Source organism: Cedecea sp. P7760 (assembly GCF_013386425.1).
In the GTDB taxonomy this organism is placed as follows: domain Bacteria; phylum Pseudomonadota; class Gammaproteobacteria; order Enterobacterales; family Enterobacteriaceae; genus Cedecea; species Cedecea selenatireducens.
On sequence record NZ_JACARU010000016.1, the window covers coordinates 1 to 42,371 of the forward strand.

Annotated in this window: 38 protein-coding genes and 1 riboswitch; of the genes, 18 read left to right on the forward strand and 20 right to left on the reverse strand. The window is 56.3% G+C overall.

All coding sequences use genetic code 11. The annotated features are described in order from the left end of the window. Nucleotides 1-220: 220 nt before the first annotated feature. On the reverse strand, nucleotides 221-1,273 hold the full coding sequence (fbaB, locus tag HX778_RS07275; RefSeq protein ID WP_038481182.1) for a class I fructose-bisphosphate aldolase: 1,053 nt from the start codon (nucleotides 1,271-1,273) through the stop codon (nucleotides 221-223). A 259-nt stretch (nucleotides 1,274-1,532) separates the two neighbouring features. Here fbaB and HX778_RS07280 point away from each other — a divergent pair, with 259 nt between their 5' ends. The 3 genes from HX778_RS07280 to HX778_RS07290 are packed head-to-tail and all read left to right on the forward strand — an operon-like array spanning nucleotide 1,533 to nucleotide 4,808. Next, nucleotides 1,533-2,825: a nucleoside permease gene (locus HX778_RS07280; protein WP_176981646.1), complete on the forward strand. Its 1,293-nt coding sequence runs from the start codon at nucleotides 1,533-1,535 to the stop codon at nucleotides 2,823-2,825. Between the two features lie 2 nt (nucleotides 2,826-2,827). Further along, the gene (locus tag HX778_RS07285) at nucleotides 2,828-3,841 is read left to right on the forward strand and encodes an ADP-ribosylglycohydrolase family protein (protein ID WP_176981628.1); all 1,014 of its coding nucleotides are present in this window, start codon (nucleotides 2,828-2,830) and stop codon (nucleotides 3,839-3,841) included. After that, on the forward strand, nucleotides 3,828-4,808 hold the full coding sequence (locus tag HX778_RS07290; RefSeq protein WP_176981629.1) for a PfkB family carbohydrate kinase: 981 nt from the start codon (nucleotides 3,828-3,830) through the stop codon (nucleotides 4,806-4,808). The genes HX778_RS07285 and HX778_RS07290 overlap by 14 nt, the downstream gene beginning before the upstream one ends. Here the strand turns inward: HX778_RS07290 and HX778_RS07295 are convergent. The 3 genes from HX778_RS07295 to thiM all read right to left on the reverse strand — a co-directional run bounded on the left by HX778_RS07295 (nucleotide 4,782) and on the right by thiM (nucleotide 7,200). Further along, nucleotides 4,782-5,528, reverse strand: coding sequence for a GntR family transcriptional regulator (locus tag HX778_RS07295; RefSeq protein WP_176981630.1), 747 nt, complete (start codon nucleotides 5,526-5,528; stop codon nucleotides 4,782-4,784). The genes HX778_RS07290 and HX778_RS07295 overlap by 27 nt on opposite strands. Before the next feature lie 86 nt (nucleotides 5,529-5,614). Then, nucleotides 5,615-6,415, reverse strand: a complete 801-nt coding sequence (gene thiD, locus HX778_RS07300) for a bifunctional hydroxymethylpyrimidine kinase/phosphomethylpyrimidine kinase (RefSeq protein ID WP_176981631.1) — start codon at nucleotides 6,413-6,415, stop codon at nucleotides 5,615-5,617. Next, nucleotides 6,412-7,200 (reverse strand): hydroxyethylthiazole kinase, encoded by a 789-nt coding sequence (thiM, locus tag HX778_RS07305; RefSeq protein ID WP_176981632.1) that lies wholly within the window; start codon nucleotides 7,198-7,200, stop codon nucleotides 6,412-6,414. The genes thiD and thiM overlap by 4 nt, the downstream gene beginning before the upstream one ends. A gap of 38 nt (nucleotides 7,201-7,238) precedes the next feature. Further along, nucleotides 7,239-7,335, reverse strand: a riboswitch (TPP riboswitch). Between the two features lie 218 nt (nucleotides 7,336-7,553). Here thiM and lpxO point away from each other — a divergent pair. Then, a complete protein-coding gene (gene lpxO, locus HX778_RS07310; RefSeq protein ID WP_038481175.1) occupies nucleotides 7,554-8,456 on the forward strand; it encodes a lipid A hydroxylase LpxO in 903 nt (300 codons plus the stop codon). A 43-nt stretch (nucleotides 8,457-8,499) separates the two neighbouring features. Here lpxO and HX778_RS07315 read toward each other — a convergent pair whose 3' ends face one another. Both HX778_RS07315 and HX778_RS07320 read right to left on the reverse strand, forming a co-directional pair. Continuing rightward, nucleotides 8,500-8,904, reverse strand: coding sequence for a DoxX family protein (locus HX778_RS07315; RefSeq protein WP_038481174.1), 405 nt, complete (start codon nucleotides 8,902-8,904; stop codon nucleotides 8,500-8,502). Nucleotides 8,905-8,944: 40 nt separating this feature from the next. After that, the gene (locus HX778_RS07320) at nucleotides 8,945-9,556 is read right to left on the reverse strand and encodes an FMN-dependent NADH-azoreductase (protein ID WP_326979621.1); all 612 of its coding nucleotides are present in this window, start codon (nucleotides 9,554-9,556) and stop codon (nucleotides 8,945-8,947) included. A gap of 255 nt (nucleotides 9,557-9,811) precedes the next feature. Between HX778_RS07320 and HX778_RS07325 the strand changes: the two genes are divergently transcribed. From HX778_RS07325 to HX778_RS07335, 3 genes are all read left to right on the forward strand, one after another. Then, complete coding sequence (locus tag HX778_RS07325) at nucleotides 9,812-10,738, forward strand: LysR family transcriptional regulator (RefSeq protein WP_038481170.1); 927 nt, start codon at nucleotides 9,812-9,814, stop codon at nucleotides 10,736-10,738. Nucleotides 10,739-10,859: 121 nt separating this feature from the next. Beyond that, the gene (locus tag HX778_RS07330; protein ID WP_176981633.1) at nucleotides 10,860-11,990 is read left to right on the forward strand and encodes an ABC transporter substrate-binding protein; all 1,131 of its coding nucleotides are present in this window, start codon (nucleotides 10,860-10,862) and stop codon (nucleotides 11,988-11,990) included. A 166-nt stretch (nucleotides 11,991-12,156) separates the two neighbouring features. Next, entirely contained in the window at nucleotides 12,157-14,289 is a 2,133-nt protein-coding gene (locus tag HX778_RS07335) for a TonB-dependent siderophore receptor (RefSeq protein WP_176981634.1), read from the forward strand. 85 nt (nucleotides 14,290-14,374) lie between these two features. On the opposite strand, the gene HX778_RS07340 is transcribed toward HX778_RS07335, so the two are convergent. Continuing rightward, a complete protein-coding gene (locus HX778_RS07340) occupies nucleotides 14,375-15,805 on the reverse strand; it encodes a 6-phospho-beta-glucosidase (protein ID WP_038481167.1) in 1,431 nt (476 codons plus the stop codon). A gap of 12 nt (nucleotides 15,806-15,817) precedes the next feature. Then, a complete protein-coding gene (gene ascF / locus HX778_RS07345) occupies nucleotides 15,818-17,278 on the reverse strand; it encodes a PTS cellobiose/arbutin/salicin transporter subunit IIBC (RefSeq protein ID WP_176981635.1) in 1,461 nt (486 codons plus the stop codon). Between the two features lie 168 nt (nucleotides 17,279-17,446). On the opposite strand from ascF, the gene HX778_RS07350 reads away from it, so the two are divergent. Next, nucleotides 17,447-18,493 (forward strand): LacI family DNA-binding transcriptional regulator, encoded by a 1,047-nt coding sequence (locus tag HX778_RS07350; RefSeq protein WP_255483359.1) that lies wholly within the window; start codon nucleotides 17,447-17,449, stop codon nucleotides 18,491-18,493. Between the two features lie 39 nt (nucleotides 18,494-18,532). Here the strand turns inward: HX778_RS07350 and HX778_RS07355 are convergent, their stop codons facing one another. From HX778_RS07355 to HX778_RS07365, 3 genes are all read right to left on the reverse strand, one after another. Then, complete coding sequence (locus HX778_RS07355) at nucleotides 18,533-18,949, reverse strand: heme-binding protein (RefSeq protein WP_176981636.1); 417 nt, start codon at nucleotides 18,947-18,949, stop codon at nucleotides 18,533-18,535. A 10-nt stretch (nucleotides 18,950-18,959) separates the two neighbouring features. Then, the gene (locus HX778_RS07360) at nucleotides 18,960-20,183 is read right to left on the reverse strand and encodes an MFS transporter (protein WP_176981637.1); all 1,224 of its coding nucleotides are present in this window, start codon (nucleotides 20,181-20,183) and stop codon (nucleotides 18,960-18,962) included. Nucleotides 20,184-20,255: 72 nt separating this feature from the next. Further along, on the reverse strand, nucleotides 20,256-21,257 hold the full coding sequence (locus HX778_RS07365) for an aldo/keto reductase (RefSeq protein WP_176981638.1): 1,002 nt from the start codon (nucleotides 21,255-21,257) through the stop codon (nucleotides 20,256-20,258). Nucleotides 21,258-21,328: 71 nt separating this feature from the next. Between HX778_RS07365 and HX778_RS07370 the strand changes: the two genes are divergently transcribed. The 3 genes from HX778_RS07370 (at nucleotide 21,329) to HX778_RS07380 (ending at nucleotide 23,953) form a co-directional block, all read left to right on the forward strand. Continuing rightward, the gene (locus HX778_RS07370; RefSeq protein WP_218167045.1) at nucleotides 21,329-22,258 is read left to right on the forward strand and encodes a LysR family transcriptional regulator; all 930 of its coding nucleotides are present in this window, start codon (nucleotides 21,329-21,331) and stop codon (nucleotides 22,256-22,258) included. A 171-nt stretch (nucleotides 22,259-22,429) separates the two neighbouring features. Beyond that, nucleotides 22,430-23,440, forward strand: coding sequence for an alpha/beta hydrolase (locus HX778_RS07375; protein ID WP_176981639.1), 1,011 nt, complete (start codon nucleotides 22,430-22,432; stop codon nucleotides 23,438-23,440). Nucleotides 23,441-23,659: 219 nt separating this feature from the next. Then, nucleotides 23,660-23,953, forward strand: coding sequence for a hypothetical protein (locus HX778_RS07380; RefSeq protein ID WP_235212887.1), 294 nt, complete (start codon nucleotides 23,660-23,662; stop codon nucleotides 23,951-23,953). 51 nt (nucleotides 23,954-24,004) lie between these two features. Here HX778_RS07380 and HX778_RS07385 read toward each other — a convergent pair whose 3' ends face one another. Further along, a complete protein-coding gene (locus HX778_RS07385) occupies nucleotides 24,005-24,478 on the reverse strand; it encodes a DUF1456 family protein (RefSeq protein WP_008455188.1) in 474 nt (157 codons plus the stop codon). A gap of 168 nt (nucleotides 24,479-24,646) precedes the next feature. Here HX778_RS07385 and HX778_RS07390 point away from each other — a divergent pair, with 168 nt between their 5' ends. Beyond that, complete coding sequence (locus tag HX778_RS07390) at nucleotides 24,647-25,072, forward strand: GNAT family N-acetyltransferase (RefSeq protein ID WP_176981640.1); 426 nt, start codon at nucleotides 24,647-24,649, stop codon at nucleotides 25,070-25,072. Nucleotides 25,073-25,201: 129 nt separating this feature from the next. Here HX778_RS07390 and apbC read toward each other — a convergent pair whose 3' ends face one another. After that, on the reverse strand, nucleotides 25,202-26,314 hold the full coding sequence (gene apbC / locus HX778_RS07395; protein ID WP_176981641.1) for an iron-sulfur cluster carrier protein ApbC: 1,113 nt from the start codon (nucleotides 26,312-26,314) through the stop codon (nucleotides 25,202-25,204). A gap of 162 nt (nucleotides 26,315-26,476) precedes the next feature. Between apbC and metG the strand changes: the two genes are divergently transcribed. After that, on the forward strand, nucleotides 26,477-28,513 hold the full coding sequence (metG, locus tag HX778_RS07400) for a methionine--tRNA ligase (protein WP_176981642.1): 2,037 nt from the start codon (nucleotides 26,477-26,479) through the stop codon (nucleotides 28,511-28,513). Nucleotides 28,514-28,672: 159 nt separating this feature from the next. Here metG and HX778_RS07405 read toward each other — a convergent pair whose 3' ends face one another. Further along, nucleotides 28,673-29,905, reverse strand: coding sequence for an MFS transporter (locus HX778_RS07405; RefSeq protein ID WP_038481156.1), 1,233 nt, complete (start codon nucleotides 29,903-29,905; stop codon nucleotides 28,673-28,675). Nucleotides 29,906-30,098: 193 nt separating this feature from the next. Here HX778_RS07405 and HX778_RS07410 point away from each other — a divergent pair, with 193 nt between their 5' ends. From HX778_RS07410 to deoR, 3 genes are all read left to right on the forward strand, one after another. After that, the gene (locus HX778_RS07410; RefSeq protein ID WP_038483347.1) at nucleotides 30,099-30,821 is read left to right on the forward strand and encodes a phosphatase PAP2 family protein; all 723 of its coding nucleotides are present in this window, start codon (nucleotides 30,099-30,101) and stop codon (nucleotides 30,819-30,821) included. Beyond that, nucleotides 30,818-31,426: an undecaprenyl-diphosphate phosphatase gene (gene ybjG / locus HX778_RS07415; protein WP_038481155.1), complete on the forward strand. Its 609-nt coding sequence runs from the start codon at nucleotides 30,818-30,820 to the stop codon at nucleotides 31,424-31,426. Before HX778_RS07410 ends, ybjG begins: the two co-directional genes overlap by 4 nt. Nucleotides 31,427-31,513: 87 nt before the next feature. Next, nucleotides 31,514-32,278, forward strand: coding sequence for a DNA-binding transcriptional repressor DeoR (gene deoR / locus HX778_RS07420; RefSeq protein ID WP_038481154.1), 765 nt, complete (start codon nucleotides 31,514-31,516; stop codon nucleotides 32,276-32,278). A 3-nt stretch (nucleotides 32,279-32,281) separates the two neighbouring features. On the opposite strand, the gene dacC is transcribed toward deoR, so the two are convergent. Beyond that, nucleotides 32,282-33,487: a serine-type D-Ala-D-Ala carboxypeptidase gene (dacC, locus tag HX778_RS07425; protein WP_038481153.1), complete on the reverse strand. Its 1,206-nt coding sequence runs from the start codon at nucleotides 33,485-33,487 to the stop codon at nucleotides 32,282-32,284. Nucleotides 33,488-33,735: 248 nt separating this feature from the next. On the opposite strand from dacC, the gene HX778_RS07430 reads away from it, so the two are divergent. Then, nucleotides 33,736-34,362: a glutathione S-transferase family protein gene (locus tag HX778_RS07430; protein ID WP_038481152.1), complete on the forward strand. Its 627-nt coding sequence runs from the start codon at nucleotides 33,736-33,738 to the stop codon at nucleotides 34,360-34,362. Here the strand turns inward: HX778_RS07430 and HX778_RS07435 are convergent. The 5 genes from HX778_RS07435 to HX778_RS07455 all read right to left on the reverse strand — a co-directional run bounded on the left by HX778_RS07435 (nucleotide 34,354) and on the right by HX778_RS07455 (nucleotide 40,678). Beyond that, complete coding sequence (locus HX778_RS07435; protein WP_176981643.1) at nucleotides 34,354-35,472, reverse strand: PQQ-dependent sugar dehydrogenase; 1,119 nt, start codon at nucleotides 35,470-35,472, stop codon at nucleotides 34,354-34,356. The two genes, HX778_RS07430 and HX778_RS07435, sit on opposite strands and share 9 nt — an antisense overlap. 197 nt (nucleotides 35,473-35,669) lie before the next feature. Beyond that, a complete protein-coding gene (gene licT, locus HX778_RS07440) occupies nucleotides 35,670-36,494 on the reverse strand; it encodes a BglG family transcription antiterminator LicT (RefSeq protein ID WP_176981648.1) in 825 nt (274 codons plus the stop codon). 64 nt (nucleotides 36,495-36,558) lie between these two features. After that, on the reverse strand, nucleotides 36,559-37,983 hold the full coding sequence (locus tag HX778_RS07445; RefSeq protein ID WP_038481150.1) for a glycoside hydrolase family 1 protein: 1,425 nt from the start codon (nucleotides 37,981-37,983) through the stop codon (nucleotides 36,559-36,561). Between the two features lie 18 nt (nucleotides 37,984-38,001). Next, nucleotides 38,002-39,864, reverse strand: a complete 1,863-nt coding sequence (locus HX778_RS07450; RefSeq protein ID WP_176981644.1) for a beta-glucoside-specific PTS transporter subunit IIABC — start codon at nucleotides 39,862-39,864, stop codon at nucleotides 38,002-38,004. A 229-nt stretch (nucleotides 39,865-40,093) separates the two neighbouring features. Beyond that, a complete protein-coding gene (locus HX778_RS07455; protein WP_176981645.1) occupies nucleotides 40,094-40,678 on the reverse strand; it encodes a hypothetical protein in 585 nt (194 codons plus the stop codon). A 334-nt stretch (nucleotides 40,679-41,012) separates the two neighbouring features. Between HX778_RS07455 and rimO the strand changes: the two genes are divergently transcribed. Beyond that, complete coding sequence (gene rimO, locus HX778_RS07460) at nucleotides 41,013-42,338, forward strand: 30S ribosomal protein S12 methylthiotransferase RimO (protein ID WP_038481148.1); 1,326 nt, start codon at nucleotides 41,013-41,015, stop codon at nucleotides 42,336-42,338. The last annotated feature ends 33 nt before the right edge of the window (nucleotides 42,339-42,371 follow it).

Here is a 42,371-nt window from a genome sequence, read left to right on the forward strand (position 1 = left end):
TCCCGAGACGTTCACCGGTTCGGGGGTGACATGTGAAGCAGGACTGGAGGTGAACGGAACTTTAGCCGATCCTTCATGGAGCATATTTATAGCTAAGAGACGGCGCAGGCAAGAAGAATACCGGGATGATGGCAATCACCCAACCGCAAAAAACTCCTATAAAAAAGTCCACCAATAGGGGCAGCCCATATCGGAGGACTTTTTTAGATTACGCGATAATTTACGCGATGGTCACTTTCTCATTCAGGTAAACATCCTGCACCGCGTTAATCAGCTTCACGCCGTCAACCATCGATTTCTTGAACGCCTTACGCCCCAGAATCAGCCCCATGCCGCCCGCACGTTTGTTAATAACCGCCGTACGCACCGCATCCGCCAGGTCGTTTTCACCGCCTGCAGCACCGCCGGAGTTGATAAGGCCCGCGCGACCCATATAGCAGTTGGCCAGCTGGTAGCGCACCAGGTCGATGGGGTTATCGGTGGTCAGCTTGCTGTAAACTTTTTCATCGGTATAGCCAAAGTTCACCGCTTTATAGCCGCCGTTATTCTCCGCCATTTTCTGCTTCACGATATCGGCTCCGATAGTCGCCGCAAGGTGGTTCGCCTGGCCGGTTAAGTCAGCGCTGACGTGGTAATCCACCCCGTCCTTTTTGAAGGCAGAGTTACGCAGATAGGCCCAAAGCACGGTCACCAGACCGAGTTCGTGCGCACGCTCGAAGGCGGCGGAGATCTCTTCAATCTGACGGCGGGATTCAGGTGAGCCAAAATAAATGGTCGCGCCAACCGCCACAGCACCCATATTGAAGGCCTGCTCAACGCTGGCATACAGCGTCTGGTCGTAGGTGGTCGGGTAGCTCAGCGTTTCGTTGTGGTTCAGCTTCACCAGGAACGGAATGCGGTGGGCATAGCGGCGTGAAACCGAAGCCAGTACGCCATAGGTGGAGGCCACGCAGTTACAGCCCGCCTCGATGGCCAGCTCAACGATATTTTTGGGATCGAAGTACAGCGGATTCGTGGCAAACGACGCGCCCGCCGAGTGCTCAACGCCCTGATCCACGGGAAGAATAGAGAGGTAACCGGTACCGGCCAGACGCCCGGTATTGTAAAGCGTCTGCATGTTTCGCAGCACCGCAGGCGGGCGGTTATTGTCGACCATTACCCTGTCAACGTAGTCCGAGCCGGGCAGATAAAGCTGATCTGCCGGAATAGTCATACAACGATGCTGTAACAAGCCGTCGGCATCTTTGCCAAGCAACTGCGCAATATCAGTCATAATACGCTCCCGTAAGGGCAGCGAGCACCCTGCCCGCTGCGCATGAATAATCCTGTTCTGCCGGGTCAAAAAACCGGGCAGCACTAAGCCTGGTACCCAAGGCGCGGATTCGCCAGTTCAGGCGCACTTTTGCACCCTTTCCAGGAGTAAAGCCAGGTGGCCACCCCGGCTATTTTTGCAAGGGCGATCATAGAATCGACTCAAAGGTATTTAAAAGGTATTATTCATTGGTATGGTTAAGGCACACCCTACACCTGTCATGAAGGTCCTGAGCATGAAACGTACAACGATTAGCCTTTCGTTCATGATGTTTATCGAATGGTTTATCTGGGGCGCCTGGTTTGTGCCCCTGTGGCTGTTCCTCAACAAAAGTGGTTTTACCGCCGGTGAAATCGGCTGGTCCTACGCCTGCACCGCCATCGCTGCTATTTTGTCGCCTATCCTGGTTGGCTCGCTGACCGACCGCTTCTTTGCCGCCCAGAAAGTGCTGGCGCTGCTGATGTTCGTCGGCGCCGGGCTGATGTATCTGGCCGCGCAGCAAACGGAGTTTGTCTACTTCTTCCCGTTGCTGCTGGCCTACTCGCTGACCTATATGCCGACCATTGCGCTCACCAACAGCATCGCGTTTTCCAACGTTGACGACGTGGAACGTGACTTCCCGCGTATTCGCGTGATGGGCACCATCGGCTGGATTGCCTCAGGGATCGTGTGCGGTTTCCTGCCACAGATGATGGGCTTCAGCGATATTTCTCCGACCAACGTGCCGCTGTTGATTACCGCTATCAGCTCGGTTGTTTTAGGCGTGTTCGCCTTCTTCTTGCCAGATACGCCGCCAAAAAGTACCGGTAAATTAAGCCTGAAGGTGATGCTGGGCCTCGACGCGCTGGTGCTGCTCAAAGACAAAAATTTCCTGGTCTTCTTCTTCTGTTCGTTCCTGTTTGCTATGCCGCTGGCGTTTTACTACATCTTTGCCAACGGCTACCTGACCGAAGTCGGCATGCACAACGCCACCGGCTGGATGACCCTCGGCCAGTTCTCCGAAATCTTCTTTATGCTGGCGCTGCCGTTCTTCACCAAGCGTTTTGGTATTAAAAAGGTCTTGCTGCTTGGTCTGGTCACGGCGGCCATTCGCTACGGCTTCTTTGTTTACGGCGACGCGTCACACCTGTTCACCTACGGCCTGCTGTTCCTCGGCATCCTGCTGCACGGCGTGAGCTACGACTTCTACTACGTCACCGCCTACATTTACGTAGACAAGAAATCACCGGTGTACATGCGCACCGCGGCGCAGGGGCTGATCACCCTTTGCTGCCAGGGCTTCGGTAGTCTGCTGGGCTACAGCCTCGGCGGCAAAATGATGGAAAAAATGTTTGCTTACTCCTCGCCGGTGAACGGCCAGACCTTTAACTGGGCGGGGATGTGGGGCTTTGGCGCGATAATGATTGCCGTCATCGCCGTGCTGTTCATGGTCTTCTTCCGCGAGTCGGACAAAGAGATTGCTACCATCGCCGTTGCCGGGGATGAATCTGAAAAAGTATTGAAGGAAGCGTAAAAATGGAAAATCGTATTCTGGGAGCCTTTTACGGCCAGATGTTAGGTGATGCAATGGGCATGCCGTCCGAACTTTGGCCGCGCTCGCGCGTGAAGGCGCACTTCGGCTGGATAGACCGGTTCCTGCCTGGCCCGGCAGAAAACAACGCCGCCTGTTACTTTGCCCGCGCTAAGTTTACCGATGATACCTCGATGGCGCTGGCGCTGGCGGATGCCATCATCGAGCACCACGGCGCGATAAACCCGGACGCCATCGGCCGCCATATTCTGGCCTGGGCCGAAGGGTTCGATGCGTTTAACAAAAACGTGCTCGGCCCGACGTCGAAAATAGCCCTGAATGCGATTAAACAAGGCACGCCGGTGAGCGAGCTGGAAAACAATGGCGTCACCAACGGCGCGGCAATGCGTGCCTCCCCGCTGGGCTGTATGTTGCCTACGGCCAATCTCGATCAGTTTGTAGCCGAAGTGGCGCTGGCCTCAAGCCCAACGCACAAGTCGGACTTAGCCATCGCCGGTGCGGTGGTGATTTCCTGGGCAATTTCCCGCGCGATTGACGGCGCAAGCTGGCAGACAATTTGCGATGAACTGCCTTCCGTTGCCCGCCACGCGCAGGAAAAACGGATCACGACGTTTAGCGCTTCCCTCGCGGCACGCCTGGAATTAGCGCTGAGTGTGGCAAGAAAAGCACGCGGTACCGAATCCGCCATGGAGGAGATTTACCAACTGGTCGGCACCGGCACCAGCACGGTTGAGTCCGTACCGGCCGCCATCGCGATGGTCGAACTGGCGAAAACTGACCCTAACCGCTGCGCGATCCTGTGCGCAAACCTCGGGGGAGATACCGACACCATTGGCGCTATGGCAACCGCCATCTGTGGCGCCCTTAACGGCGTGGAAAGCATCGACCCGGCGTTAAAGCAGGAGCTGGATGAAGAGAACCAGCTCGACTTCACGCGCTACAGCCGAATCTTTATGGCTTACCGCCAGCAAAGAGAGGCCAGTCATGAAGCCAAATGAGCTGCTAAGCAAGCTGCCCCGGCTTAACGCTCAGCGCCCGGTTTGCGTGCTCGGTTCGGCGGTGATTGACGTCATCGCCGACGCCTACGCCCTGCCGTGGCGGGGCTGTGATATTGAGCTGCACCAGCAGGGGGTGAACATCGGCGGCTGCGCGCTGAACATCGCCATTACGCTGTCGCGCCTGGGCATAACCTCGCAGAACGCGCTGCCGATTGGCCAGGGTACCTGGGCCGACATTATTCGCAACAGCCTCGAAAAACAGCAAATCCGTAGCGAAATTCATACCGATGCGGGGGATAACGGCTGGTGCCTGGCGCTGGTTGAGCCCGACGGAGAACGTACCTTTATGTCTTTTCGCGGCGTGGAGCATCAGTGGAATCAGGCCTGGCTTGATGCCCTGGTTATCTCGCCCGGCACGCTGCTGTCGCTTTCCGGCTACCAGCTCGCCGGGCCGGGCGCTGAACTACTCGTCCGCTGGCTGGAATCACTTCGCGACATCACGCCGTTTATCGACTTTGGCCCGCGCATTGCCGATATTGCCCAGCCGCTGCTGGCGAGGATCATGGCCTGCAGGCCGATTGTTTCGCTGAATCGCCAGGAAGCCGCCATCGTTGCGGAGTGGCTTGAGGTTGATCCTGACAATATCGAAGCTATCTGCCACGCCTGGCTGGCCCGCTACGCCAGCCCGCTGATCGTTAGGTTAGATAAAGAAGGCGCCTGGTTCGCCGACGGCAAACAAATGGGCATCGCCGCACCGTTCCCGACCATCGTCGTCGATACTATCGGTGCGGGCGACAGCCACGCGGGCGGCACGCTGGCAGGCCTGGCGGCAGGCTGGAGTCTGGAAGAAGCGGTTAGCCTGGGTAATGCGGTTGCCAGCTATGTGGTTGGCCATCGCGGAGGCGACTGCGCGCCTGAACTCGAGCAGCTCGAACAGTCCCTACTCTTCGCAGACGAAAACGTATAAATCGCTGCGGCAGTGGCTGATGCTGTACTCAATGGGCCGGTTTTGCGGATCGAACGCCACCTGTTTGATGACCAAAACCGGCACCGGCGTTTCCAGCTTGATATGCGTCTGGAATTCGCTGTCCGGCATTCTGGCGCTGACCCTGCTGCGCGTGCGCTGCGGAATAATATTCTGGCTGCGGAAGTAGTCGTACAGCGAGACGCCAATCTCATCCGGATCGGCAATTAAGCCTGTCGGCACGTAAGACTCCTCGATAGACACCGCATCTTCGTCCACATAGCGAATACGCTTGAGTAAAAAGACTTCGCTTTCCGCCGGGATCGCCAGCTGCTCCGCAACGTCCGCCGGGCATTTCACCACCCGCTTGTTAACCCACAGCGTGTCCGGCTTTTTGCCCCGCAGCACCACCTGCTGCGAAAACCCTCGGGCCTCTTTCAGCGAATACTCAAGCGTCGCATTAATTTGCGTGCCATAGCCGCGCGAACGCGTCACCACGCCCTCATCTTCCAGCGCCTGCATCGCCTTGCGCACCGTAATCCGTGAAACCCCGGTAAGCTGGCTGAGGTCGCGCTCGCCCGGCAGGATATTGCCCTGAGGCAGTTGACCAGAGCGCACGGCGTTTTTCACCGTTTCGACAAATTTAAGGTACAGAGGGACGTTATCCGGGGCGGCAAAGCGCTGTTTTAGCTGTTCAACTAACTGGTGATGGGCCTGTTCCATGGTACGCAATTGTCCGGCAAGGAAGATGAAGCCAGTATAGTACCATTGGTATTATGCTGGCTAAAAACTTCTCGCTTAACCGACAGTTACCACCATTCGTGGAAATGATGCACCGGGCCAATGCCGTGCCCGACTTCGAGAGAATCGGCCTGCGCCAGCGCTTTGGACAGCCAGACTTTTGCAGCGGCTACGGTTTGCGCCCAGTCGTCATGACGAGGGCGTAGCGCAGCCAGCGCGGCAGATAAAGTACAGCCGGTGCCGTGGGTGTTTTTCGTCTGTACACGAGGCGCGGTAAAACGCTGCACATCATGGCGGGTGAAGAGCCAGTCCGGGCTTTCCTCATCATCCAGGTGCCCGCCCTTCATCAACACCGCCTCGCAGCCCATCGCCAGCAGGGCTTCACCCTGTTCGCGCATCTCTTTTTCGCTGCGCGCGTGAGGTGCATCCAGCAGCGCCGCGGCCTCCGGGAGATTAGGCGTAATCAACGCAACGTGCGGTAACAGCCTGCGGCGTAAGCTTTCTATCGCAGATGGGGCCAGCAGCGAATCACCGCTTTTCGCCAGCATCACCGTGTCCAGCACCACGTTCGGTGCCTTGTAAAACGCCAGACGTTCCGCGACGGCCTCAACAATATCGGCCTCTGCCAGCATGCCAATTTTTGTGGTGTCTATACGCACATCGCTGAGTACCGAATCGAGCTGCGCCGCCACAAACGCAGGCTCGATGCGGTAAACGGACTGCACGCCACGGGTGTTTTGCGCCACCAGCGCGGTGATCACGCTCGTGCCGTAAGCGCCGAGCGCGGAGAAGGTTTTCAGATCGGCCTGGATCCCCGCGCCGCCGCTTGGATCGGTTCCGGCGATGGTCAGAGCATTAATTCGCTTCATGCCAGCACCTCCGCATTCAGATGATAAAGCGCGTCGAGGAAAGCGGGCGTAAAGCTTCCCGGCCCGCGGCTGGCAGCGATGGCCTGCTCACCGGCCAGCGACATAAAACGGCAGGCGCTGGCAACGTTGTCCAGCCTGTCGCCCGGTAAAGCACAACAAGCAGCAACCACGGCGGAAAGTGCGCAACCGGTGCCGACTACGCGCGTCATAAGCTCTCCGCCGCCGTTAACGGCAAGCGTTCTCTCTCCGTCTGTGACGTAATCAATTTCGCCGGTCACGGCAATCACCGCCCCGGTTTCCCGCGCCAGCGTTTGCGCTGCCGGAATAGCAGAAAGCGCATCGTCGGTGCTGTCCACGCCGCGCCCTCCGGCCTGCTCCCCCGCTAACGCCAGGATTTCAGAGGCGTTGCCACGAATAGCGGCCGGTTTGAGTTGAATTATCTCGCGAGCAAAACGTGTGCGGAAAGCAAGACCTCCGACAGCGACCGGGTCGAGCGCCCATGGCGTTCCGGCATTATTGGCGGCATGAATGGCAGCCAGCATTGCAGCTGCACGCTCTGAAGTCAGCGTGCCGATGTTGATCAGCAGCGCGCTCGCCAGCCCGCTGAACTGCGCCGCTTCTTCGGCCTCAATCACCATGGCCGGGGCAGCGCCCAGCGCCAGCAGCACGTTGGCGGTAAAGGTTTGCACCACGTCATTGGTCATGCAGTGAACCAGCGGAGAATGCTGACGGAGTTGGTGTAAAACAGAGGCGGCAGTCGCGCCGGGTAGCAGGTCAGGTTGCATCAAGGTAAGGCTCCTGTCCGGCGTGAAAGAAGGGATACCGGACAGGCATCTGACTTCCCTACGCTGGCATTATCCAGATCAGGTGGTACGGGTATTTCTCAGCCTTCACAAGGAAGGGCACCCCGAGTCATTTAAATCAATGTGTTGTGATTAACTCTACAGGTTAACCACGCTAAGAATGATGCCAGCCCCCCTTGTTTTAAACAAGCCCGAAACTTGTTCCGAGGCAACATTTACTTCGCTAAAACCGCTGCTAAGCTCTATTTCAGCGCCTTTGCAAAGGTGCGTTTATGGCAGTCTGGGCCTTTCGCCCGGCAGGGATGTTCAAAATCATAGTGGTTAGATAAAACAATATGAAATATATCATTTTGCTCATCATTATTATTTCAGTGGCCTATGTGCATTATCGCGGCCGGGTTCGCTTTCGCTTCTGGCGGCAGCTGTCGGACCACTCTACGTTTACCGCCCCGCTCAACGGCTTTATGTACCTCTTTTCCCGAGTACCGAATACGCCTTACTTAACGCCGGAAACGTTTCCCGAACTCGTCACTTTACGTGATAACTGGGAGGTTATTCGCGAAGAAGGTATTCACCTGCAAAAGCTGGAGCAGATAAAAGCCGCCGACAAATTTAACGATGCCGGCTTTAACTCCTTCTTTAAAACCGGCTGGAAACGCTTTTACCTGAAGTGGTATGAAAACGCCCACCCGTCGGCCAGCCTGCTGTGCCCAAAAACTACCGAACTGCTGCATGCGATTCCGTCCATCAAGGCCGCGATGTTCGCCACCCTGCCCGACGGCAGCCGCCTGCCGCGTCACCGCGACCCGTACGCCGGTTCGCTGCGTTTCCACCTGGGGCTGGCAACCCCCAATGACGATCGCTGCTTTATTGAAGTGGACGGCAAGCGTTATAGCTGGCGAGATGGCGAAGGCGTGCTGTTTGACGAGACCTATATTCACTACGCGGAAAATACCAGCGGTGAGAATCGCCTGATCCTGTTTTGCGATGTGGAAAGACCGATGCGTTACCGCTGGGCCCAGGCGGTCAATCACTGGCTGGGACGCAATTTGATGAGCGCCGCGTCGGCGCCTAACGATGAAAATGACCGCATCGGCGGCATTAACCGCGCGTTCCGTTACATCTATCAGATTCGTATCGTCGGCAAGAAGCTCAAAAGCTGGAATAAGACGGTGTACTACATCGTTAAATGGCTGCTGTTTGGCGGGATTGCGGTGCTTATCTGGCGGGCGTTTTAATCAAAGCGTAAGGCCCCATAATTGAGGCCTTACGTTAAACGAGTTACCGCAACTGACGCTGCAGGCGGCGCGTATCAAAGCTCAGGGAGGTCGCCCCCAGCGCTGAGATTTGCAGCAGGCCCGAAGCAATCATCAGGTTCTTCAGGAAGTGCAGCAGGGTGTTCTGGTCGGCAAAGTTGTGGTGGAAAAACACCGCTGTTGCTACGGTGAACACGGCAAGCAAGGCCGCAATCAACCGCGTACGGTAACCCACCAGCAGCAGAACGCCGCCTCCCACCTCAGCCGCCAGGGCAATAAGATACCCGAGTAACGGGAACGGCAGCCCTACCGAGGCAATATAGCCCTGCGTCGCCTCAGGCGTAGCAATTTTCCCCAATCCGCTGACGATAAAAATCGCAGCAATCACGATGCGACCCAAGGTCGCGAAGTTAGTAGCGTATCTGTCCATCCGGATTTCCCGTTAAGTTGATTGATGCGCGTTGTCGCTATCAGGACAGCGCGGCAATCTGGCCTTTGGCATCGGCGAGCGCGGCATTTTTCGCGTCATCGCCACGGCTTAAGTTTTCAGCGCGGATAATCGTCACGTCGGTCAGGCCTATGAAGCCCAGAACCGCTTTCAGATAAGACTCCTGATGCTCCAGGAAGGCCGCCGGGCTGTCGCCGGTGTACTGACCACCGCGTGAAGAGGCGATGAACACTTTTTTGCCTTTTGGCAGCAGGCCTTCCGGGCCATTGGCGCCGTACTGGAAGGTACGCCCGGCCACGCAAACGCGGTCAATCCACGCCTTGAGCTGGGAAGGAATGGAGAAGTTGTACATCGGCACGCCAATAACAATCACGTCGGCAGCGAACAGATCGTCGATGAACGCCCCCCCGGCGGCCAGGTCTTCGCCCAGCGCCGCGTCGGTCACTTCAGCCCCCTGGAAAGCGGCAATGTGTTTATCCGACAGGTGCTGAGCCGGGGCCTGAACCAGGTCCCGGTAAATCACGGTCGCGCCGGGGTGCAGCGTTTTCTGGCGGGCAACAATCTCCGCCGACAGCTGGCGGCTGACGGAATAACCGCCCAGAACACTGGTATCAATATGCAGAATAGTCGACATGGTTTTGGCCTCAGAAATAGAGCTTTGTTTAGGGGATAAGCGCGTAAAAAGTTTTTTAAAAGCCGTTAACATAGCGGAGCTCAATCTTCAGGATTCGCTGAACATGGCAGTCACTATGCCACCGCCTTATCCACCCGAATAGCCGTTATATTTCGATGCAACCCATCGACCCAGCCGATACATCATCGCCGATGACAAAGCCAACGCGAGGCGCTATATTGCGCTTCACCCCTTCACAGTCAGGCAGGAATCACAATGCTGGACGGTATTTCGCTGGACCAACTTCGCACGTTTATTGCCGCCGTCGACGAAGGCAGCTTTTCCGCGGCCGCCCGCAAAATGTATCGGGCCCAGTCGGTGATAAGCGATTTGATCAGGGGGCTGGAGGCGCAAATTGGCGTGCAGCTGTTCGACCGTTCTGGCCGGTATCCGAAGCTCACGCCCGAGGGTGAAGTACTGCTGGCCGACGCCCGTGGCATTGTCTCTCGCGTTGATTTTATGAAGGCCCGCGCACGGGGCATGTCGTCAGGGCTGGAATCGGAACTCTCGGTGGTGGTGGACGTTTTCTTTCCGCTGGAGGCAATGACTTCGGCGGCAAAAGCTTTCCGCGAACAGTTTCCTGGCACGCCGCTGCGCCTGTTTGTTGAGGCGCTTGGCGGCGGCTATAAGCCCGTGCTTAACGGCAGCGCGGGCATTGGCATTCTCGGTTCACTGCCGGATATGCCCGCATCGTTAACCGGAGAGCGCCTGACCGGGGTCTCGCTGGTAATGGTCGCCGCTCCCGACCATCCGCTGGCACAGTTCGAAGGCATCGTGCCAAAGTCAGAACTGACCAAACACGTACAGCTGGTGCTGACCGACCGCTCCGAACTTTCCAAAGGCAAAGAGTTTGGCGTGATGTCCCCTTCCACCTGGCGACTGGGCGATCTGCTGGCCAAACACGCCTTTTTGCTCGACGGCCTGGGCTGGGGCAGCATGCCGTCACACGTTGTGGAGCGGGATATCAGCGAAGGACGGCTGGTGCGGTTGAACATTGAGGACGTACCGCCGGGCGGCCTCGCGCTGCCGATGTTTGGCGTCTACCCCATTGCCTCTCCGCCAGGCCCGGCCGGACGCTGGCTGATAGAGCGGCTTAAAAACCTCTGCCCGGCTAAGCTGGCCGCCAGCCGGCTTAAAGACTAGCGGCGAACGATCGGCCGGTGGGCCCCCTTTGGTAACCAGAAAAATTCCTGCCGCCCCGTTCCAAACATCATGAGATCGATTATCATTCCCTTCCTAAATTTTCCCGTTCTGAAGGTCATCCATGTTCACAGTGTTTACCGCCAAAGCTCGCTGGCTGCTCGCTGCCGTTGCGTTGCTGAGCTGTGCTGCCCAGGCCGCACCGATTGTTGTTACCGACGTAGCGGGTCGGGAAGTTACGCTGCCGCATCCGGCCAAACGCGTGATGCTGGCGGATGCACGAGCCCTGCTAGCGCTCAACATTATTCATCCGAAGGATCCGCTGGAAAATATTATTGCCTGGGATAACTCGCTGAAAACCAAAGCGCCTGACCTGGCGGATGCCTACGCGAGAAAATTCCCGCAGGTGAGTAAAATCACGATGTTTGAAAATCCGTACTACACGGATTTCAGCGTCGAAAAAGCGGTTACCTTACAGCCTGATCTGATCATTTTTGACATCGGCGTGCTGGCTAAGCTGAAGAACAGCGGCGTGCTGAGCCAGCTGGAAAAAGTCGGCATTCCGGTACTGATTATCGACTTCCGCCAGCAGCCGCTGACCAATACCCTGCCGAGCATCGAGCTGCTGGGCAAAGTGTTTGATGAGCAGAAAAACGCGGACGCCTTTATTCAGCACTACCAGCAGCGGATGAACCTGGTGCGCGAGCGTGTGGCCACGCTGAAACCAGAGCAGCGTCCGAGCGTGTTTATTGAGCGTGCGGCAGGTATTCGCGGCGATGAATGCTGCCAGACCTTCGGTAAAGGCAGTTACGGCCAGTTTATTGATACCGCCGGCGGCAACAACGTGGGCAGCAAACTGTTCCCGGAAATGAGCGGCCAGGTAAATACCGAGCAGGTTATCACCAGCAACCCGGACTTCTACCTGATGACCGGTGCCGACTGGAACCGTGGCAACCGCGCGCCTAAAGCGGTACCGCTGGGTTATATGGCCGACAAAGCCGTGGCCGAGCAAAAGCTTAAAGGGCTAATGAACCGCACCGGGATTAACGTGCTGACGGCAGTCAAAGAGAAACGCGTCATGGCGATTTACCACCAGTTCTATGACTCCCCGCTGAACTATATTGCGGTAGAAACTATCGCTAAGTTCCTGCACCCGGACCTGTTCAAGGACATCGATCCGCAGGCCGACATCGAGCAGGTTCACAAACAGTTTACCGCCCTGGACTACAGCGGCGTTTTCTGGGTTACCCCATAAATCAAAAACATGCCGGGCTGAATCAACAGCTCGGTTTTTTTTGCTTACTTTTTGCCTTATTCCGAATTATTCCGCAACAAAACTATTTACTTGAAAATAATTATCATTAAGATTGTCATTTCCAAAAAAACTGATAACAACAACCCCATATTCTATAGGAATGATGATGCGCCCCCTTTTTCGTGTCTCTCTCCTGGCAAGCGCGATAGCATTTGCGCTGCCAGCTCTCGCTGCTGACAAAACCCAAACAGATAAAGATGCCGCAGAAAAACCTGCTGACGACATTACCGTGGTCGGCAACTGGCTGGATAATCCTGACACCAGCACCGTGCTGCTTAACCACCCAGGCGCACGCTCAATCGTCACCGAGCAGCAGCTTCGTGAGCAAGGCTCAGAGACGCTTGCCGATGCGCTGAAGGGCATTCCAGGCGTCCAGGTCCGTGACAGCAACGGTACCGGCGGCAGCGACATTTCTCTCAACGTGGGCATTCGTGGCCTGACCTCTCGCCTGTCTCCACGTTCCACTATCCTGATGGACGGCGTTCCGCTGGCGGTTGCGCCATACGGCCAGCCACAGCTTTCCATGGCGCCATTGGGCACGGGCAATATTCAATCCATTGACGTGGTTCGCGGCGGCGGCGCAGTGCGTTATGGACCGCAAAACGTGGGCGGCGTGATTAACTTCGTTACCCGCGACATTCCAAAAGAGTTCGGCGGCACCGTTAGCGCGCAGACTCAGGGCGCCAGCCACGGCGGTCTGAAGACGCTGACCAGCGCGTCCGTGGGCGGCACGGCGGATAACGGCTTTGGTGCAGAGCTGCTTTACTCCGGTCTGCACGGCCAGGGCTACCGCGAGAGCAACGACAATACCGACATCGACGACTTCATGCTGAAGACGAAATATAACTTCACCGATCGCGATGAGCTGCAGGCTAACTTCCACTACTATGAAGCGCAGTCCGGCATGCCGGGCGGCCTGACTACCGCGCAGTATGCGCAGGATCCTTTCCAGTCTGACCGCCGCTGGGACCGTTTTGAAGGCCGCCGCAAGGACATGTCCTTCAAATACAAACACACCGAAGACGACAAAAAGCTGGAAGTCCTGACCTACTTCACCGACAGCTACCGCAGCAGCGACCTGGAGTACTTCAAGGGCAACAAACGCACGCTGAACTCCGCGCCGCGTAACTACTCGACCTGGGCGATTGAGCCAACCTATTCCCAGCTGTTCCGCTTCTGGGATATGTCTCACGAGGTCACCCTGGGCTACCGCTACCTGAACGAAACGTCGGACGAGAAGGGTTACCGCACGCCAAAAGCGTATGACCCGGCGACAACCTTCACCAAACCGGACATGAGCGAGTACTACCAGCACAGCTCCGGCGGTACCGCGGCTAACGCCTTCTATATTGATGATGCGATTAACGTCAGCAACTGGACGATTACGCCGGGCCTGCGCTATGAAAGCATCAAAACGCACACCAGTGATTCCTTCCAGAACATCGACCGCGAGAAGACCTACAGCGAGCCGCTGCCTTCTATTAGCGTGATGTACCATATGTCTGACGCCTGGAAACTGTTCGCCAACGCCAGCACTTCCTTCGGCAGCATGCAGTACTTCCAGCTGACCCGTGGCGGCAGCGGCAACCAGCCGGCAGCGGGCCTGACCCCGGAAAAAGCGCATACCTATGAGTTCGGTACCCGCTATGACGATACATCGCTGAAAGCCGAAGCAACGCTGTTCTACATCGACTTCAACGATCAGCTGCAGTACATCAACAATATCGTGGGCTGGACGAACCTCGGCGCGACCAAGCATCAGGGTCTCGAACTGGCGCTGAATTACGACCTGAGCGAAGTAAACCGTGCGCTGGACGGCGTGAGCGTGTACACCACCTACACCTATACCAAAGCCACTAGCAACAAAGGCGACTTCGCCGGTAAAGACCTGCCGTTCTACTCTCGTCAGGTTTACACCGTGGGTACGCGCTACGCGACCGGAAACTGGGTGTGGAATCTGGACAGCTTTGCTCAGTCTAAACAGAGCTCTCCGGGTACCGGGCCGAACTACATCACCGACGAAAGCGCGGACGGGCAGTTTGGTAACATCGCAGGTTATATGGTGTGGAATATGCGCGGCGAGTACGACTTCGGGCCGTCGCTGTCTCACCTGAAGCTGGGTGCCGGGATTAAAAACCTGTTCGATCAGCGTTATTACACGCGTTCAAACGACAATAACTCCGGTAAATACGTAGGCGAACCGCGCACCTTCTTCGTGCAGGGTTCTCTGGCGTTCTGATAAAGACCCTCACCCTAACCCTCTCCCTGGAAGGGAGAGGGGATTAATAGGTACGACGCTCTCACGCTTTGGTGGGAGGGGAAAACTACTCCAGATCCCCGCCGTTGCTGGCAATCACCTTCTTATACCAGTGGAACGACTTCTTCGGCGTACGCGCCAGCGTCCCCTTTCCTTCATCATCACGGTCAACGTACACAAAACCGTAGCGCTTGCTCATTTCGCCGGTTGAAGCCGACACCAGGTCAATACAGCCCCACGAGGTGTAGCCCATGACCGGAATACCGTCCTCAATTGCCTCGCCCATCGCTTTAATGTGCTCGCGCAGATAGCTGATGCGGTAGTCGTCGTTGATTTCCCCTTTCGCATTCACTTCATCCTTCGCGCCCAGCCCGTTTTCCACCAGGAACAGCGGCTTCTGATAGCGGTCGTACATCATGTTCATGGTGATGCGCAGGCCGAGCGGGTCAATGCCCCAGCCCCACTGGCTGAAGGTAATGTGCGGGTTTTTGAGCGATTTAATGATGTTCGCCGGATTGGTGTTGCCCTCGTTCATGTCTGCCGAAGCGCAGCGTGAGGCGTAATAGCTGAAGGAGACAAAATCGACGGTGTTCTTCAGGATTTCGTTGTCGCCAGGCTCGGTGACAATCTCAATGCCTTTCTCACGGAACATGCGCGCGGCATAGGCCGGATAAGCCCCACGCGCCTGCACGTCAATAAAGAACAGGTTCTCGCGATCTTTCTCCAGCGCCGCCCAAACGTCTTCGGGTTTGCAGCTGTACGGATAGAAATTACCGCCCGCCAGCATGCAGCCAACCTGGTTTTGCGGGTTAACTTCGTGCGCAATTTTGGTGACCAGCGCGCTGGCGACCAGCTCATGGTGCGCGGCCTGGTACATCACCTGCTCTTTGTTATCACCTGCCTCAAACACCAGCCCGGCGCCGGAAAACGGGCTGTGCAGCATGATGTTGATTTCGTTGAAGGTGAGCCAGTATTTCACCAGGCCGTCGAACGCTTCAAAGCAGGTGCGCGCGTAGCGGCTGAAAAACTCCACCATTTTACGGTTACGCCATGAGCCGTATTCCTGCACCAGATGCATCGGCACGTCGAAGTGGCACAGCGTGACCAGCGGTTCGATATTGTGCTTTTTGCACTCGGCGAACATATCACGGTAAAACGCGATGCCTTCCGCATTCGGCGTGGTTTCATCACCTTTAGGGAAAATACGGCTCCACGCGATAGAGGTGCGGAAAACGGTAAACCCCATTTCAGCCATCAGCGCGATGTCGTCTTTGTAGCGATGGTAAAAATCTATGGCCTGGTGGCTGGGGTAGAACTCATCGGCGCGCAGCTCAAAGCGCTTGTCCACCCCGAGTTTAACCCCAAGGCGGTTTTCGCCATGCGGGATCATGTCGACGGTACTCAGCCCCTTCCCGCCTGCCTGATACGCGCCTTCAGCCTGATTAGCCGCAATAGCGCCGCCCCATAAAAATCCTTTTGGAAAAGCTGTCTCAGCCATTTTTACCTCTGTTTAAAGTGTTTTTACTGCATTATCTGGTGGTACAAATGCCGCGCTGCTGCCCTGCTCTTTTGCTTTAGCGTCCTCAACGGGAATGTCTTCAAACCCAAGAATAAGCGTAGTAATAAACGAGAGCACCACGGCCAGAATCATTACCGCCACAACCCAAACGATGCTCATCGGGTTGGCCGGGTCAAAAAACTGCACGCTGGTGAAAAGCCCCGGAGAGGCCATGGAATGGCTGGCAAGGCCGCCGATACCGGCTACGGCACCGCAAATAAAGCCGCTAATCAGGCAGGCAATCAGCGGGCGTTTCAGCCGCACCGCCACGCCGTAAAGTGCGGGTTCAGAAATACCGGCCACAATTGCCGACGCGGCGGCAGCAAGCGCTGTCTGACGCAGTTCCGGGTTTTTAGTCCGCCAGGCAACGGCCAAAGAGGAGCCGCCGAGCGACAGGTTGGCACCAATTTCAGACGGCATAACCATACCTTCTTTGCCGGTTTCAGCGATGGTCTGGATAATCGTCGGCGTAAACACGCGGTGCATACCCGTCATCACCAGCAGCGGCCATATCGCGCCCATAATGGCAACGGAAAGCCAGCCCAGGTAGCCGTGCACGGTATACACCAGCGAAGAAATCCCGCTACCGATCCAGATCCCTAAAGGCCCAATCAGTAAAATCGCTATCGGGGCGGAAACCAACACGATCAGCATCGGCTTAAGGAAGTTTTTGGTCACCGCAGGCGTAATATGGTCAATCCATCGTTCGATGTACGACAGCAGCCAGGTCATCACCAACGCGGGAATAACGGTATAGGTGTACTTCACGGCAGTCACGGGAATACCCATAAAATCAACCGCCTGCCCCTGCGCCGCTTTTGCCATCAGGTCAATAAATGCCGGATGCACCAGCACCCCGGCGATAGCAATCGCCAGCGACATATTGGTTTTAAACTTCACGGCGGCGGAAGCCGCCACCATCACCGGCAGGAAGAAGAAAGCGCCGTCGCCGATGAGGTTCAGAATAATCAACGTGGAGGAGGTCTTTTCAAACAGCCCGGTCATCGCGAGAATCATCGCCAGCAGCTTCACCATTGAGCCGCCGATAATGGCCGGGATAAGCGGAGACATGGTGCCAATCAGCGCGTCCAGAATACCGGCCCCGATACGTTTCAGGGTCAGCTTGCCTTTTGCCCCTGCCTGCGGCCTGTCTCCGGCCCCTTCCGGCAAATGCTTCAGCACTTCGGCGTAGGCCTGAGAAACCGTATTACCGATGATGACCTGGCACTGCTGGTCGTTCTTTACCACGCCCAGCACGCCGGAAATCGCCTTCAGCCTGGCGCTATCGACGCTCGCGTCGTCCCGCAAAACAAAGCGCAACCGCGTCATGCAGTGGGTCACCGCCACCACGTTTTCCGCCCCGCCTAAAGCCTCGACAATCTGTCGGGATACTGCCTCGTACTTGTTCGCCATGAGGTGAAACTCTCTTGTTATGATTTCGTAGGTAACCGGTTCCACATAATCATGTTTAGTTAAAAATCAGATCACAACGATTATTTTTTTGGCGATCAAATTTTGTGATTCATGTCGAAATACAGCCTACGCTGCGTCCCGACGGTGAAATGTGTAAAATGGTCAGAAATGACGAACTTACGGGAAGCCCTCATGTCGACAATGCAGGAAGTGGCGAAAAAAGCAGGCGTGTCAAAGGCGACCGTTTCGCGCGTGCTGTCCGGGAAAGGCTACGTGAGCGAGGCCACCAAAACGCAGGTTTACCAGGCGATTCAGGAAACGGGCTACCGGCCAAACCTGCTGGCGCGTAACCTGGCGACCAGCAAATCAGGCTACATTGGCCTGGTGGTGACCAACACCTTGTACAGCGGGAATTATTTTAGCGAACTGCTTTCCCAGGCCGCGCTAAAGCTGGAGGCCAGCGGGCGGCAGCTGATCCTCGCCGACGGGAAACACAGCGCCCACGAAGAGCAGGCGGCGGTGCAGTTCCTGCTCGATTTACACTGCGATGCGGTAATCGTTTATCCCCGTTTTCTCAGCGTGGACGAGATGGACGAGCTGATTGAACGGCACAGGCAGCCGATCATGGTGATGAACCGTAAGCTGCGCAAACACCAAAGCCACTGTATTTGCTGCGATCATAAAGGCTCCAGCTTCAACGCCACGCGTTATCTGATTGAGCAGGGCCACCGGGACATTGCTTTTATTACCGGCGTGCTTGATTCTCCGACGGCAAGAGAGCGCCTTGCTGGCTACCGCGAGGCGCTTGAACAGGCGGGGCTGCCGGTGCGAGAAGCACTGATTGCCACCGGGAAATGGACGCCCGCCAGCGGCGCTTCTGGCGTTGAACACCTGCTCTCCACGAAGCAGCGCTTCAGCGCCCTGGTCGCCAGCAACGATGAGATGGCTATCGGCGCCATCAGCAGGCTCGGTCAGGCTGGCCTGTCGGTGCCAGGCGATGTTTCCGTTATCGGCTTTGATAATGTCCCGACCGGGGCTTTTCTCTCCCCCCCGCTGTCGAGCGTGAAAGAGCCGGTGAGCGAGATGATCCATGAGGTAATTAACCGCCTGACGGCGATGCTGGACGGAGGGTATTTTTCAAAAGATAACTTGTACAGTTCAGAGATGATCGTGCGCGAATCCGTAGGGAAAGGTCCTTATTTTCAGCAAAAATGAGTCAAAGAAAAAGGAGCGAAATTCGCTCCTTTTGATCATTTAAACACGGCTACCTGACACTGCCTCCACCGCAAAAGCCGCGATTTGCCCATCCTGCTCTTTGGTGGCGCCCGACACGCCAATAGCGCCGATAACCACGCCCTCAGCGTTTCGCAGCGGGATACCGCCGGCAATGCCCACCAGCCCGCCGTTGCTGTTCTCGAGCGAATAGGCAGGGCCGTTCGGATGCAAATTCATGCCCACGTCTTCGCTGTTGGCCTGGAACAACACCGCCGTACGCGCTTTGCGCATGGCGATATCAATGGTGGCCAGGAAAGTCCCGTCCATACGGGCAAAGGCCGTTAGATGGCCGCCGCCGTCCAGCACCACGGCTGAAACGGGTGGAAAGCGGTGAGTTTCTACCGCCGTTTTTACGCTGGCGAGCAGCGTTTCTGCAAGAGCTAAACTGACCGTCACGATAGAAACCTCAATGGGCTAACGGGGGATGTTTTTTGGCGTCCATAACCGCCCAGGTGTGAATAAGCAGGCCGAAGACCGCCAGAATCGCACCGACCCAGCCGGTGGACTCCCAGCCAAACCCGGCTGAAATAGTCACCCCGCCAAGCCAGGCGCCCAGCGCGTTGGCAATGTTAAACGCCGAGTGGTTCATCGCTGCCGCCATGGTTTGCGCATCACCGGCAACGTCCATCAGGCGAATTTGCAGCACCGAGGAGAGCGACACCATGGTGCCCACCAGCATCACGGTTACCGCACCAAGCCACGGATAATGCGAGGTATAAACGTATGCGCTGAGCACCAGGATCGCCCAAATCAGCAGCAGGCGAACGGTTTTCTCCAGCCCGCGATCCGCCAGGCGACCGCCGACAATATTGCCGACTATCATACCCAGGCCAAACATCGACAGGATCACCGGGATCATGCCCACCGACTGGTGCGCCAGCTCCAGCATCGTTGGCTTGACGTAGCTGAAGACGGAGAACATCCCGCCGCTGCCAATGGCGCCGATAGCCAGCGTCAGCAGTACCTGCTTACGGGTCAGCGCGGTCAGCTCACGCAGCGGACTGGCATCTTTATCCCCGGCACGCCAGGGAACCCAGGCCCACACCAGAATCAGCGTCAATACGGCAAGACCACCCACGATAGCAAACGCGCTGCGCCAGCCGAACAGCTGCCCGATGGCCGCCACCGCCGGTACGCCCAGTAAATTGGCGATTGTCAGGCCCAGCAGCACCATCGACACCGCCTGCGCACGCTTCGAACGTTCAACAAGGCTTGCCGCCAGCAATGCTGCCACGCCAAAGAACGTGCCGTGCGGGAAACCGGCCAGAAAACGCGCCAGCATCATCGAGTAGTACCCGGGCGCAAAAGCACTCAGCAGGTTGCCGACGGCGAACATTGCCATCAAGGCAATAAGAAAATCTCGCCGCGCCATGCGTGCGCCAAGCACAGCCAGTAGCGGAGCACCGACCACCACGCCCAGCGCGTAAATGCTGATCAGGTGGCCCGCAGAAGGAATGGAAACGTGCAGCCCGTTAGCGGCATCGGGCAGCAATCCCATGATAACGAATTCGCCGGTACCGATGGCGAAGCCGCCCATGCCGAGCGCGAACAGCGCTTTCAGCAGCCCCGAACGCGACAGGGAAACCGTATCGGCCCTTCGTTCCTGGGCCTGTTCATTAAGTGATGACATAGTTTTTTAACTTGTGCAGGTGAACAACAAAATACGCCCCGGGCGCGGATTCGCTCGGGGCGCGAGAGAGTACTAAAGCGATGTTTTACGGTGCGGGGGCGCCATAAATTCGGCCCCCAGCGGCGTGCTAATGTGCTCAGCTAAAATGGCGTCGATGTCGCGTTTGTCTTCGGCGGTCAACGTCCAGCCGGAAACCTCTTCCACCCCGTTTAGCTGTTCCGGACGGCGAGCGCCCCACAGCGCGATGGTTGGACCCGCATCGAGAACCCAACGCAGCGCCAGCGCCATCACACTCTTGCCGTAACGCGCTTCAGCAAAGGCCTTCAACGCTTCGACCGCCGCCAGATACTGCGCAAAGCGCGGCGGCTGGAATTTAGGATCGAAGCTGCGCAAGTCGCCTTCACCAAATACGGTTTCCGGCGTCATTCGGCCTGACAGCAGGCCACGGCAAATCGCGCCATAGGCCAGCACGACCATCTGGTGATATTTCGCATACGGCAGCAGCTCCGTTTCTGTTTCGCCACGTTCAAACAGGTTCAGCGGCGGCTGCATCGTCGCCAGCGGAGCCACGCTGCGGAACCGATCCATCTGTACTGGCGAATAGTTGCTGACGCCCAGCGCGCGGAACTTCCCCTGCTGGTGTAGCGTTTCGAGCACGCGTGCGGTTTCCTCAATCGCCACCAAATCGTCCGGCCAATGAACCTGGTACAGGTCAATGTAATCCGTTTGCAGGCGGCGGAGCGAGTCTTCTATTTCCTGACGAATGCGCTGCGGCGTGGAATTGCGCGAGACGCGGCCTGCATCGTCCCAGTCCAGCGCCACCTTGGTGGCAATAATGGCCCTGTCACGGCGGCCTGCCAGCGCTTTGCCCACCACCTCTTCCGAATGCCCGAAGCCATAAACGGGCGCGGTGTCGATAAGGTTGATGCCGCGCTCCAGCGCCTCATGCAGCGTGGCAATCGACTGCTCGTCGTTGCTGCCGCCCCACATGCTGCCGCCAATGGCCCACGTTCCCAGGCCGATACGGCTGACCGGCTCGGTGATGCCCGCAATGTGAATCGTTTCGATTGCCATGATTTACCCCTGTCTGTTCTGTGAACTTATAATAACTCATGTTAAGTTGAATTAATTTCAACGAACCCTTGATGACGAAGGCCACTTTTATGCCTGCTCCGGTCCGCGGCGAGCTTGCCGACCTCAACGTTTTTTTAACTATTTGCCGCCGCAAAAGCTTCCGCCTGGCGGCCTCCGAGCTGGGCGTTTCCACCTCGGCGCTGAGCCATACCATGCGCGGGCTGGAAGAACGACTCGGGGTTCGCCTGCTCAACCGCACCAGCCGTTCCGTGGTGCCAACCGACGCCGGCGAAGCCCTGCTTGGCCACCTGGAAACCGGTTTTTCCCATATCCGCATGGCGCTCGATGAGCTCGATCATTACCGTGAATCCCCGGTCGGGCGGCTGCGAATTAATATTCCGCGAGACGCCGCGCAGCTGCTGTTTGCCCCGGTGCTGGCGAAATTTATGTCCCTGTATCCACGGCTTCAGATGGAAATAACCGTCGACAACACTCTGGTCGATATTATCGGCAGCGGCTATGACGCCGGGATTCGCTACGGCGAGAGCGTCCCCAAAGATATGATTGCCATGCCGGTGACGCGCAAGCTCCGGTGGATTGTTGTCGCCTCGCCCGAGTATTTGAAAAATAGCGCTCACCTGCCCCTGTCTCACCCGAACGATCTCTTTGGGCATCAGTGCATCCGCATGCGGCTAGGCAACGGCACGCTTTACAAGTGGGAGCTTAACCGGGGCAAAGAGGCGCTGGCGCTGGATGTGCCCGGTTCGCTGATTCTTAACGAAAGTGACATGATCATCGACACCGCTTTAAACGGCTTTGGCCTGGCGTATTGCCTGGACGTACGAGTTCGCCCTCTGCTGGAAAGCGGCCAGCTGGTGCAGGTTATCCCGGAATGGGTCTGTGAAGACGAGCCGATGGTGATGTATTACCCGAGCCGCAGGCAGCTTCATCCTGGCCTGAGAAGGCTTATCGAGATGATGCGCGAGGCCACGCTGTACTGACATAAATATTTCATGTTAATAATCAATTACTAAACGTTCTCCTTCGTGCTACCGGAATTAAATAGCTTGCAATAACATAGCGCGCTATTTAAATTCATCCGCAGTCAGCGCCACATTACGGCGCTTCAGCCGCAATTAAATAGCACGCGATACAATCGCAAAGGAGATAATATGTCACGCTCATTACTGATAGCCATGGGTTTAACCGCCTCAAGCCTTACCTCTGCTTTCGCCGCCGATGCGCCTGCCCCGACGGTTGGCGTGAGTAAATTCCTCTCCGTTTTAAACAGCGGTGGCGGTAAACCCATCGAGCAGCTCACCCCGCAGGCCGCGCGTCAGGTACTGATCGGCGCCCAGGAAGGGGCCAAACTGCCCGCCGCCGAGGTCTCTGAAAAGACAATTACCGTTGGTGGAAAACCCCTGACGCTGACCATCGTTAAGCCGGAAAACGCCAGCGGCACGCTGCCGGTATTTATGTTCTTCCACGGCGGCGGCTGGGTGCTGGGCGACTTCCAGACCCACGAGCGCCTGGTGCGTGATTTAGTCTCTGAGTCAGGCGCGGCGGCGGTGTTCGTGAACTACACCCCGTCGCCGGAAGCGCACTTCCCTGTTGCCATCAATCAGGCCTATGAAGCCACCCGCTGGGTTGCCGAACACGGCAGCGAAATTGGCGTAGACGGCAGCCGCCTGGCGCTGGCCGGGAACAGCGTGGGCGGGAATATGGTTGCCGCCGTAGCGCTACAGGCCAAAGCCCAGCATACCCCGGCGATTCGCTACCAGGTTATGCTGTGGCCGGTGACCGATGCTCGCTTTGATACCGGCTCCTATAACCAGTTCTCAAACGGCTATTTCCTGAGTAAAAACATGATGAAATGGTTCTGGGATAGCTACACCACGAAAGAGAGCGATCGCCGCAATATTCTCGCCTCTCCGCTGCAAGCCAGCCGCGAGCAGCTGAAAGGCCTGCCGCCAACCTTGATTCAGACGGCGGAACTCGACGTACTGCGCGATGAAGGCGAAGCCTTTGGCCGCAAGCTTGACGCCGCAGGCGTACCGGTGACCGTCACCCGCTATAATGGCATGATCCACGATTACGGCCTGCTGAACGCAATTAGCGAAGAGCCGACCGTGCGCACCGCTCTTGCCCAGGCCGCAGGCGAGCTTCGTGCCCACCTGAACTAAGCCCAGCGCGGTAGAATTGGGGGTAACGGCAGTTATCCCCTTTGGACTTCAGCTGCCATCATCGATCGTGCAAAAAAATTCATCTGCCGACATTGACCTGGTTGATTCACGTCAAGGTGGCGCTCCGCCGAAAGCGCAAGATATCTGTTCGCGAATAATAGAAATTGTATTATTCCGCGATGAAATTAATTACTAATAAGACAGATGAGTGAATGACTGATGAGCAAGCTGAAAAAGTTGATTCTGCCGCTGGGCCTGGTCAGCGGCCTGGCAAACGCCGCCCTGCCGCTGTTCAACGGGCACGGTGCGCCGGGGGATGTGCATATCGATAACGGGGGGCCGGTCTTTCTCAACGGCAAGCAGATGGTGTTGAAGAAGGTCAACGATAACTTCTATGAGGCGCATGGTCAGGGCGTGGTGTTATCCATTGCGGTGATGCCTGACGGCAGTCCTTCCGTCAGTTGGACCGGTAAACACCGGGCTCACGGGGAAATTATTCCGACAGAAAAGTAACGCATCAAGGCTTTTATCTGGCGGGTGAGAGAGCCTCACCCGCGCATCGTCTTATTCCGCTTTCGCAGGCTTCAGACGCTGGGTCAGGCCGCGCAGGAAGTAGCGCAGGAACTGATCGCCGCACTCGCGGTAGTTTTTATGATCCGGGTTACGCATCATGGCGGTAATTTCCGGCATAGAGATGCGGAACTGCTGGGCGGTCAGAATCTCCAGCACGTCGTCGGACTTCAGCTCAAAAGCGATACGCAGCTTTTTCAGGATAATGTTGTTGGTCATCCGACGCTCAAGCTTCGGCTCCGGTTTGCTTTCATCTTTGCCGCGTTTGAAGTAGATCAGACCGTTGAGAAAGTTTGCCATGATCAGATCCGGGCAGGCTTTGAAGCCCTCTTCGTCCTCTTTCTTCAGCCACGGAACGATTTGTTCAGCGGGGACGTCGGTGCCGGTCAGGGCAAGGATCTTAACGATTCCATCGTTATTCAGGTTCAGCATATAGCGAACGCTTAGCAGTACGTCATTATTCAACATGGGGCAATCTCAGGGTCCAAAAGCGGGCAGTATATAGAGAAGCGACCGCGTTGTAACATAAACCAGGCGGATTTATCCGCTTGTCCCGTCATTGGCGGCCGTTTATTGGCAACGCTCAGGCTTAAGGGTAGACTCGATGGGCGAATTTTCCTCATAAAAGGCAACCATTTGATACTACGACTTTGGCAAGAATCTGACCGTCCCTTCCTACGTACCCTTTATCTCCACGCCCGCCGAAAAGCCTGGCCCTGGCTGGACAGCAGCGCCTGGCAGCTTGAAGACTTTGACAGTTCCACTCAGGATGAACGCATCTGGGTAGCCGAAGAAAACGGGCACCGCATTGGCTTCGCTTCCGTCTGGGTACAGGACAACTTTCTGCATAACCTGTTCGTCAGCCCGGAATCTCAGAGAACGGGTGCGGGCAAGGCGCTGCTGGAGAAAGTGCAGAGTGAATTTACCGGCACGGGATCGTTAAAGTGCCTGGCGAAAAATGAACACGCGATTGAGTTTTATCGGCGTAACGGCTGGCATATAGAAGCGCCGGGAGACGGGCCCGACGGCGAGTATTATTTACTGCATTATGTGCTGAAGTAGCCCCTCATCTCCTGAAAATAATCTCTCCCCCTCACCCCGGCCCTCTCCCAGAGGGAGAGGGGGAAAGCAAGAATGGGCCCTCTCCCAGAGGGAGAGGGGGAAAGCAAGAATGGAGCTGCGTCTAAATTTTCACACCGCTCTGAAGGCGATCTCGCTCGGGATCACTTCCCCGTTCCAGTAAAGATGAGCGGCCACGCGGCCGGCCAGCTCACGGTACAGCGTGGTGATGTCGCTTTCCGGGCGGTTGATGACCGTCGGCTTACCGGCATCCAGGTCTTCACGCAGCGTAATGTGCAGCGGCAGCTGGCCCAGCAAAGTCGTGTGATACTGCTGCGCCAGCTTCTCAGCGCCGCCCGTGCCGAAGATAGGCTCCTGATGGCCGCAGTTGCTGCAAATATGAATGCTCATATTCTCTACAATGCCCACGACCGGCACCTCAACTTTCTCGAACATCACGATCCCTTTGCGGGCGTCAATCAGCGCGATGTCCTGCGGCGTGGTGACCACCATCGCCCCGGTAACCGGGATGTTCTGCGCCAGCGTCAGCTGGATATCACCGGTGCCCGGCGGCATATCGATGACCAGGTAATCCAGGTCAGGCCACAGGGTTTCCTGCAGCATCTGCATCAAAGCCTTGCTGGCCATCGGGCCGCGCCAGACCATGGCGTTTTCGTCGGTGACGAGGTAACCAATCGAGTTGGTCGCCAGGCCATGCGCCACGATCGGCGCCATGTGCTTGCCGTCCGGGGACGTTGGGCGTTCGTGCTCAGCGCCCAGCATGGTTGGGATCGACGGGCCATAAATATCGGCATCGAGAATACCGACTTTGGCCCCTTCAGCCGCCAAAGCCAGCGCCACGTTTACCGCAGTGGTCGATTTCCCCACGCCGCCTTTGCCGGAGCTAACGGCAATGATATTTTTTACGCCGTTAACGCCGGGCTGGTTCTTAACCCGCTTAAGCGTGGCAATGTGGTGATGCAGCTTCCAGTCCACCGCTTTCGCGCCGGTGATCCGCAGCAGGTCTGAACTGCAGGTCTCTTTCAGGGCGTCAAACCCGCTTTGCCAGGCGAACGGCATCTGTAGCTCGACGTGCAGCGTGTCGTCAAGCATCGCCACATGGTGCAGCGCCTTCAACGCGGTGAGATTGTGCTTCAAGGTAGGGTGCTGAAAATTGGCCAGGGTCCCGGCGACCATCGCGCGTAGCTGTTCCGGGGACTTGCTGGACGGGGATTGCGAATTCATCCCGACTCCTTATGTTTTTATCGGACATTGCAATCCGCTAAGCATACCAGAAACCGCGCCGCCTATTCATGTGCGGTTATTGCGGGCTTTGGGGTTACTAAACAATTGCCAATCCGGTAATATCGAATCCCCTTTTTTAAATCAGAAGATGCAATTCCCACTATGACTCAACCCGCGAAAAAAATATTGGTAACGTGCGCCCTGCCGTACGCAAACGGCTCAATCCACCTCGGTCACATGCTGGAGCATATTCAGGCTGATGTCTGGGTCCGTTACCAACGAATGCGCGGCAACGAGGTTAACTTCATCTGCGCAGACGACGCCCACGGCACGCCTATCATGCTGAAAGCTCAGCAACTGGGCATTACCCCGGAGCAGATGATTACCGAAATGAGTCAGGAGCATCAGACTGATTTTGCAGGCTTTAACATCAGCTATGACAACTACCACTCCACGCACAGCGACGAGAACCGCGAGCTGTCGGAGCTGATTTATGGCCGCCTGAAAGAGAACGGTTTTATCAAGAACCGCACTATTTCTCAGCTCTACGATCCGGAAAAAGGCATGTTCCTGCCGGACCGTTTTGTCAAAGGAACCTGCCCGAAATGTAAAGCTCCGGATCAGTACGGCGATAACTGTGAAGTGTGCGGCTCAACCTACAGCCCAACCGAACTTATCGATCCGAAATCCGTGGTGTCCGGCGCGACGCCAGAAATGCGTGATTCCGAGCACTTCTTCTTCGACCTGCCGTCCTTCAGCGAAATGCTGCAGGCGTGGACCCGCAGCGGCGCGCTGCAGGAGCAGGTGGCTAACAAGATGCAGGAGTGGTTCGAGTCCGGCCTGCAGCAGTGGGATATCTCCCGCGATGCGCCTTACTTCGGCTTCGAAATCCCGAACGCACCGGGAAAATATTTCTACGTCTGGCTGGATGCGCCGATCGGCTACATGGGCTCCTTTAAGAACCTGTGCGATAAGCGCGGCGACACCACCAGCTTCGACGAATACTGGAAGAAAGATTCCAGCACCGAGCTGTACCACTTCATCGGCAAAGACATCGTTTACTTCCACAGCCTGTTCTGGCCAGCCATGCTGGAAGGCAGCAACTTCCGCAAGCCGACCAACCTGTTTGTGCACGGCTACGTGACGGTAAACGGCGCGAAGATGTCCAAGTCTCGCGGTACCTTCATCAAAGCCAGCACCTGGCTGAATCACTTTGATGCCGACAGCTTGCGCTACTACTACACCGCGAAACTTTCTTCCCGCATCGACGATATCGACCTTAACCTGGAAGACTTCGTGCAGCGCGTGAACAGCGACATCGTCAACAAAGTGGTGAACCTTGCCTCCCGTAACGCCGGCTTCATCGCCAAACGTTTTGACGGCATGCTGGCGGCAGAGATTGCCGATGCCGAGTTGTACAAAACCTTTACCGACGCGGCAGAAAGCATCGGTGAAGCATGGAATAGCCGTGAGTTTGGCCGTGCCGTTCGCGAGATCATGGCGCTGGCGGATATCGCTAACCGCTACGTGGACGAACAGGCTCCGTGGGTTCTGGCTAAACAGGAAGGCCGCGATGCTGACCTGCAGGCTATCTGCTCCATGGGCATCAACCTGTTCCGCGTGCTGATGACCTACCTGAAGCCGGTTCTGCCGTCGCTGACTGAACGTGCAGAAGCGTTCCTGAACGCCGAACTGAGCTGGGACAGCATCGCCACGCCGCTGCTGAACCACAAAGTGAGCAGCTTCAAGGCGCTGTATAACCGTATTGAAACCAAACAGGTTGAAGCGCTGGTAGAAGCGTCTAAAGAAGAAGTGAAGGCGCTGAATTCCACGCCGGTAACCGGCCCGCTGGCGGACGATCCGATTCAGGAGACCATCACCTTTGATGACTTCGCGAAGGTGGATATGCGCATCGCGCTGATTGAGAAAGCGGAATTCGTAGAAGGCTCCGACAAGCTGCTGCGCCTGACGCTTGACCTCGGGGGCGAGAAACGCAACGTCTTCTCCGGTATTCGTACCGCTTATCCTGACCCGTCGAAGCTGGAAGGTCGCCTGACCGTGATGGTGGCCAACCTCGCCCCACGTAAGATGCGCTTTGGTGTCTCTGAAGGGATGGTGATGGCCGCAGGTCCTGGCGGGAAAGATATCTTCCTGCTGAGCCCGGACAGCGGTGCCCAGCCGGGCATGGCGGTTAAGTAAGCCCCTCACCCCGACCCTCTCCCCACAGGGGAGAGGGTGCAAAACAATTTAACTGCCTGTCTTTATCCCTGCCCTTTTAGGCAGAGGATGCAAAGCAATCGAACTACCTTGCCTTTATCCCCTCGCCCTTTTAGGGAGAGGGTTAGGGTGAGGGTAAAATCAGGCGTCTCGCGCCTGCCCGACGGTTTTATCCTTCAGGAACACCACCATTAAGCCAAGCCAGAGCACGCCGCCCAGCAGGTTAAACAGGCTGAACAGCCCGTTGCCACCGAACTGATAAATATGCTTGCTCAGCTCAATACCGACCGTAAAGATAAGCATCTGTAGCATCCCCATCGCCGCCGACACCGTACCTTTACTCATGTCGCTGGCAAACAGCGTCAGGCGCACCAGGCCGGCGTTCGCCAGGCCGATACCGAAGGCATAAAGACTCAGGCCCGCGGTCATCCACAGATAAGCGTGGGAAGAAACCACCGTTGCCACCGCGGCCACAATCAGGCCGGGTACAATCCACCAGCCGCCCATAATAATCAGGCTTCGCACGCTGCGGCGGGACGTAAGCTTCGCCAGCACCAGGTTACCGAGGATCAGCGCGCCAAAGATAGGCACCTGCAGCAGGCCGTATTCATAGGTGCTGAGATTTTCCCCGCTGATGATAATCACCGGCGACTGGGCAATCCACGCCAGCAGCGGCAGGCTCACAAAGCCCGTCGCCAGCGCACCCGAGACAAACCGCAGGTTTTTCAGCACCAGCTTATAGTCATGCCCAAGCTCTTTCAGAGAAAGCTTCTCGCCGAGGCGCGTTGCAGTTTCCGGCATGGCCTTGTGCAGCCCGAAGAAAGAGATAGCGGCCAGCAGTGCAAACAGGATGAACATTGTTTCCCAGGGAGCAACGTGTATCCACGCCGCGCCCACCAGCGGCCCCAGCAGAGGCGCTATCAGCGCCACGTTCGCCATCAGCGCCGTTATCTTGATACAAACCGACTCTTCGAACGATTCCTGAATAGCGGCGTAACCCACCGCGCCGATAAAGCACAGGCTGACGCCCTGCAGGAAGCGCAGGAAGGTGAACTGCTGAATATCCTGCGCCAGCAGCGTGGCAAGGCAGGTGACAATAAACCAGACCACGCCGGTCAGCATCACCGGACGGCGGCCAATACGGTCAGACAGCGGCCCGAGCAGCCACTGCAGGAACATGCCGCCGGCCAGGTAAGCCGTCATCGAGGTCGGTACCCATTCCACGCCCGCCTGGAACTGGTCCACGACGGCCAGCATCCCCGGCTGGATCATGTCATTGCCGATATAAGTTGAGAATTCGTAGAGCACCAGGCAGAGCGGGAACAGCAACGCCTGACGGCCTAACGATTTGTTAGCTATCGTATTATTTTGCATTAGGAACTCAGAAGATAAAGAAACGCGCAGAGTGTATTCAATTGCCCGTGCCAGCGGTAGTCAAAGGCTGACAAATAGCACGGGCTGTAAATGCGCGCCCATGATAACTCAATTCTATTAAGGATTTCTTAATCTGCGATGAATATTCTGCTGCCATTATATTAAGGTCAGTACGGTATTCGCCATTTACATGATGACAAGTTTTCCTAAACCAACGGTAAATAAGACAAAACTGCTTTACCGACTGCCACCCCGCTTCTATCTTTTCCAGCTTTGCATCCTGATAATACTGGCTGTCGTTTTTAGCTGGCTTTCGCGGGATGAAGGGCTCGACCGCTGGCTGACCGGCTACTGGTTTGACGCCGCAAGCCGTAGCTTTCCGCTGCAAAACGACCGGCTGTTGGATCTGCTGAACCACCGCCTGTTGAAGGATTTAGTGATTGCTGGCGGCGTTATCGCGCTGCTGTGGGGGCTCTGGCGCCGTCAGCCTCGGCTGGTCGTGGTGGCGCTGCTTATCGGGCTGGGTGCATTAACGGTCGGCATCCTGAAAGGGTTTAGCCACCATTCGTGCCCGTGGAGCCTGATGGAGTACGGCGGCAATGCGGCATCTTACCCACTGTTCGGGGCCGCACCGGCAGACAGCGGGCCGGGAAGATGCTTCCCCGGCGGCCATGCTTCCAGCGGCTTTGGCGTCATGGCGCTGTTTTTCTTGTTTTACCATGAACGCCCGCGCCTGGCGTGGTTTTTCCTCGGCTTTGGCTTGTTTCTTGGCTTGAGCATGGGATACGGCCAGGTGATGCGCGGCGCGCACTTTTTCAGCCACAACCTGTGGGCAGGTTGGTGGGTATGGGTAACCCAGGTGGCGCTTTACGGCGCGATTTCCACCTGGTTAGTTAAGGAACAGGACAAGTTATGATGGAAACGCTCAACCAGAATCTTTTTTTGCTCATTAATGCCACGCCGTCTTCACCGGAGTGGATGGTTAAGCTGGCAATATTCTTCGCTCGCGATCTGATCAGCATCGTCCCGCTGCTGATCGTCGTGCTCTGGCTGTGGGGCCAGCGCAAACAGATGTCCGCTCAACGTCAGGTGGTTATCAAAACGGGGATGGCGCTGGTGATTAGCGTGGCGCTCTCGTGGGTCATCGGGCACCTGTTCCCGCATCCCCGGCCTTTCGTTGTCGGGCTTGGCTACAACTTCCTGCACCACGCGCCGGATGATTCCTTCCCGAGCGACCACGGCACGGTAATTTTCACCTTTGCGCTGGCGTTCCTGTGCTGGCATCGCATCTGGTCCGGCGTGGTGTTGTTTGCCATCGGCTGCGCGATTGCCTGGTCCCGCGTTTACCTTGGTGTGCATTGGCCGCTGGATATGCTGGGCGGCCTGCTGGTCGGCATGAGCGCCTGCCTGCTGTCGCAGATTGTCTGGAACCTGCGCGGGCCGCAAATCCACCAGCGCCTGCATCAGATTTATCGCTACTGCTTCTCACTGCCTATCCGCAAAGGCTGGGTGCGTGACTAAGCGTTTTTCCACAGGTAAGATGCGTTAACTTAATTTCCTCCTGCCCCTTTCCCCACCGGGGCGAGGGGATAAAAACGCAGAAGGCCTATGGAAACCCGCCGTGACGAGCGCATTAACCGCCTGCTACAGGCGCTGAAGCGCAGCGATAAAATTCATCTAAAAGAAGCCTCGCAGCTGCTTGGCGTGTCAGAAATGACCATCCGCCGCGACCTTAACAGCGAGCCGGGCCAGGTCGTTCTGCTGGGCGGCTATGTGATGCTGGAGCCTCGCAGCGCGGGGGCCAGCCACTATCTGCTGAGCGATGAAAAAACGCGTCAGGTTGAAGAAAAGCGCCACGCCGCAAGACTTGCCGCGCAGCACGTTGAGCCGCATCAAACCGTGTTCTTCGACTGCGGCACCACCACGCCTTATATTATCGACGCCCTTGACGATGAGCTGCCGTTTACCGGCCTGTGTTATTCCCTCAACACCTTTCTGGCGCTGCAGGATAAGCCCAACTGCCGGGTGATTTTAAGCGGCGGCGAGTTTCACGCCAGCAATGCGATTTTCAAGCCGATCAACTTTCAGGAGTGTCTGGGGAATATCTGCCCGGATATTGCGTTCTTATCGGCGGCAGGGGTGCATCTGCGCCACGGCGCGACCTGTTTTAATCTTGATGAGCTGCCAGTGAAGCATTGGGCTTTGAGCATGGCCCAGCGGAATATTCTGGTGGTGGATGATACCAAGTTTGGCAAGGTACGCGCCGCCTGCATGGGGCCGCTGACGGCGTTTGAAACGATTATCAGCAACCGGCCTCCCGCCGCGGAGTTTATTGACTTCGCCGCGGCGGAAAACCTGACGCTGAAGTGGTAGCGCTTAAGAGAACCAGCTCCCGAACCAGCCGTGGAATTTCATCAGCACGAAGTCCCACATGCGGCTGAAGAAACCGCCCTCTTCTACCGGCTCCATCACCAGCAGCGGACGCTGTTCAATCGATTTGCCGTTAAGCTGGAAGTCGATGGTGCCTACAGCCTGGCCCTTTTTCAGCGGAGCGGTCAGCTGCGGCTCGTTCAGCGTAAAGCTTGCCTTGAGGTTTTTCAGCTGGCCACGAGGAATGGTCACCGAGCCGCCTTCCCCCGCGCCAAGATTAACCTCGCTCTTATCGCCAAACCAGACGCGCTGGGTCACGAAAGTGGCATCCGGCTTAATCGGCGTCACGGTTTCGAAGAAGCGGAAGCCCCAGGTCAGCAGCTTTTCACTTTCGTTAAAACGGATACGGTCGGTTTTGGTACCCAGCACCACGGACACCAGGCGCATATCGCCGGACGTTGCAGAAGCGACCAGGTTATAGCCCGCCCCTTCGGTGGTGCCGGTTTTCATGCCGTCAACGTTAAGATTCGAGCTCCACAGCAGGCGGTTACGGTTCGGCTGCTTGATATTGTTGAAGGTGAACTCTTTTTCTTTGTGAACCGCGTACTCGTCCGGCACGTCATGAACCAGCGCACGTCCCAGCAGCGCCATATCGCGAGCGGTACTGAACTGGCCCGGCGCATCCAGGCCGTGCACGGTTTTAAAGGTGGTGTTGGTGAGGTTGAGCTTCTGCGCATAGTTGTTCATCAGGCTGACGAACGAATCCTGGCTGCCCGCCACATAGTCGGCAATGGCAATGCTGGCGTCGTTCCCGGACTGAATGATAACGCCCTTGTTCAGGTCTTCCACCGAGACTTTATCGCCCGGCTTCAGGAACATCAGCGAAGAGCCGCGCAGCACCGGGTTGCCGGTAGCCCAGGCATCTTTCCCGATGGTGACCATATCCGTCAGGTGAATTTTGCCTGCTTTTAGCGCCTGGCCCACCACGTAGCTGGTCATCAGCTTGGTCAGACTTGCCGGATCGAGCTTGTCGTCGGCATTTCCTTCCGCCAGCACTTTCCCACTGGCGTAATCCATCAAAATCCAGGCTTTTGCATCGACCTGGGGAGCATCTGCGGTCTGCTCAGCGCTCAGCGCAGGAGCCGCTATCAGCAGCAGGGTTGTCCCTGCGACTAAACCACGTAGTGTTGCAGGCATTTGCAAGCTCTTCATAAAACCACCTGAGTATCCATTCTTAAAAAATTCACGGTGCGCACCGCCACCCGTATGTCAGGGTGTGAGTAATAACGCACGAATCCACTTAAAGAAACATAGAGTTGGTAAAGTTTTTTAAGTTTATTCGATATCTGCACGAGTTGCCGCCGTCACGCTGATTTTTTTAGCTTTGGTTGAGAAACAGTGGTGTTTTCGTGACCGGAGCCGGGCATACTCGATGTCCACCTGCAAAAAAAGGAACCATCATGATTACCGTTTGGGGCAGAGATAATTCCACCAATGTCAAAAAAGTGCTGTGGTGTCTGGAAGAGCTGAACTTGCCATACCGTTCCGTTCCCGCAGGCGGAAAATTTGGCCTGACGCACGACGCAGAATACCTGGCGATGAACCCGAACGGGCTGGTGCCGTGTATTCATGATGACGCACACGGGCTGACGCTTTGGGAGTCCAATACCATTGTGCGTTACCTGGCCGCAGAATATGGCCGTGACTCGCTGTGGGTGAACGCCCCCGCCGATCGCGCCAAAGGGGAAAAATGGATGGACTGGTCTGCCACGGCAGTGTCCGGCCCTTACCGCGACGTCTTCTTCAATATGGTACGTCTGCCGCCTGAACAGCGGAGCCAGGAACAAATTGAGCGTGGTATCGTCGCCTGTAACAAGCTGTTTGCCATTGCCGATGCCGGGCTGGCAAAACAGCCGTGGCTCGGCGGAGACGCATTCAGCACCGCAGATATTGCCTTCGGCCCGCAAATTTATAGCCTGCTCAACCTTGATATTCCGTGGGATGCGGTGCCAAACCTCCAGCGCTGGTATCAGCAACTGACCCAGCGCCCGGCGTTCCAGAAAGTCATTATGATCCCGCTAAGCTGACGGGCTGAGTTTCAGCAACTCGCCGTCAGACTCGTCGGTCAGGACGTACAAATAGCCGTCCGGGCCGACGCGTACGTCGCGGATGCGCTTATTACGATCGTCCAGCAGCCGCTGCTCGCCCGTCACCTTGTCGCCGTTCAGCGTCAGCTCAATCAGATTCTTTTCTTTCAGCGCGCCGATAAACAGCTTGCCTTTCCACTGCGGGAACGTATCGGCCTGATAAAACGCCATCCCGCTTATCGCCGGGGAAACTTTCCAGTAATGCGCGGGCTGTTCAGTGCCTTCGACCTCCCCACCCTTCGCTTCAGGAATTTTAAGCCCGCTGTAATTAATGCCCCACGTGGCAAGCGGCCAGCCGTAGTTTTTCCCGGCGGCCGGGATATTGATTTCGTCCCCGCCTCGCGGCCCGTGCTCGTTTAACCACAGCTCGCCGTTGGCCGGGTTAATCGCTAACCCCTGCGGGTTGCGGTGACCGTAAGACCATATTTCCGGCCGGACGCCCTGCCTGCCCACAAACGGGTTGTCCTGCGGCACAGAACCGTCGGCGTTGAGGCGCACAACTTTGCCCTGCAGCTTATCGAGATCCTGCGCGGTGGCGCGTGCGTTGTTTTCGCCGAGTGCGATAAAGAGGTGACCTTTCCCGTCGAACGCCATCCGCCCGCCGAAGTGATTTCCGGTGGAGAGTTTTGGCGCCTGGCGGAACACAACTTTAAAGTTCTCCAGCCGCTTCATGTCCTGACTCAGAGTGCCGTATCCCACGGCGGTACCGGCTTTATTGTCGCTACCGCCTTCGGCAAAGCTCAGCCACACGCGGCGGCTGCTGGCGAAATCAGGCGCCAGCACCACGTCAAGCAAGCCGCCCTGCCCGTGCGCCCAAACCACAGGCACGCCGCTAATCGGCACGGATAACCCTTTCCCCTGCTGCCAGCGATGCAGCTCCCCGCCGCGAAGGGTAATCAGCATGCCCTGGTTATCGGGCAGAAAGTCCAGCGCCCACGGATGAGGCAGGTTGGTTTGCAGCACGTCGACTTTGGTTTCTGCGGCCAGAGTATAAGAGGATGAGAAAAGCAGCGTGGCGGCGATAAGCGTGCGGGGCGGGAACGGCGTCATGGCAATCTCCTGGTTTTGGCTATCCGTTAAGGGTAGCCGCCGGGGAAAACGGGACGCTCGCTTTTACATAACATTAAAAACGGGGAGCATGATGGGCTCCCCGCGATCGGTTTGGTCAGGCTTCAAGCTTCGCCGCGTCTACCGAGATGTACGCTGGGCCATCTTTGCGCCCCCTCATTTTACATTTGCCCCGCACCCTACTCGCGCAGTCGGTTGATATGAATCGTTAAAAACATGGTTTCATCCAGCGTCAGCGGGCAGGCGTAGTTCTTACTGAGATAGTCATTGATCTTCAGCGCGCAGTGCCAGGACTGGGTCATCGCTTCTTTGATCCCGTCATAGAGGCTTTTATCTTTATGATTGACGTGGCTTTTGTTCATCATCCGCAGGGTGAAAAACTTAAGATGGGTAATCATTCTCTGGTAATTAACCGAGTTTTCGTCATATTTTATTTTGAGTTCGTATTTAACGATCGACAGAATATCTTTGATTATCGTGGCGCTTTGCAGGGTACTTTGCATATCGTTCACTTTGGCATTGGCCAGGTGTAAAGCAATAAATCCGGCTTCATCCTCCGGCAGGTCGACCTCCAGCCTGCGGTTAATTAACTCGACCGCCTCCTGCGCCAGAGCAAACTCGGGCGCATAGAATTTTTTGATGTCCCACAGCAACATATTCTTGATTGCGTGGCCCTTTCTGTGGCGCTGGACGGCGAAGTTTATGTGATCGCTAAGCGCAAAAATTAGCGACTCCTGCACGTCAATGGCGAGTCGCTGCTGCGCCAGCTGCAGCACCGTTTGCGTAATCAACAGGCATTCCAGTGGAATGGAGCTGACCAGTTCGCTTAACAGCGCGTTGACCCCGCCGCTTTGCTTGACGAACTGGCTCTCAATGCCTTCGGCTGGAAGCGGATCGCCTTCCCGTTTGCCAAAGCCAATGCCCCGCCCCAGCGCCACAATTTCACCGTGTTTAGCATCTAAGGCAATAACGGCGTTATTGCTCAAAACTTTTAGAACGGTAATCACCGTAACCTCGCTGGTTATCAATTCAGGGCGGCCGCTTTGCAGCGCTGCCGCCCATGTCCGGTCAGTCCGATAAACCGTTATTTTTCATCACCTCGGAGTACCAGCCTGCGCTTTTCTTCGGGATACGCCGCAAATCTTTCAGGTCAAATTCATCGCGATTCACATAGATTAGACCGTAACGTTTTGAACATCCCTGGTGCGTGGAGATAAGATCGAGCGCCGACCAGGGCGTATAGCCAAAGACCTTCACGCCGTCGGTTATCGCCAGCTGCATCTGTTCAATGTGCAGCCGCAGAAAATCGATACGGTAGTCGTCCTGAACTTCCTCATTTTCATCAAGCTTATCAAATGCCCCCAGCCCGTTTTCCGTAATCAGCAACGGCAAATGGTAGCGATCCCAGATTTCACGCAGCGTATTGCGGAACCCTACCGGGTCAATCTCAGTGCCGAACTGGGTACGGGGCAAATGTGGATTCGCTGCCCCACGGTGGACGCCGTCCTCTCCCGACTTCAGGAGCTTATTCCCCCCGCGCACCACTTCGTCATTGCCGTCACCGCGGCTCGCTTCTACGGCCTGAGTGGTGTAGTAATTAAAAGCGATAAAATCGGGACGACCGCGCTTCAGCACCTCGGTATCGCCGGGCATCATCTCCGGGGTATACCCTTTCTCTTCCATATAGCGCCAGGCCAGCGTGTTGTATTCCCCTCTCGCCGCCATATCCAGGTACAGCCAGTTGCGAATGGCATTGTAGTTAAAGGCGGCCTGAACATCTTCCGGCTTACTGGTGGCCGGGTAAATCACCGCAATATTCGGCGCGGGACCAATCTTCGAATGAGGGTATTTGGTGTGCAGGTCACGCATCGCCATCGCCTGGGCCACCATCATGTGATGGTTTTGCTGATAAAGATTCTTCTTTTTGTCCGCCTGCGTCGAAAGCTTTGGATCCAGCGTACCCAGCGCCTCGCCCTGCAAAATCATTAAGTTCTGTTCATTGATGGTCAGCCAGTACTTTACCTTGTCGCCAAATTCATCGAACAGGACGTTGGCATAGCGGGCAAAAGCATCGACGCTGGCGCGGTTATACCAGCCGCCTTTTGCCTGTAACGCCTGGGGCAAATCAAAGTGGTACATCGTGACTATCGGCTCAATATTATGCAGCCGAAGCTCATCGATCACCTTGTGATAAAAGGCGATACCGGCCGCGTTAACTTCACCGTTGCCGTCGGGAATAATGCGCGTCCAGGCAATCGAGAAGCGATAGGTTTTGAACCCCAGCCTGGCGAAAAGCGCGATATCCTCACGGTAGCGATGATAGTGATCGCTGGCGACCTTAAAATCCGTAGTCCCATCCGGGTAGCTTTCACGTGCATCAATGACCGACAGCCCCTTTCCGTCCTCGTTCCAGGCACCTTCAACCTGATAAGCAGACGTTGATGCCCCCCACAGGAAGCCTTGTGGGAAAGGTTTTAGTTCGCGATATCTCATAGGTAGCTCCTTAATGGCTCAGGATAAAGAGAGAAGCATTTCGCCGACCCGCGCCTGCGATTGCGTCTGTTTTTGCAGCTGGTGATAGCTGTCGGCGTTGGCAACGATGACCGGCGTAATGGTGTCGTAGCCCGCCTTTTCTATGGCTTCGCGATCGAATTCGAGCAGCAGATCGCCGCGTTTGACCTGCTGGCTTTCGCGAACGTGAATGCGGTAGTGCTCCCCGTTGAGCTGAACGGTATCGAGCCCAACGTGAATCAGTACCTCCGCGCCGCTGCTGGAGAGAATTTGCAGCGCATGACCGGAGTCAAAGGTGGCCGAGATGGTGCCATCCACGGGCGAGAAGACCTGATTACCGTCCGGGCGTATCGCCAGCCCGTCGCCCACAACGCCGCTCGAAAAGACCTTATCGTTAACCTGTTCGAGCGGAACAATTTCCCCGCTCATAGGCGCAGTAATCTGCTCTGCGTTGACGGCTGGCGCCTGTGTAAGGGTGGGTTTTGTTGCAGCGTCGCTAACCTGCTGCTCATCTTCAGGAATATCCTCAAAACCGACTATCCAGGTCAGGACGGCTGCGAGGACAAAGGAAACACAGATGCCCAGAATCAGGCCGCCAAAACCTTCGCCATAGAAGATAGGCAGCGTCAGCAGGCTTGGGATCCCGGTTGAGATAGCCGCGCTGTTAAAGTAGCCCACGATCCCGCCGCCCACGGCAGCGGCAATCACGGCGCAAACAAAAGGTCTTTTCAGCTTGAGCGTTACGCCGTAAACCGCAGGTTCAGTAATCCCGAACAGCGCGGTAATAAACGTACTGCCCGCCAGCGCCTTCATTTTCTTATTTTTTGTTTTCAGCATGACCGCCAGCACCGCCCCCGCCTGGGCGAAGACGGCAGGCACGGTGGCCGCCTTCAGCGTGCTGCGCCCAATAGTCGTGATGTCGTTGATGATGACCGGCGTAAAGGCCCAATGCATGCCGAAAATGACCAGGATCTGCCATACCGCGGCAATCAGCGCCCCGGCCAGGATAGCGTTGAAACCAAAGACGATGACAAAGAAGCTGGCCGCATATTCGCTGGTGTAAATACCAATCGGCCCGATGGTGATAAGCGTCAACGGCACCATGATCACCAGCAGCAGGAACGGCGTCACGATGCTGCGTACCGTTTCATGGATGTACTTATTGAACAGCCGCTCCAGCTGGCACATCACCCAGACGGCCAGAATAATCGGGATAACCGTCGAGGTGTACTTCATCAACACCACGGGGATCCCCGCGAAGCTCACATCCGCTTTGGTGTTGAACAGTTCGATAATCGACGGATAAATTAACGCCCCGGCAATGGAAACGGCGACGTAGATATTGCCCTGAAATTTTCGCGCGGTGGTAATAGCCAGCATGATTGGCAGGAAGTAAAACAGGCTGTCTGCCGCCGCCGCTAAAATGATGTAGGTGCTTTCCGTTTTGCTCATCCAGCCTTCGCTTAACGCGATGCTGAGCAACCCTTTCAGTACGCCCGAGGCGGCCATCGCCCCCAGCAGCGGGGTGAAAATCGACGAAATAATGTCGATCATTTTGCTGAAGATATTGGTGCGGCTAGACTGGCTGCTTTGCCGCTCGGAACGGCTGTCGTCCAACAAAGACGAAATCTCGCCTATCTGGCGATAAACCTCCGCGACCCGGTTACCGATAACCACCTGGAATTGCCCGGAAGCCTGCATCGTGGTGATAACCCCGTCCAGACGTTCAAGCGCCGCGATATCCACATGCCCGATATCGCGCAGAGAAAAACGTAGCCGGGTCGCGCAGTGCACCACCGTGACGACGTTGCTCTCGCCGCCGACCAGCCGTAAAACATCTTCAGCTAATGCTTTGATATTCATATTTTTTACCTTTCACTCAGCGAGTCTTGTTATATCCGGGCCAAAAAAAAACCTGACCAGCAGCATGTCGGCGTAATGCAACATGCTGCTGGTCAGGTTTCGCTCAGGTCTGGCCCGATGACGTCCTTAATGTGAGTTCGTTATATAAAACATAATTCGGGGCCACAATCCTCAATGGCTGAATCTGTGACCCGGTGCAGAAAATTGTTACCGGGAACAGTTTTAATCGTCAGCGCCGGGAAAGTAGAAGCTCGCAGTGGCTAAAGTGGACCGGTCGATATTGCCCCTGCACCGCCCAGACCCCGGCTTTGCTCAGCATGCCGTGATACTGCCGGGAGGAGACCGGCACGATTATCTTCTTGCAGTGACGCCGAACGTTTTCCAGCAGCACGGGGAAAATAGCCCGGCTAATATTCAGCTCCGTAAAAGACTTATTGAAGCGAACGCATTCGCAGCCCTCGGTAAACAGAGGCAGCGCGCTGCTGTTTCTGCCGCCCATATCATCGACCCAAAATCCCGATGACGGGTGCTCTGCACGAGAGTTGCTAAAAAATTTCATAAACGGCAACGCGTGTTCGAGACAGCCGGGCTCTCCCTTCACCACGCAAAAAAGATTGTTATCGGTAAACCAGCCGGCTTTTTTCTCCAGCCAGTCGCTTTGCGCCTCACGCAAAGAGTGGTGGAAAATCGTTTCTTTCATTCCGTGAGCGATTAACATCCGACAGCCGTTAACTTCAACGCGGGTTTCGAGCTCAACGCCTAAAAGTTGCCCATCCAGAGTGGAGATCGGCAGCGCCCAATGCTGCATGTTCATTTATATTCCCTTATTTTTGTAACTTACTGATAATTGATCGTTTTTATCAATCAATCAAATAAAAACGATCGTTATCACAAAACCTACCAATTTTAGTGGTATGTTCAGGTAGTTGATTTAAGGAGAAATTAAAATCTGCAATGGGATTAATCGGAGTGATAAAACGGGGTTTATGGCTGGATAACTTTCACACAAAGCCGATGGTTAAAGGGATGTCCGCCGACGACGCTAAAAAAGCACAAAATGCGAGCTGCAATTCTCCAGTACAAATTCCCGACTAACCTCTGTAGAATCGCTGCCCTAATCTTTCTAATAATTGAACACTTTTTAAGCTATGAGCAATGTAACCCAACAGCCCCGTATCGGGTTTGTCTCCCTCGGCTGCCCGAAAAATCTCGTGGACTCCGAACGCATCCTGACTGAACTGCGCACCGAAGGTTATGACGTGGTGCCAAGCTACGACGACGCCGACATGGTTATCGTCAACACCTGCGGCTTTATCGACAGCGCCGTGCAGGAATCTCTGGAAGCCATCGGCGAAGCGCTGAACGAAAACGGTAAGGTGATTGTCACCGGCTGCCTGGGTGCCAAAGTGGATCAGATCCGTGAAGTGCATCCGAAAGTGCTGGAAATTACCGGCCCGCACAGCTACGAGCAGGTTCTGGAGCATGTTCACCACTACGTGCCAAAACCTCAGCACAACCCGTTCCTGAGCCTGGTGCCGGAACAGGGCGTGAAGCTGACGCCGCGCCACTACGCGTATCTGAAAATTTCCGAAGGCTGCAACCATCGCTGCACCTTCTGCATTATCCCGTCCATGCGTGGCGACCTGGACAGCCGTCCAATCGGTGACGTACTGGCGGAGGCAAAACGTCTGGTGGAAGCCGGCGTGAAAGAGCTGCTGGTTATCTCCCAGGATACCTCAGCCTACGGCGTGGACGTTAAGCACCGCACCGGTTTCTGGAACGGCGCGCCGGTAAAAACCAGCATGGTTAGCCTGTGCGAGCAATTGGCTAAGCTTGGCGTCTGGACTCGTCTGCACTACGTTTACCCGTACCCGCACGTAGACGATGTGATCCCGCTGATGGCGGAAGGCAAAATCCTGCCGTACCTCGACATCCCGCTGCAGCACGCCAGCCCGCGCATTCTGAAGCTGATGAAGCGCCCTGGCTCTGCGGACCGTCAGCTGCAGCGCATCAAGCAATGGCGTGAAATCTGCCCGGATCTGACCCTGCGCTCAACCTTTATCGTTGGCTTCCCGGGTGAAACCGAAGAAGACTTCGAGATGCTGCTCGATTTCCTGAAAGAAGCACGACTGGATCGCGTAGGCTGCTTCAAGTACAGCCCGGTTGACGGCGCGACCGCCAACGAGCTGCCGGACCAGGTGCCGGAAGAGGTGAAAGAAGAGCGCTGGAACCGCTTTATGCAGCTGCAGCAGAAAATCTCCGCCGAGCGCCTGCAGGAAAAAGTGGGCCGCGAGATTCTGGTGATGGTTGATGAAGTAGACGAAGAAGGGGCTATTGGCCGCAGCATGGCGGACGCACCGGAAATCGACGGCGCGGTTTACCTGAACGGCGAAACGAAGCTGAAGCCAGGCGACGTTGTCCGCGTGAAGGTTGAGAACGCGGATGAGTACGATCTGTGGGGTTCAGTGGTTTAATTTTTTTGCCTGTCGGAACCGTGCCTCGCTTCT

Coding starts and splice junctions, on each gene's coding strand:
- fbaB (WP_038481182.1), bottom strand. CDS start 1,273: ATGACTGATATTGCGCAGTTGCTTGGCAAAGATGCCGACGGCTTGTTA.
- HX778_RS07280 (WP_176981646.1), top strand. CDS start 1,533: ATGAAGGTCCTGAGCATGAAACGTACAACGATTAGCCTTTCGTTCATG.
- HX778_RS07285 (WP_176981628.1), top strand. CDS start 2,828: ATGGAAAATCGTATTCTGGGAGCCTTTTACGGCCAGATGTTAGGTGAT.
- HX778_RS07290 (WP_176981629.1), top strand. CDS start 3,828: ATGAAGCCAAATGAGCTGCTAAGCAAGCTGCCCCGGCTTAACGCTCAG.
- HX778_RS07295 (WP_176981630.1), bottom strand. CDS start 5,528: ATGGAACAGGCCCATCACCAGTTAGTTGAACAGCTAAAACAGCGCTTT.
- thiD (WP_176981631.1), bottom strand. CDS start 6,415: ATGAAGCGAATTAATGCTCTGACCATCGCCGGAACCGATCCAAGCGGC.
- thiM (WP_176981632.1), bottom strand. CDS start 7,200: ATGCAACCTGACCTGCTACCCGGCGCGACTGCCGCCTCTGTTTTACAC.
- lpxO (WP_038481175.1), top strand. CDS start 7,554: ATGAAATATATCATTTTGCTCATCATTATTATTTCAGTGGCCTATGTG.
- HX778_RS07315 (WP_038481174.1), bottom strand. CDS start 8,904: ATGGACAGATACGCTACTAACTTCGCGACCTTGGGTCGCATCGTGATT.
- HX778_RS07320 (WP_326979621.1), bottom strand. CDS start 9,556: ATGTCGACTATTCTGCATATTGATACCAGTGTTCTGGGCGGTTATTCC.
- HX778_RS07325 (WP_038481170.1), top strand. CDS start 9,812: ATGCTGGACGGTATTTCGCTGGACCAACTTCGCACGTTTATTGCCGCC.
- HX778_RS07330 (WP_176981633.1), top strand. CDS start 10,860: ATGTTCACAGTGTTTACCGCCAAAGCTCGCTGGCTGCTCGCTGCCGTT.
- HX778_RS07335 (WP_176981634.1), top strand. CDS start 12,157: ATGCGCCCCCTTTTTCGTGTCTCTCTCCTGGCAAGCGCGATAGCATTT.
- HX778_RS07340 (WP_038481167.1), bottom strand. CDS start 15,805: ATGGCTGAGACAGCTTTTCCAAAAGGATTTTTATGGGGCGGCGCTATT.
- ascF (WP_176981635.1), bottom strand. CDS start 17,278: ATGGCGAACAAGTACGAGGCAGTATCCCGACAGATTGTCGAGGCTTTA.
- HX778_RS07350 (WP_255483359.1), top strand. CDS start 17,447: ATGACGAACTTACGGGAAGCCCTCATGTCGACAATGCAGGAAGTGGCG.
- HX778_RS07360 (WP_176981637.1), bottom strand. CDS start 20,183: ATGTCATCACTTAATGAACAGGCCCAGGAACGAAGGGCCGATACGGTT.
- HX778_RS07365 (WP_176981638.1), bottom strand. CDS start 21,257: ATGGCAATCGAAACGATTCACATTGCGGGCATCACCGAGCCGGTCAGC.
- HX778_RS07370 (WP_218167045.1), top strand. CDS start 21,329: ATGACGAAGGCCACTTTTATGCCTGCTCCGGTCCGCGGCGAGCTTGCC.
- HX778_RS07375 (WP_176981639.1), top strand. CDS start 22,430: ATGTCACGCTCATTACTGATAGCCATGGGTTTAACCGCCTCAAGCCTT.
- HX778_RS07380 (WP_235212887.1), top strand. CDS start 23,660: ATGAGCAAGCTGAAAAAGTTGATTCTGCCGCTGGGCCTGGTCAGCGGC.
- HX778_RS07385 (WP_008455188.1), bottom strand. CDS start 24,478: ATGTTGAATAATGACGTACTGCTAAGCGTTCGCTATATGCTGAACCTG.
- apbC (WP_176981641.1), bottom strand. CDS start 26,314: ATGAATTCGCAATCCCCGTCCAGCAAGTCCCCGGAACAGCTACGCGCG.
- metG (WP_176981642.1), top strand. CDS start 26,477: ATGACTCAACCCGCGAAAAAAATATTGGTAACGTGCGCCCTGCCGTAC.
- HX778_RS07405 (WP_038481156.1), bottom strand. CDS start 29,905: ATGCAAAATAATACGATAGCTAACAAATCGTTAGGCCGTCAGGCGTTG.
- HX778_RS07410 (WP_038483347.1), top strand. CDS start 30,099: ATGACAAGTTTTCCTAAACCAACGGTAAATAAGACAAAACTGCTTTAC.
- ybjG (WP_038481155.1), top strand. CDS start 30,818: ATGATGGAAACGCTCAACCAGAATCTTTTTTTGCTCATTAATGCCACG.
- deoR (WP_038481154.1), top strand. CDS start 31,514: ATGGAAACCCGCCGTGACGAGCGCATTAACCGCCTGCTACAGGCGCTG.
- dacC (WP_038481153.1), bottom strand. CDS start 33,487: ATGAAGAGCTTGCAAATGCCTGCAACACTACGTGGTTTAGTCGCAGGG.
- HX778_RS07430 (WP_038481152.1), top strand. CDS start 33,736: ATGATTACCGTTTGGGGCAGAGATAATTCCACCAATGTCAAAAAAGTG.
- HX778_RS07435 (WP_176981643.1), bottom strand. CDS start 35,472: ATGACGCCGTTCCCGCCCCGCACGCTTATCGCCGCCACGCTGCTTTTC.
- HX778_RS07445 (WP_038481150.1), bottom strand. CDS start 37,983: ATGAGATATCGCGAACTAAAACCTTTCCCACAAGGCTTCCTGTGGGGG.
- HX778_RS07450 (WP_176981644.1), bottom strand. CDS start 39,864: ATGAATATCAAAGCATTAGCTGAAGATGTTTTACGGCTGGTCGGCGGC.
- HX778_RS07455 (WP_176981645.1), bottom strand. CDS start 40,678: ATGAACATGCAGCATTGGGCGCTGCCGATCTCCACTCTGGATGGGCAA.
- rimO (WP_038481148.1), top strand. CDS start 41,013: ATGAGCAATGTAACCCAACAGCCCCGTATCGGGTTTGTCTCCCTCGGC.